Consider the following 57,219-nt stretch of genomic DNA (forward strand, 5'->3'; position numbering starts at 1 on the left):
CGGGCCGCCAATGGGGAACAAAACCCGCCGAACTACAGCACCGCGCCCGCATACACCGGACAGCAGTCGATCCCCAACACCGCACCCCCACAGCAGGAAACCCCGAATCAACGAGAACCTAGCAGGCCAACGTCAACGCCCGCGCCGACCAGTACCGAAACAGTAACCAGCAGGGCTACTCCCTCCACAAAAACTCAAACATCGACATCTGTTCCAGCACCACTTACGGAAACCGTGCCTGGACACGCGCATAAGGCACCGCCGGATAAGTCGATTGAGGAACTCACGCGGCAAGAACGAGAGTGGTCGCCGACATTAAAGCGTGAATGGGACCAACTGAAGAAAGATAGATGGTCGATCGAATGGGGAGAGTACGGCAAGGGAACCTTCACCGACACTGACGATCAAAAGATTGTTATTGACCCGCAGAACTTTCAGGAAGGCAACAACAAGGATGTCGTACAGGCTCTTGCTCACGAACTAGGCCACGCGACACATCCCGAAACCAGAAATTTCACCACTGACGGATACGTCGACACCATGTTGAGGAATGAGGGATATGCGACCATCAATAACATTATGATTCAACGAGAGTTGGAATCTACAGGCGGGAGAGACATCGGCATAGCAGGCGATCAGGACAATAAATTCAATGGTATATTTGACAAATATTTTACTAGTGTTAACTGGGATTCGTCCGAGGCTTGGGATAAGGCAGGGCGGGAAATCGGACAATACTATGGAGACCATTTACGCCCCTCGGTAGCCCCGTTAAAGACGTACCGACAGTACTATACTGATGGATCGCCTTTCCCCTGGTAAAGACGTGGTTTAGCTGCTCAGAATAACTTTATCAATCCAGTTAGGTTGGTTATGCCCACTAGAAGCGTACTAGCTGTTCTCCTATCGGTTCTGCTGGCGAGCTGTAGTTTATCGGATGCTGGTGGGAGGGCAAATGCTCAACCAAACGGCGATGTCTGGCAATTATTAGACAGCGTGATTAAGCAGGTTCCTCTAACGGTCGACAAGGTGCAGTCACTCTTGGGTGTCACGTTCTCTGAAAGAGTTGACGTTCCTGGACGCTGGGAGACTGGGGCCGTGAATGTGAGTGACAACCTGCGGCTATCTTCCGCGACAATAGGAGTTGACGGAGAGGGATGGCGCTTCTTTTCTCTCGATTTGGCGAAGCCTGACTGCATTACAATGAAAGATATAACGAAGAGATATCCATCAACTGCATTGACCGGTGCGCCTAGCGGTCACTCTACTCAAGAGAAGTACACCGTTACCGCCATTGAGCCTTGGGGGAAAATTAACTTCGGTTTATCGCAATCCGATAAATGTCTAGCATCCATTTCCCTACGGCCTTAATGTCAGTAAAGGAAATTCTCACACCCACAGCTCTTGAGATAGTTCGTCACCGATTGAATGCGGCCTTCACACGGGTCCACCAGCTTATAAATCCGCGCGTACAAGAATCTTGACGTCGCGACAAGCTAACAACCGCCCGTATCTTGTTGTCGACGCGCAATGACTATTACCCCAAGCAGGAGGTGTCGACGGCGGCGGTCCGGCGAGGGTCGAGGGACCCCGGCTCAACGAAAAGCGTATCGGGGGTGCTGAACTGCACGCTGCTCACGGCACCGTTATAGCCGCTGGTCGGGACCGCGACCGTATAGTCGGACGTCTTCACCGCGATATAACGATCCAGATCTGGTAATTGCGGTTCAGCGCCAGCCGACGGCGCCAATGACAAGCCGGTGGCTGCCAGCGCTCCGATACCTACCAAAGCCCGAGCGGACGCCATTTCACCACGTTAACAGCACGCGCCACCACCTGACCTGCTTCGCTGGAAACACCAAGCGCTCATCGACGCCGGTGGCATCTAGGGCACCCCGAGCGTGAGGGCTGACGAACTGGCCGCCACCCACAAACGCATCGCCCAATCGGAGGCGACGGTGGCGTTGACCCGCGACACCTGCGACCTCTTCGACGAGCAGATGGGCTGATCGCCGTCAACCTGGACCCATAGACAACCCAACCACCACGAAACCGCGACCCAGCGAATACAATTCGATCAATAACGCCGCCATCCAAAGGCTTTTCGATATCGACGTCTACAGCGCCCGCGACATCCTCCAAGATTTGGTCGGCCGCGAAATCCTGACACGGACATCGACACAGACCCGCGGCAAGGCCGTCCGCTACGGCCAAGGCCCGCGATTTCCCGACAAGAAGGGCGCACGCCAACAACAGCAGCCCAGACCAGAGCCGCCCGAACAGCTCCAGCTGCTCTGACCGCGGAAGACAAAAGCTCTGCGGGCCCTGCCGCGCTGCGCGAACCGCCACAAGAAAACACAGCGCGCGAGCGTATCCTCGTGCCCGCGCTGGACGAGTGGGAAGAGCTGGCGGACATCGATTGGTATGTCAGGCAGGACAATCCAGGCCGGCTGCTCTCTGTGATTCAGCAGAAGACCATCGACATGATTCGGTCGCTCGTCGGTGAAGGCCTGTGCGAGCTTGGCACCGTCGAACAGGGCCAAGGCTTCGTTCCCGTCGGCGATTTCACGGAAGGGCTGTCGAAACTCCCGGCGCTCTACATCGACCACTACGACGACCGTCGATGACGCTACGCCTACTGCTTGAACTTAACGAGACCGGGGAGCAGCTCGCCCGCAAACTCTACGACGAGAACCCTTCGGCCTACGACGACGACTGAGGACGATGTCCGCGAGCGAATACCAGCCAATTCCACACGATGCCCAGGGATTACACGGCCTGCATGCCCGCATCGTCGGAGAGCTTCTCTTGAAGTATGGCCATCCGAGGAGATCAAGAATGTTGTCATCGCCGACCACGAACTCAACATCTACTGCGAGTTCGCCGTCTACATCCCCGGACACCCGACCGCCATCCTCGTCGGGCGATGCATCGACAAGATGCTGCGCCCGCTCAGCGCCGTCACACAGTCCTATTAGGGCACGCGTTCGGGAATCTCGTTGCCCGTGTCACGGCAACTGACCATCCCGAAACCGCGGAACAGTTCACCGCCTGCCCGGATCTAGCCTGGGACAGCTCGTGCTTCACTGTTGCTTCGTGTCGGTGCGGAGTTCCCAGGGCTGCATGCCGAGGAGACCCGCAAGGTGCCCCTGCATCTGGACGCCGGACGGCAGCGGGCGCCACCATATGGTCACCTCGGCGATCTTGCCGTTCTCGTCGAGCAGGATGTAGTCCATCCCGTCGACCACGGTGTCGTCGATCTGCAGCCGAAAGTATGCGGCGTGGTGCGTCTGTCCGCTGAGGACTTCCTTGTAGGTGAGGTTGGTCGCCACCGTGCCGACCGTCCGGATGGCTTCCAGGACTGTGCCGCGGCCGGTGAGTGGGTCATCGCCGAGCGGGCCGTACAGCACCACGTTCTCGGCGAGGATTCCGAACAGGGCGTCTTTGTCTGCGTCGCCGTGCATACAGTCGACGAAGAACTCCACTGCGTCGCGGTGCGCGGCGAACGTGGTCATAGGTACTCCCTTGTGTTCTTTGTTGCTCGTCGTGTGATCTGATCGAGGTTCCGTCCACCCGATGGTGTGGTTGGTGTGCGCGACCATCGGGCCCGGTGTCCTTCCTCTAGGGCGCGTAGCTAGTCGATGACCCGAAAAATTTACGCCCACAACAGATTTCTGGGAATCGGAGACCGGGTACTAGTTCTACTGGCAGCCGCGGCCCGGTGCGCGACGTCTTTGTTGGCGTAGGTGCAATTGCTTACTAGATCACTGTGGTGCCGCCGTCGACCACCAGCTCCATGCCATTGACGTAGCTCGAGTCCTCGCAGGCGAGGAATAACGCGGCCGACGCGATTTCCTCGGGGCGACCCGACTCTCGCCGCGGGATCACCGACTCGAACTGCGCCTTCTGCTCCTCGGTCATCACCTGCTCCAATACCGGGGTGGCGACCTGGCCGGGGGTCAGCACGTTCACCCGGATCTTCCTATCCCTCAACTCCGACACCCACACCCGGGCGTACGCGGGCAGCACGGCTTTGCTCCCCGCGTACACACTCCAATCGGGGTAGCCCCGCAGCGAAGCGTTCGACCCGGTCATGAAGATCGAACCGCCATCGTTGAACAGTGGCAGTGCCTTCTGCACCGTGAATAGCGTGCCGCGCGCGTTCAGCCAGAAGGCATTATGGAAGTCCTGCTCTGTGATCTGGCCGAGCTTGGCCTGCTTGCCCGTCCCGGCGCTGGCCCACAGCACGTCGATCGAGCCCTTTTCTTGTGTGACTGTGTCGTACAAACGATCCAGATCGTCGAGGTCGGCTGAATCACCTTGCACGCCGATGACATTGCGGCCGATCTGTTCGACGGCTTCCTCGACGGCGTCTTTCCGTCGGCCCGTGATGAAGACGTGAGCGCCTTCGTCAACGAACAACTTGGCACCGGCCAGTGCCATACCGCTTGTCGCGCCGGTGATCACCGCGACCTTGCCATCAAGCTTTCCCACGATCACTCCATTCGTTCGAAGATGTCCATGTTATGTACACCGATCTGTGTGCATAAGGTATCGGACGGTGACGTGGGATGCAAGCTATGCACACCGATCGGTACCCAATTGGCTAGGCTGGATGTGTGACGGAGTTGGAGAAGGGGCCGCGGGGCCTGCGCCGCGGCAGGGGCGCACGAGAGCGCATCCTGGGCGCTTCACGACAACTGTTCCGTGATCAAGGCATCAACAGCACCGGGCTGGAGCAGCTCTGCACGGTGGCGCAGGTGTCCAAACGCACGTTCTACCAGCACTTCACCGGCAAGGACGAGCTGATCGCCGAGCACCTACGCCGATTCGATCCCGATATCCTGCCCGAAGTGTTCGACCGCACCGACCTCACGCCCCGCGAACGGCTCCTGGCCGTCTTCGACATTCACGCGCCGCTGTGCCCGTTCATCGCAGCGGCCGTCGAAATCCAAGACCCGAGCCACCCGGCACGCGTAAACGCCGCCGACTACAAGAGAGCTTTTGCCGCGCGACTCACCGAAACCGCCCGCGAGGCCGGCGCCACCAACCCCGAACAACTCGGCGAACAACTGGCGCTGCTCCTAGATGGCGCCTCAGCCCGCAACCGAGTCCTCAACACCGAAACCTTCGCGACCGCCGCCGCCATCGCCTCCATACTCATCGACAACACCATCCCCACGCCCGCGATACCGCCCGACGCGGGCGGGAACTAACCCGCCGGGACGGGCCACGCGCCGGATCCGGCGGCAAGGGGCATGACATTTGGACAAGCCACACCTCAGGAGGGCCAGGGAGAGTCCTCGTCTTGGGTTAGGTGGTGCAGTATTCGTTCGTTGAGGGCGGCGAGCATGTCGAGTGCAGCGGGGGTCATCAGGTCGATGAAGTTCCGGCGAACGTCCTCCACATGCCCAGGCGCCGCCTTCTCGATGGCAGCGCGGCCAGTCGGCAGAAAGCAGACCACGGCGCTACGGGGCGTCATCGGGGTTAGCGCACAAGTGGCTCGCCCGACACGCACCATTCAAACGATGGACGTCAGAGCCTTGGTCTAGCATGTAACTAGTCCACTCTTTGACGGGAATATTTGCATGTCAGAAGCTATATCAGATTTGGCGGTGACGAAAGATACCTATATCGATCAAGCGTTAGTCCACCTAGCTCGGCTGGCAATGTCAGGCCGCGAGCAAGACGTCGTTTTGTTTGTGCAACGCGTCGCGCGACGGCTACGCCACACAAACCCCGAAGTCGCTGAGGGGTTGACCGATGTTCTACGCGAAGCGCCGACCAGGATGTCACCATTGCGGTCGGCGTCGCCGGCCCCCATGCCGGTCGATACCGATTCTCGATTGCCTCTCTTGCGGGTCGAGCGATTCGAGCGCGAACGTTCAGCGCCGATACTTTCGGCGGAGGTCCGGGAAGCGCTCGCGCAGATTGTCGATGAACGTGGCCACAGCGACAGGTTGCTGCGGGCGGGCCTAACGCCTTCGCGGGCGGCACTGTTCGTCGGCCCCCCCGGGGTGGGCAAGACGATGGCGGCCGGATGGATCGCAGAGTCACTCGGGATGCCGTTGGCAATTCTTGACCTCTCGAGTGTGATGAGCAGCTTGCTTGGTAAAACCGGCATCAATCTGCGTCACGCATTCGACTACGCGAAGCAGAGCGAATGCGTCCTGTTCCTTGACGAATTGGACGCCATCGCTAAACGACGTGGCGACGACAGTGACGTCGGGGAGTTGAAGCGACTAGTCACCGTGCTGTTACAGCAGATCGATGATTGGCCGAGCAGCGCTGGGCTGGTACTGGGAGCGACCAATCATCCCGACCTGCTCGATCCCGCTGTGTGGCGTCGGTTCGACACCAATATCGTCTTCGGAATGCCGGACATCGAACTCCGAGCACAGGCGATCGAGCGATTCAGCGAAGGGACGCTGACCCCGGCCACAGTCGAAACACTAGCGGCGTCGACTGACGGTGCCTCATTCAACGATCTGGAGCGCCAGGTCCTTCGTCTGAGGCGCAATGCGGTCATCCACGGAACAAGCGCTTCAGATGTCGAACACACTGCGCTCGCTGGCATCCAACGACTCGATCACGCGGCCCGGCTCCGAATAGCTTTGGCGCTCCTCAAAAGTGGACGCAGTCAGCGACAAGTCAGTGCGGTAACCGGAATTTCGCGCGACACGTTACGAAAGCACCTCACTAGGTCCTGACGCATGTTAGTAATTGGTGATTACAAAGGGGGACGCTGAGATGACCAGACCGACAAGATATCTCATCGGGCATGGCGAACGACTAGTCGAGTCGATACCACCGATTCTTAGCGGCAACAGTTCTCCGGCCCCATACACCGTTACGCAGGCGCGAGCGCGTATCGGCGAGATGACTCAACGTACCGCGGCCGAAGCTTCCGATTTGCCCAGTGAGGTATGCCCCGGCGACATGACGGTCGCTGCGGTGACCCTGCATCCCAAATACCTCTCGAAAACCGGTTACCCACTTGATCTTTTGCATTCAGCCGGACTCGATCCGGTCGGGAGTCGACCGGAAAATTTGATTCCAGAACAGTCGGTCCGCCTAGTTCAAGGTAAGCCTCACTGGTATCGACCCACTGACTCGCAACCGACCACCAAGCTGTTCGTTGCCACAACCCGCGCCAACCTCCACCAGTGGGCACACAATCTGCTAGCCCCGGTCGACGAAGACGATCTGGACACCGCAGAAAAGAAGATCGTTCGACTGGAACGGGTAGATCTCAACACCGCAAGTGACCGCGACCAGCTAGCTACTGCAACCACCACAGCTGAGATCGTCCTACACTCCGTCGATCAGGTCATCGTCGATGGACTGATCCGATACTGCGACGACCTTGACGTCGATTTATTGATGGAACGCAGGCGTATCACCGGCGGGCTGGCCTTCATTCCTGTGCGCGGCGATAACGAGGCTTTGCGGAAGTTGGCTAACTATTCGTTTACCCGCGTCGTACGTGCCATCCCAAAGATGCGCAGCCTGCCGGACCAACCCCCCGAACCCGTCCGGTCTCTACCTGAAATGCAGGCCAAACTGCCCCAGGGCGGTCCTATTGATCCCACCTTGCGCGTTGCGGTATTCGACGGCGGGTTACCTGCAGACACCGTGCTGGGCCAGTGGACGACGCTACATACGTTCACAAACAGTGGCCCAGCCCGTGCGAGCTATCTCGATCACGGCCAAAAAGTCACCTCGGCAGTACTTTTTGGCCAGGCCGATCCAGACGTCCCTCTGGGCCGGCCGTATGCCAATGTCGATCACTACCAAGTATTGGACTCGGAGAGCGACTCAGATCCCTACGAGCTCTACACCGTCATCGAACGAATCGAATCTGTTCTCACGCAACGAAACTATCCCTTCGTCTCTATCAGTATTGGCCCGGCGCTGCCCATCGAGGACAACGAAGTCCACGCCTGGACGTCCTTCTGGGACACACATCTTGCCGATGGCAACACCTTGACCACCATCGCGATCGGCAACAACGGCACCTATGACCGAGCAAGCGGCAATGCCCGCGTGCAGGTTCCCTCCGACAGTGTCAACGCCATCGCTATCGGCGCGGCCGATAGCTCGGGCCAATCCTGGCAGCGGGCAACATACTCAGCAATCGGGCCAGGCCGCGCACCGGGCACAGTTAAACCCGACATTGTCGCTTTCGGAGGCTCACTACAAGAGCCATTCATCTGCGTAGATACAGACGGAACGCTGACTACCACGTGCGGCACGAGCTTCGCCTCGCCATTGGCGATGCGTACAGCCCTCGGCATCCACACGTTCTTCGGATCGCAGATAACACCAATGGCAACCAAAGCCCTGCTCATTCATACCGCGGATCGGCGGGCTGACGACGATGTATTCGAAGTAGGACGCGGACGCATCAAACACGACTTCGACAAACTGACCCAGTGCGGGGACGGCGAAGCGCGCATTCTCTACCAAGGAACACTTGAACCCGCGCGCTACGTCCGGGCAGCGATCCCGTTACCGCTGGATCTGCCGTCAGGTTATGTCACCATAAGCGCCACAATCGTATTCGCCAGTGACGTAGACCCCGCCGATCCAAGCAATTACACCCGCAGCGGCCTGGACGTGTGGTTTCGTCCCCACCGCGGCAAACTCAACGCCTCTGGCACCCTAGCTAAGACTGATTCCTTCTTCCAGAGCCACGACTTTTCCACCGAGCAGGAGCTGCGTAAGGACGCGCACAAATGGGACACCGTCATGCACGCTTCACACCGCAAACTCAAACAGAGCTTGTCTCATCCCGTCTTCGACATCCACTACAACGCACGATCCGGAGGACACAGCGTTAGCAACTCCCCCCGAATCCGGTACGCGATGGTGATCACCGTCCAGGTACCAAAGGTTCCCGACCTGTACGAACAAGTGCTCCGCACCTACGCGACCCAGCTTGAAGCACTTCAACCAGCTATTGACCTACGCCTGTTCACCTGAGCTGCAACATATCTCGCCTTGCAGGACCCAAGTCCGCCCGCAGGCCGGGCAACCAATTACGTTCGCGGCCTCCTCGTTGCCCGTCAGTCGCTTCGGCACGCGACGAACGGTTAGCGCGGTTCCTGAGTTGGGCGGCGGCCGCACAACAGCGCATCGCGACCGACGAGCACCGCGAAGTGATCGCCAGATAATCCGATGGAGTCTGGAAAGACGGCTCCGTTCGATGGATGCCGTCGCCGACTCAGCGTTCCTGCGCGCCAAGCAGACCGGCGTGTAGTCAACCAGACTCGGCGATCCGGTCAGTAATGGCTTCGGCCGCTTTGCCGAGCTTGATCAGGTCCGCCTTCGTCAACGGTTCCACCACCAGTTCGCGCACCTTCACGACGTGCAACGGCGCCGCGGCGGCGACCCGCCGCATTCCGGCCTTCGTGAGCTCGACCACGCTCACCCTGCCGTCATCGGCGCAGACACCCTTGATCACCAACCCGTCATCGTCGAGGCGCCTGACCACGTGCGATAACCGCGATAACGAGGAGTTGGCGCGTGCGGCGAGCTCCGACATCCGCAGCGTCCTGTCGTCGGCTTCCGACAGATTCGCCAACACCAGGTACTCGAACATCGTCAATCCGGTGGTGCGCTGCAGATCGCTTTCCAGGGCCGCCGGAAGCTCCATGATCATCGACAGCAGCTGGCGCCACGCACGCTGCTGATCGTCGTCGAGCCAGACCGTTTCGGGTCGACGACGGTCACGCTTGGGGCGCGTCATAGCGACGACCCGATGGTGTCCCATCGCACAGCTGTCATCCGGACCTCCTCCTCCGCCTGAAGGATAGTTCCACTATCAACGATTGAACGTGAGCCGCCGACCGGCGACGGCTCCGTCGTGGAAACTCTCGGCACCGGTGATGGCGCCTGGTCGTCATCGTCGAGGCGTCGCGGCCTGACTCGCGCGGGCAATGACTGCGATGCAGGCCATTAGTTGACGCGTCACGTTACCCGGTTTAGATTTGTTGAAGCATCAACTGATGCCACCCGTCGTGCCCGCGTCGATGCGAGATACGCAGGTGCAACCGCTCGGGCCAACCCTGTTCGCACACATACGTCTTCGAGGAGCCCTCGTGAACATCGCGATATGGATCGCGTCCGGATTACTCGCCGCCGTATATCTTTTCATCGGCGGCACGAAACTGCTGACGCCCAAGGAGCGCCTAGCGGAGAACCCCTCCATGGCTACTGCCGCCGAGGCGTTGTCCGCGACGTCGATCAAACTTATCGGCGGCGTCGAGGTCGCCGGCGCTCTCGGTTTGATCCTGCCGTGGCTCACCGACATCGCACCTATCCTGACGCCTGCCGCTGCCGTGGGGCTCGCGCTGCTGCAGGTGGGCGCGGCAGTCTTCCACGGTCGACGAGCGGAGTACAGCAAGTGGCCCGTGAACGCAGTGTTCCTGGCGCTGGCGATCTTCATCGCGGCCACTCGGACCGCGGAGATCGCGCGATGAGCAACGCTCTGCAGTACGCCGTCGTGGGCACCGGCAGCATCGGCACCGTTCTGGCGCAACGATTCTCCGACCACCACGTCCCAGCACTCTGGGCCAACACGCGAGGTCCAGAGACGATCGACGTCACCGAACTGTCCGCCTCGATCACACCGGCCACCCTCGACACGGCCCTGGATTCAGACGTGATCATCTTGGCCATTCCATTCCTGAAGGTCCGTGAGCTGGGTGGGCGCCGTCCAGATTGGTCGGGCAAGATCGTCGTCGATGCGACGAACGCGTTTCTGGTGCCTAATTCCGAGCAAATCCTGGGCGGCCGCCTCTCGACCGAGTTCAACGCAGAGGCGTTTCCGGGCGCCGCGGTGGTCAAGTCGTTCAACCAAACCGCCGCCAGGCAGCTCGCCGAGAAGCGCCCACCCGAATTTGGGAAACGCGTGGTCTTCGTGGCCAGCAACGACTCCGCGGCAAGCACGGCGGTAGCCGGGCTGTGCACCGATCTCGGCTTCGCCCCCATCGAACTCGGACGTCTCGACGAGGGTGGTGTACTAATCCAGGCCCGCAACGCTCTGGTCTTACGCGAACTCTACGAGCTGCCGACCGAACTCGAGAAGAGCATTGAGGTGACGTCGGCGGTTGGGCGGGATCTGTCCCCGGGCACGTGGACGATCGACCCCGTCCACTCTTCCATCACGTTCTCGGTTCGCCACCTGATGGTCGGCAGGGTACGTGGGCGGTTCGGCGACTTCTCCGGGGCGATCACGGTGCCCGAGAACGGAACTCCGAGCATTACGGCCACCATCGCGGTCGGGTCGGTGGACACCGGCAACCCAACCCGCGACGAGCACCTGCGGGCACCCGACGTCTTCGGCGCCGACGAGTTCCCCACCGCGCGCCTTGTCTCGGTCAACATGCACGGCACCGGGCAGAACGACTGGGTGCTCATAATCGACTTCACCCTGCGCGGAATCACCAAACGCCTACCACTGGCGTTCACATTTCTCGGCGTGAGCGCTGGCATGGGTCACGGTGAAGTGGCCGGATTCGAAGGCGAGATCACACTGCGGCGTAGCGACTTCGGCGTCCTGACTAACACTCCCGTGCTAGCCGGGGGCGGCCCGATGCTCGCAGACACCGTCGAGGTCACCGTGTGTTTAGAGGCGCTCAAGGCACCCTTCGCGCCGACCGGATGAGGTTCATCGCTGCCCCGCCGATCACCGACAGCAAGTGGGACCCAAGACCGTGCACAGAGCAGTCAGGGCATCAGGTACCGGACGATGAAAGACGTTCATCCCACGACGAGCTAACTGCGGAAACGAGTATCGCCACCGCCAACCTCAACCTTCGAAACTGGCAACTGTCCGCCGCGTCCTACAGGCCGCGACTCATCGGGTGACGAGCTGGCCGTTCAGTGAGGCTTGGTGGGCAAGGTCGTTTTGTGCTGCGGGCCAGCTGGTCTCGTCGACGCGAAGGGCATTGCGCAGGTATGCGGTAGTGATGCGCTGTACGAGAGCGACCGTGAGGGGGTTGTCCGACGCCGACTGGGGGACCGTCCCGTAGGCGTGAATCCCGCCCAATGCGGGGTCGGCCCCCAATAGCGTCAGGAGTTCCTTGCTGCCGGGGCTTCGCTGGTAGGCGTCCAGCCACCAGTCTGGTCCACGCGTCGATAGCGGCGACTGGTCGGCGTCGCCTGCCGCGATAAGCGCAGGAGTGGCCATGTGCTCGAAGCTCGGATTCATGAAAGGAAACATCTGGGTGGCCCTGATCGCCGTTCAAAGGGCTTGGGAGATGCACATCGTGTGAGAACTGACAGGCTGGCTGCCGCGCTGCGACGAATCGCCTAGGAAGGCCCCTCAACGGCGGAAGAGTCGGCGGCCGTTGCCAGATGGTGCAGGATCCGCTCGTGCAGGACCGTCAACTGGTCGAGTTCAGCTGGGGTAAGCAGGTCCAGGAAAACACGGCGGACGTCCGCTACGTGACCAGGGGCCGCCTTCTCGATGGCGGTGCGGCCAGCCGGGAGCAGACAGACCATCGTGCTGCGGGCGTCGCAGGGGTTGGGCTCGCGGCTGATCAGCCCGCCTTTCTCCATGCCTCGAAGTTGGTGGGACAGACGGCTCTTCTCCCAACCCAGTGCGTTGCGCAGCTGATGAGAAGGCATGCGGTCACCGTCGTGATCGGACAGTAACGCCAGGACCTCGTAGTCGGCCCCGGACAGGCCCGATGCTTGCAGGCCCCGCTCTAGGTGCACGCCGACCTGATGGCGTGCATCGATGAAGGCCCGCCAGGCGCGGAATTCGCGCGGGTTCAGCCAGTTTGGTTCCATCCGCCTCCACACTCCCAATTGGTTGACTGCTCATCCATATCCACTTATGGTGGAGTAGTCAACCTATTTCGAGCGTACGGCAAGGCGGGACATGTCATGAGCAGCATCAGCATCATCGGCGTGGGGAACATGGCCAGGGCCTTAGCCAGCCGTGCGCTCGCTAGCGGCAACGCAGTCGAGATCATCGGCCGCGACCTGTCCAAAGCCAAAGCGTTGGCCGCCGCGCTAGGCGGCGCCACTGTCGGGACGGCCGGTACGGCCCCGGCCGGAGACATCGTCGTCCTCGCCGTGCCATACGCCAGCGCGGCGGCGGTGATCAGTCAGTACGGGGACGCCCTGAACCGCAAGGTCATCGTCGATATCACCAACCCCATCACTGCCGATTTCACCGGCTTCCTGACCCCCGAGGGCAGTTCCGGTGCGCAGGAGATCGCCAAGGCCGCCCCCGCCGGCACGCATGTCGTCAAGGCATTCAACACCCTGCCCTGCGACGTGCTGGCGGTCGGCTCAATCGACGGTCGCCCGGTGGACGTGTTCATCGCCGGCGATGACGCGCAGGCCAAGGCACGGGTGTCGGCATTCATCGACAGCCTCGGCATGCACCCGATGGACGCCGGGGCCGCTGCCCATGGCGCGGGCACTGGAGAACGCCACCCTGCTGCAACTAGGCCTCATCACCCACTGCGGCAAGAATCCGAATCTGTTCCTCGGCGTCAGTGTCCGCAGCTGAGCGCACCACCACCACTTCTCGCCCCAATCCCGTCGTTCTAGGCGCAAAAAACACCAGCAGAACATCACTTCACCTACCTGAAAAGGACAGTCACATGCACGTTTTCGTCACTGGCGGAACCGGCCACGCCGGCTCGCACATCATCCCCGAGCTGATTGCCGCCGGGCACGAGGTCACCGGCCTGGCCCGGTCGGACGCCTCCGCGGCGGCCCTGTCCGCGCGCGGCGCGACGGTGCGTCGCGGCAGCCTCGAAGACCTTGACGGGCTCAAGGAAGCGGCCGCAGACGCCGACGGCGTCATCCACGTCGCGCACCGGCAAGACCTGCTTCCCACTGGCGGGATAGACGCCGTGGCCGCCGCGGAGCTGCCGATCATGCTCGCCTACGGCGAGGCACTCGCGGGAACCGGAAAGCCACTGGTCGCAGCAGGCAGCATCGGCTCACCCGGAAACCTGGGCAGGCCAGCCACCGAGGACGACCCAGCCCTTCCCCACAGCGATGAAGACAAAGGCACCCTGCGGGCTCGGAACATCGTCGAACGCGCCGTCATCGGCCTGGCCGAGCATGGGGTGCGGTCTTCGATCGTGCGGCTTCCGCTCATCGCGCACGGCACGACCGATAGCGCCGGCTTTCTGCCGGGGCTGATCGCGCTCGCGCAGGAGAAGGGCGTCGCTGGCTACCCCGGAGACGGCACGAATGCGTGGTGCGCCGTCCACATCCGCGATGTCGCTTCCCTGTTCCGCTTGGCGTTGGAGAAGGGTCCGGCGGGTAGATATTGGCACGCCGTTCAGGATGAGGCCATCTCGTTCCGCGACATCGCCGAGGCCATCGGCAGCCGTCTAGACCTGCCCGCCGTAAGCATTCCCCTAGATGTCCTGATGCTGCCGGGATACTTCGGCATGTTCACGAATCTGGCCACCGGATCCTTCCCCGCGACCAGCCTCACCACCCGCCAAACCCTCGGCTGGGAACCCCTTCAGCCCGCACTGATGGCCGATCTGGACAACGGTCACTACTTCGCCGCCAGCTGACAGACGCGATGCGCCAACAGAATTCCCCCCTTGCAAGGAGCAATCATGACCACGTTCGCCCCGCACCGCGCCACCTTGGAGTCCTTTGTCGACTGCATCCACGGCGGCGTCAACAAAGGCCTCCTCACCGGCTTGCTCGCCAAGGACGTGCGGTTATACGGCCCGTTCGGCGATGACCCAATAGTTGGCCGTGAGACCGCTGTCGAAACCATCAAGACCGTCAACGGCCTCTCGTCCGACGACACCTACATGGAGGTCCTCAGCCGCCAGACCCACCACGCCGCACACTTCCGGCTGCAAGTCGGCGACGCCGCGGTCAACGGCATCTTCTTCGTCCTGCCCGACGCCGACGGCAAGATCGCCGAGGTCAGCATCTTCTACCGCACCCTGCCGGCCGGTGTCGCGCTGCAGCGCAACCTCGCGGATGCAATCGGTATGCAGCCCTGGGAACTGCGCACCAGCGGGTCGTGACGGCCAACGCCGTGCCCTCCTTCACGACGGCCTCGGCCAGTTCAGTCGCTTTCCATCAGCCTCGACGCCTTCCCCGGGCTTTGTCGGACGTCACCAAGCCGGGCTTCGGGTGGAGGAATCAATCCTTTGGATAATCAGTCAAGAGAGGACATCTCACGAGCAGGATCAGCATCATCGGCACCGGAAACATGGCGAGCACCATCGCCGCGCTGGCAGTAGCAGGCGGCAACACTGTCGAGGTCATCGGCCGCGATCAGTCCAAAGCCGCCGACCTGGCCAAGGATCTGGGCGGCAGCGCCACGATTGGAGAGTTCGGTGCCGTCCCTGCCGGGGACATCGTCATCGTGGCCCTCGGGTATGCCAGCGTCGTTCCCGTCGTCGCCCAGTACGCAGACGCACTCGCGGGCAAGGTGATCGTCGACATCTGCAATCCCGTCAACTCCGCGGCCGACGGGCTCGCCATCCCCGACGGCACCTCCGTTGCGCAGAACGTTGCCAAGCAAGCCCCTGCCAGCGCCAGCGTGGTCAAGGCATTCAACACCACCTTTGGTGCTGTCCTGGCCAAGGGCCATCCGATGGATGTGCTCATCGCCGGCGACGACGAGCACGCCAAGGCCCGCGTTGCTCAGTTCATCGAGAGCCTGGCACTGCGCCCGCTCGACGTCGGCGGCTTGACCATGGCGCACTACCTGGAAGGAACGGGCCTGGTCATGATCGGTCTGGCGAAACATGGGGTGGGGAACTTCGACTTCGCACTCGACGTCGCCGTCCCCGGCTGAACCACAACACCGCCACCAGGCCGGAGAAGTGAACAACGAGCAGGCAAGCGCACCTCACCTACTGGTCGGCGGACGTCGCGACCGCCAATGGTCAGCGTCAGCCGAAGAGGGTCTGGTCGAAGGAGTAGTTGCCCAGATGCCCAGCTACGCAAATAAACACGGGAGTAATTGTGGGAAAGCTTGACGGCAAGGTGGCAGTGATCACCGGCGGATCCAGTGGTATGGCGCTTGCCGGCGCCAGGTTGTTCGTAGAGGAAGGCGCTCACGTCTTCATCACGGGCCGCCGGAAGGAAGCGGTCGATGAAGCCGTCACACTGATTGGCCGGAACGCGACTGGCGTGCAGGCTGATTCGGCAAACTTGGACGATCTGGACCGCTTGTTCGATGCGGTCCGACGGGAGAAGGGCGCCATCGACGTGTTGTGGGCCAGCGCCGGCACGGCCGAAGAAGGCAGGCTCGGCGAGATCACCGAGGAACACTTCGACGCCACGTTCGGGCTCAACGCCCGCGGCACGCTATTCACGGTGCAGAAGGCACTGCCACTGTTCAACGATAGCGGCTCGATCTTCATGACCGGGTCAATCGCGTCGGTCAGGGGCTACCCATCCTGGAGTGTCTACGCCGCGAGCAAGGCTGCACTGCACGCATACGCCCGCGTGTGGTTAGCCGAGTTGAAGGACCGCAGAATCCGGGTCAACGTGCTGACCCCGGGACAGGTCGTCGAGCCAGGACAAGATGAGATGTTCGACGACGAGACGAAGGCCGCGATGAAGGCGCGTGAGGCACTGATCCCACGGGGAAAAAACGGTAGCCCCCAGGAGATAGCGACGGTCGCACTGTTCCTCGCCTCGAACGACTCGAGCTTCGTCAACGGTATGGAATTGATCGCCGACGGCGGCACCACGGCAACCTAAAATGGTCCACCCACCGAAGTGCCACCGTGCTCTGCGGGTCCACCGAGACAGGTAGGCCCTGCTGACAGATGGTGTACGACGACGTGACCGCCCGCGACGTGGCGTCCTCCAATAACCCGCTACTCGGGTGGAACATCGCCGTTACGTTCCTAGCTCTGCCGACGACTCCAACCTGCGTTCGCGCAACGTTCACCCCACACCGAGGACCGACCAGGGCAGCAGACTGCTGTCGACGCCCACTAGAAGGAGAGCTCAATCCATGCCCATCTACCAATGCCTCACCCAACCGGGGCTCCTGACCGCCGACAAGCGTGCCGAGATAGCCAGGGAAATCACCCGCATCCACTGCGAGATCACCGGCGCACCCACGGCATTCGTCAACGTCCTGTTCCTCGACGCGCCCGACGGGCGGCTCTTCACCGCCGGGCGACCGTCGTCACACTCAGTGATCGGTGGCGATATCCGGCACGGGCGCGACGTCCAGACCCGCCAAGAGTTGCTGCGCGCGCTCTCGACGATGTGGACGGCCATCACCGGGCAACCCGAAACCGAGCTGATCGTGGGACTGCGAGAGATCCCATCCGAAAATGCCATGGAAGCCGGCCTGATCTTCCCGGCACCAGGTCAAGAAGAGGCCTGGTTCAACGCCAATCACGAACGCCTCACCGAACTCGGACTCGGCTAACCTGCACGATCGTGCACGTCAGCGGCGCAGCACCGTGGGCCCGACGCAGGCACCGGCCAGACAACCAATGGGTTGCCAAGGAAGAAAGATGAAATCAAACATCAGGAACGGTCCCAGCATCGTCGACGGCAGGAACACAGCCGGCGCGGCGAAGGGCCGCAACGCTTTCGACGTCGACGCTCTGGTCACAAGGACCGGCGGCAACACCACGAGCGACGAACTGCGCCGGCCCTGCCAGCGACATCGTCACTCTTCCACCGCACAAGGCGGAGGTGCCTTCCAGTGCCTGACTATCACCCGTTGCGATTCGGAACGTTCATCTCCCCGACAAACTGGCCTGCGCACCGTCCAGTCGAGTTGTCCCAACTCAGCGAGCGACTCGGCTTCGACCTCGTCACCTTTCAGGATCACCTGTGCCTCTTCAACTTCCTTGACACCTGGGCTCTGCTCAGCTGGGTAGCCGCACGAACCGAACGCATCGGTATATCGGGCAACGTGCTCAACTTGCCGCTGCGCCAGCCGCCCGCCGTGCTCGCCCGCGCAGCTGCCAGCCTTGACCTGCTCTCCGGTGGCCGGGTGACACTCGGGATCGGAGCCGGGAACTATTGGGATTCCATCGAGCGATCGGTGGACGGAGATTGACCCCACGGCAAAGCATGCAGGCACTCGGTGAGTCTATCGAGGTGATCCGGGCGATCTGGGACGCTGACGATCCCAGCGCCGCCCACATCGACGGCGAGTACTACAAGGTCGACGGCGCCGAGCGCGGACCCGCACCTGCACAACAGATTCCGATCGTGCTTGGCGCCTACAAGTCGAAGACGCTCGATCTGGTCGGGCGCAGGGCCGACGGCTGGCTGCCGACGCTTCCGGGCATGGAATCCGGCGGCCTCGTGTAAGCAAACGCCATCATCGATGACGGCGCACGGGCCGCTGGCCGCGATCCCCGTCAGATCACCCGTCTGCTCAACATCTACCCGGACCAGACTTTCCGAGGCGCTGACCCGAATGGCCCCCGAGGACGGGGTCAGCACCTTCATCGTGATCAGCGACGAATCCGAGGTGCTGGAATGCTTTGCACGTTTGACGATGCCGCTTAGGGCAGCCAGGCTCACCGAATTACCTTCCGTTAGCGATCGCAGACCTTCGCCGTGGTCAATTCCTTTGGGGCAAAAAGGTATTCATTGAGACAGCCGATGGCGACGAGAGAGGCAAGTGTTGCCTGGCTTACGGACGGGCCGGTGCGCGTCGGGGTCTGAGCTCCTCGATGCGATCGAGAACCTCATCGAGTGCAGTTGCGAGAGGAGCGGGGTCGCGGCGAACCTGCGCGAGCAACATGCCGCCTTCGACCGCAGCCAGCAAAGCGGTCGCCAACCGGTCGGGGTTGGCCTTGCGGCGTAGCTCGCCCCGGTCGCACATGGCCTGCAGGGCTGCGCGGATCGCCGATTCCCACTGGTCGAATCCACCGGCGAGATCAGCTCGACATTCCGGGAAGGTCTCGGCCAGCTCACCGGCCAACGACCCGACCGGGCAGCCGCCCTCACAGTTCCGCTGGCCAAGCGTGTCGACGAGGAGGTCTCGCCAGGCGCGCAACCCTTCCATGCTGTCCAGCCCGCCGAGCGTTGCCAGGAGAGCGTGGATGCGGTGCGCGATGACAGCCCTGATCAGCGAATCCTTGTCCCCGAAGTAGTGATACACCTGCGAAACCCCAACGCCCGCCGCCTTCTGTACGTCGCCAAGACTCGTGCCGGCGACACCGTGGTCGTGCATCAGTTGCGCTGCTGTCGCCACGATCCGCTCCCGCGTGGCGTGCCCCTTGGGGGTTAGCCGCCGCGGCTCGGAGACTGATTCGTTCGCTGCCATCGCGTTGGCCAAGTCTGGCGAGATCCGTCGCCGCGAGCCCCGCTTGCCCTGATCCCCCTTCCGATTCGTGTGATCCTGTTCCGAGTCGTCATACGCGCTGCCTGCGGCAACCTGGAAGTCAGTCCAGCCCCAACACCGCACAATAGTGAATCCCATACTACATAAACCGATGCAAAATACACTGCCGCCGATGCGGCCTGTTCCTTGACGAAGAACGTCTAAATGCGGCACATACCGGCATATTTAACGGCATCCACGGCTATCCACGCCGGACGACCCAGCGGTTGACATCCTCGTACTTGAAGGCAAGTATGTAGCGGATACTACAAAATATATCTGGACTAGAGCAGTCATCCCATAGCGAAAAAAGGCAATATGACGGCGACATCAACTCGACGCCAGCTATGTGGTGCCGAGTGCAAGACACCGAGAAAGCCGAGGTCCTCGGACTGTTCCTCGGGCCGCGGTGCCACGCTCACGGATGGGGTTCTGTCATCAGTGGAGCCGGCGCGAAGGCTTTATCGAGTCTCTATCGAAAGGAAATGACAGCATGGTTGCGACGTCTTCCAGGGCGGTTCTGATTACCGGTGCCAACGTTGGGCTCGGCAAGGAGGTGGCGCGCCAACTCGCTCTTGCCGGCGATTTCGACCGGATCTACCTGGCGTGTCGCAACACCGACAGCGGGCGGTCTGCGGCCTCCGACCTGGAGCGCCTCACAGGCAGGTCCATCCTCACGGTAGTTCGAATGGACCTGACCGACTTGGACTCGGTGAGGTCCGCGCTGAGCACGTTGGATGGCCCACTGCATTCGGTCGTCATGAACGCCGGCGGCACCGGCGGCCCAACACCGCTGGCGCTCACCGCTGATGGAGTGACACATGTCTTCGGTTCCAACGTACTGGGCCACGTTGTACTGCTCGAGAATCTCCTCGCCGCTGGGGCATTGACCAACACAGCGGTCCTAGTGGGCAGCGAAGCCGCGCGCGGTGTTCGCATGATGCGGATGCCGCGGCCCACGTTCACGGACCACTCGGTGGAGGAGTTCGCGAGCGTCATCGACGGTTCGTTCTTCAAGCAGCGCAAGTTCAACACGTTCCTCGCTTACGGACAGGTGAAATACCTTGGCGCGTTGTGGATGTCGGCACTGGCGCGAAAGCATCCCGGCCTGCGGCTTCTCACCGTGAGCCCGGGCAACACCGCGGGAACGGACGCGTTGCGCGACATGGGCCCGGTCACTCGGGCCACGATGAATCACGTCATGTTGCCCTACGTCCTTCCCGCACTGGGGGTAGGACACCAGTTGGAGAAGGGCGCAAAGCGGCTGGCCGATGGAGTCACCGACGAACAGTTGCGCAGCGGGGTGTTCTATGCCAGCCGACCGGGCGCCGTCACCGGGCTCTTAGTGGATCAGTCTGCGATCGTCGCCGACTTCAAGGACCCGGCAATGCAACAGCATGCCTACGAAGCCATTCATCGCTTCGTGAAGAATCCACCCTCACACCAACAACCGCCTCCCCGCACTATCGGTGCCGATGGCGTCGAATCCCGCTGACAGCCAGGGCCCCGCGGCGTTGATTGATCGTGGATCCCGAGCCTCATCGACGCTTCCACGCTCCGACGGTTTGGCGTCGCGGTGATAATCCGCGCCAGTCACCGCAAACAGATCGGCCCCACCCCGCCACGACCCAGGGTCCCCCGCCACACGCGGCGGCGACGGTGGTCGAACCGTAGACAACGAGCATGAACAACGACAAAGAGGAGGACATTTCATGACGACCCTTCAAGAGGCAGCATCGCTGTCCAGCGATGAGCAAGGCCTGGTGGTGGTGTCGACGTTGCGGGCTAACGGCACCATCCAGTCCTCGCTGGTCAACGCTGGCGTCCTAGCCCATCCTGCCACAGGGGAGACCATCTTGGCCTTGGTCGCGTCAGGTCCTGTGAAGCTGGCGAACCTGCGGGCTCGACCCCAGGTCACGGCCACCTTCCGCAACGGGTGGCGGTGGGCGGCGGTCGAAGGGCGCGCCGAACTCGCCGGATCCGACGACCCCCAACCCTGGCTAGACGCCGAAGGGCTACGGCTTCTACTGCGCGCCATCTTCACCGCAGCCGGCGGCGAACACAATGACTGGGACGACTACGACCGGGTGATGGCCGAGCAGCGCCGGGCAGCGGTGCTCATCCGCCCCGACCGGGTCTACAGCAACCGATAACGTTATACGACAACGCATTTCGAGGTTGGCCAGCCGAGGCACCGCAACTGTTCTACGAGGGTCTGGAAGCCGACAACTCCAAGACCTACCGGGGCACCCATCAGCGGGGTATATCCGTGTGGCGAGAGCGACATGGATGCGTCAACGACCCGATCATTCCATCTCTAGGAGAAAATTCCATGAGGGCAGTCCGTTTTCACGAGTACCGCGACATCAACGTCCTGCGCTACGAATAGGCCCGGACACCCCGGCCCTGCCGCAGGGAAGTGCACGTTGCAGTCGCGGCGACGGCGTTCAGGTGAGGTGAGCCCGTTGTCGTGGTCCAGGCGTTGTGGACTCTTGCCCGGTGTTCGGGCGAGGAAGAATCGGCGACGACATGGCATCGAACAAGCGCCGGCGGCATACCCCGGATCAGATCGTCCGCAAGCTCGCCGAGGGCAACAAGCTCCTGGCCTCGGGCCAGGAACTGGCCGAGGTGTCTCGACACCTGGAGATCGCTGAGTCGACGTGGCATCGCTGGTTGGCCCAGTACGGCGGCATGAAGGCCAGCGAGGCGAAGCGGCTCAAGGAACTCGAGGAGGAGAACGCTCGGCTCGAGGAGGTTTCGGCGGGAAACTTCTGACCCCGAATCGCAGGCGCAGCGCCGTTGAGGTGCTGTGCGAGCGGTTCGGGGTGTCTGAAGGCCGCGCCTGCGGTGGTGGGTTTGCATCGTTCCACGATGCGCCTTGTGCCACCACCAGGTCACCAGCGAGGATCCGCGTTGCGTGGCTGGCTGCGCCGGTTCTCGGTCGAGCGGCCGCGTTGGGGGTGGCGGCGGGCGGCCAAGATGGCCCGCCGAGTGGGCTGGCGGGTCAACGACAAGCGGATCCGACGGTTGTGGCGGGAGGAGGGCCTGCGGGTCCCGCAGCGCCGCAGGAAGAAGCGGTTGACCAGTATCGGTGTCGCCGTGGGCGCGATGTCACCGATCCGCCCAAATCTCATTTGGGCGAGGGACTTTCAGTTCAACATCGCGTTGCCGCCACCGGGAACTCCGGTCACCGCACTATGTGCGCTTCGACAATGGTCCTGAGTTCGTGGCGCACGCCATGAGTGACTGGTGCCGATTCGACAGTGCCGGTTCGCTTTTCATCGACCCTGGCGCCGTGGCAGAACGCCTTCATCGAGTCGTTCAACGGCCGGTTTCGTGACCAATTGCTCAACTCGTGGCGCTTCGACTCCCTGCCCGAAGCTCGCGTGATCATCGAAGACTGGCGCCGCGACTACAACGCCGACCGACCCCACACCGCCCACGGCGACCTCACCCCAACCGAGTTTGCCCTAAGGTGGGCCGCGACCCACCAATCGAAGGTCGCATAGCGACTAGACCACCAACCGGGTCCCCCTCGGCCGATCGGATGCCTGCACTACATCTCAATGCAGTTCACAGCTTTCAGATAGGTGCCGGGTGATCGCGGGGCCGCGACTGGCCGAAAACAAAGAGATCAGGGACCCCGACTGAACGAAAGGCGCATCGACACTTATTCCGTTGAACGGCAACGATTTTACTACGCTATTCTGCCGATATCCTATCGCCTACGTCGGCCATATCCTCGCCACGAAAGCCCCTCCAGCCAATTAACACCCAGCCTACCGGCGAGTAACTTTCCTGCTATCGCATTCGCGCGAGGCGGCACCGCATCTCATGGCGCTGCGAAAAGACCTATGTGAAGGGCACCGGCTTATCGGCCAGCTACGCCGCCACACGCCATGTCCCATGGCCAACAGCTAGTGCGTGAGACGGATCCCGATGACAAGATTCACAAGTTCGCTTCTGCGGCTTGGTAATTCACGACAGAAATAACCAGCCATAGCGTGACGACTAACGTTGCAGCACTGCAACACATCAGCGTTCACCAAATACAATCCGAGTAGGGTCTATCGTCGCGCCGCGGGCCGATAGCCTGAGACGTCACGCTCTTCAAGACACCAGTGCCTGGCCGGGTAGAGACGCCGCACATCTTTGTAGCGTCCGGTAATCCCGCTGACTGGCTTACTCATTGCCGGATCGGTTGGCGTGGCGAGGTATTCGATGGTCGAGCCGCTGAGGTACCCGCGCAATAAACGCCGGATCACATTGGTCAAATTGTCGCCCTCGTCTTGGGCCTTCGAATGCCCAGCCTGCCATTCGTGGTCAGGAATTCGCACAGTGCGGCGCGGAGTCAGGCTCACGGCAGCTGCGTATTGCCCGGATGCCACTCAGAGACTAGCCGCACCTCTTCGTGCGCCCCTGGCGCACCGTCGAGCAATCTGCCCATAGCCGAGTCCGCCGAATACCGTGCATTGGGCCAGGTGCCGCTGACCGCGTGAACAATTCCCCTTTCCTGGCGCAGCCCAAGGGAACTGATCAGCTCGTTCCGGAGCGTAGGAAGATCGATGACCCGATCCACTGCAGCGTCCCCGGCGATGAGGCCACCGCCTGAACTCTTTATCCACCCTTGCGCCGCAAGCGCTTTGGCCAGGGCTTCATCAATATCGCTATGCAGGGCGGCCATCGCAACTCCTCCAACAAGCATGCTAGATATGAGAAATATTACCATAAAAGCATGACACTCCACAGGCCAGTCATCCGCGCCGAGCACTAGCAATCCATGGATTCGCCGCAGCGGCTGGACGCCTTGAGTGCAGGGCGCACTGCGACCGCCCGGAAATCCTTTCTGCCCACCACGGCCGGGTGTCAGTCGCCCACCCACTGTTCGGGATACCTAAGGGATGCGCGTTTCTTGCGCTTATCTGCAGGAAGGCGGAGGAAAGAGCAAATGACCAGCAGTCACGTTGTCGCGGTCATGTCCACGACGGGGCCACAGTTCAACGCTAGAACGGGGCCTTGGTAAGGATCAGATCGGGGTTCGATTCCCCGTGGCTCAACCAATCAGTAAGTCTTTTAAAACGTCGAGCTGTCGTCTGGGCCGAGCACGAACCCGTGCGGGGCCCATGAGGTTGACTCGCCAGGCGCCGGGACGGTGTCGACAACACAGGCGGTCATCGCCTGGTCAACCGCGCAAGTGCCCGTCCATATCCCACGGGTGAACACGACCTTGCTGCCGGCTGGCAACAGTTTCGCCTGCCCGGGACTGGACGGAGAGTCGCCGAACTTACCGGCTTCTATATAGCTCGCGGTCACGCTGGTGTGGCTACCCCCCGGAATCGGCCCGGTGCACGTCGCGGTGTCCCACATACCCCGAACATTGATCACCACACTGCAGTTCTGGCCGGCGGGAGTGCTGAACTGCACGCTGCTCACGGCACCGTTATAGCCGCTGGTCGGGATCGCGACCGTATAGTCGGACCTCTTCACCGCGATATAATGATCCAGATCTGGTAATTGCGGTTCAGCGCCAGCCGACGGCGCCAATGACAAGCCGGTGGCTGCCAGCGCTCCGATACATACCAAAGCCCGAGCGGACGCCATTTCACCACGTTAACAGCACGCGCCACCACCTGACCTGCTTCGCTGGAAACACCAAGCGCGCATCGACGCCGAGCGCATCTAGGGCACCCCGAGCGTGAGGGCTGACGAACTGGCCGCCACCCACAAACACATCGCCCAGTCGGAGGCGACGGTGGCGTTGACCCGCGACACCTGCGACCTCTTCGACGAGCAGATGGGCTGATCGCCGTCAACCTGGACCCATAGACAACCCGACCACCACGGAACCGCGACCCAGCAACCGTGCACTGTCCTGAACGTCGGCTACACGCCTTCACCACATAGAGATAACTTGCGCTCTAGCCGATGGCGGGCCAGGGAGCCAGCGGGGCTGCCGTTGTCTGCCAACGTCTCTGGCGGTTGCACCAGCGGAAATGATCTAGGCGGTTAGCACTGCCCAAGACCTTGTTAGGTGTCCGATTGGCCGAGCTTTGTCACGGCTTCGGCGGTATAGGTCGTTTTCATGTTGCCGCCGGGTGTGGTTTCGATCTTCATGATGGCGTTGATGCGGACACGGTCTCCGACTGCTAGTCCTCGGATTTGGCTCGGATCGATCCGTCCAAGCTTGACGGTGATGGTGTCGCCGTCGTCTTGTTTGATCAACCAGGATGCGACAGCGCTGACGGTGAGGTACTCGCCGAGGATCTCGACGGGCTGTTCGTCGAGGTTGGCATGTTCGACGGTGGCTGCCATGTAGGCAGCCGCGGCGGCGGTGACGCGGACGCGGCGGGTGGTGCGCGAGGGTTGGCGCCAGTCGATATCGACGTCAAAACCGGCGCGTTCCAGTGTCTTTGCGAGGTCTCGTACGGCCGAAGCGGTGCGTGGCCCCATGTCTTCGAGTTGACGCACGAATGACGACTCCTGCTCGATGGCGCCAATGTCGATTCCTGCGGCGAACACGTCGATTGCGGCGCCAACGGCAGCGTCGAGCATCTGGTCGCCGGGGTCCAGTTCGGAGAACATCCCCACTTTGCCGTCACCATGCCCGGTTTCGTCGATCGCACTCACTGCGGGAGTCACCGTCAAGATAATCGACCCTGGTGCCGGCGATGCGGACAACAGCAGATCAGTACGACGCCGAACATCGGCATTGGCTTGTTTACCGAGCGCTTTGTCACCGGTCTGGGATGCGCCGACCGCGGTGGCCACACGTTGAAACCCCGTCATCACCCGCGCGACATCGTTCATCTTGGCCGATGATCCGGTAACCCCATCCCCGGTGATGCGAATGTTGCCCCGTGAAGTCAGTGTCCTTCCCAGCGGATCCGCGGCAATCAAGTCCTCAATGCCGATCCGGGTGAGATCAGCGGGGGTTGACCATTGCGGCACCCGAGCGGCCGCCTCCGGGCTGGTCATCGCCGCCAATATCGCGGCCGCCATCTGGTCCAGATCGCGATCAGGTGTAGTCATCGAGCGTCACTTCCAAGTATCCACGTCGCGGTAAAGCATCCAGGCGTACTGGGGTCGAACCGGTAGGCCCGGATCGCCGCCGCTGCAACACGTCGTCGACCTGGCCACGGGAGTACAGATACTCGGCGTAATAGCTATCGTCGATTTGCGGGTCAGGTTGGCAATGCCAGGCTGCCAGTCGAGTATCCACATCGACACCGACAACATTGTGGACTTCTCCAGGCAACGCAAAGGCGCGAAGCATGTGGTACGCCTCTGGGTCGAGGTTGGCTTTGTCCAGCTCGAGGTCTTCGACCCAGTACAGACAGTGGATCGCAGGGGGTTCGGCGATCTCCGTGAGGAACGGCCCGTACAACCAGGCCGCATTGACCGGGGTGTAGCGGCGGAGCAGGTTGGTCGTGGCCTGCCAATCTCCCCACAGTAGGTGGCGGCGGGGCGGGTGGTCCTCAACGAACCTGAGGTAGATCTCTTCTTGAGTGACCCGGTATCTTCCGGGCGGCAACTGGCCGTCAATATCCAATTCGGGTAACACGGCCACCCCCTCTCTGAGGGGATGCTGTCACAAAGGAATCGCCCCCTCTAGGGCGTATTGCAAATTGCGGCCTCGGCGTTATCGGTTGGTGGCCATGGCGCGCCATCGGCAACAGCAACGTCACCACCGGCGGCGGGTGTGAACAATGCCGCTACCGCCTCATCAATCGCAGCGATCACCCCACGCGCCGCCCCCGTCAACTCTGCCTCATGCGTGACAGCGGTATCCGCAACCGCGGCGGCCAACCGGTCGCGCGCTATCAGCAATGCCCCAAAACCACGCTGCGCGGTGCTCTGCGGCACAAACTCTTCGGATATGAAAGCGCGCAGCAACTCATCCAACGCGCGACGCTGACGGACACTCATCCGATGCGCCTCACCTGGGACCTGGTATTGCTCGGCTGCGGGGGGCCGCACTCCAGCGGCTGCGAACGCGGCCGTCTCAGGCACCTCGGCCAGGTAAGCGATGGCCCGGATCGAGGCGTCCGAAGGCCGGGAGGCGTAGGTGCCTTGCCGCAGCCGGTTCAAGGTCGCGTGCGATACCTCGTGGCCGCCGCGTTGGGCGATCTCGGCCAATCGCCGCCCTGATGCCCCGCCGTGGCGCTGCACCGCCGACTCGATCAGCTCGACTAACGATCTGCTGGTTGTCCCCATGATCCACCTGTTCGTGCCGGCCCCGGTTCGGCGTGTACCCGCCTTCGACACCCATTCTTCTGGCACTTGTAACGTGAGTCAAGCGCAACTCGCCGATCTAGACGCACCACAAGGACGTACACGCTATGTAACATGGCGCACGTGTCACGAGTCAATGGCTTTTGGAGCGGCGCCCCGCTCGACCCCTTTTGTGGATCGGGGGCGTCGCCGAGACGACGTCCGGGGCCACAGAGGTCGGCCAAGTGTGTGTTCGAGGTGCGCGAGGGTGCCGATATCGCAGAGCACCGTGCCTGCCAGGATGCGCCCGATCGTGGTGTGGGCGACGCCGCTGGCCAGCGCCAAAGGTCGTTGACCGATTCCGGTTTCGGTCATCGCCGCGCGCAATGTCCGCGCGACGTGCTGCGCAACAGCGGCCGCCGGGGGCGCATCGGCCGCCAGCTGCCCGTCTGGCCAGGTGCCAGCGGGCATGTACTCGGCGGGTGGTCGAACGCCATGGCTGCGCGACACCATCCGACCATAGCGCTCAACACGGCACTCAACAGCCCATCTGGGGGTGGCCCGTACCATGCTGGTGCATTTACGCACCAGCATGGTTGGAGGATCACCGATGGACCAGCACCACAGACGGGTGGCGCGCGATGAGGAGCGCGCAACCGGCAGTGCAGTTGAGCCTGCCGTTGCCGTGGGGGCCGGCCATGGTTGAGGGCAGCGTGGCCACGTCCGTGGATCTTGTGGTCTCGGATTGGGCGCTCGACGGGGCCATGTCGGCGCAGACGTTGGACAAGTTTGCGCTGCTGGCACAACGGTTCGTCCGGTTCGCGGCCGCACACGATGTGACGACACTCGAGGCCGTCGACCACAGTTTGGTATCCAAATTCGTTGCGGCCAAAGGCCGCTCCCGCCACGGCGCGGTAGGACCGGCGGCCGTTGCCACCATGCACAACCGTCGCGCAGCGTTGCGGGCGTACTTTCGCACCGCCCGCCGCCTCGGACTGGTCCTGCATGACCCGACCCTCGACATCGACGTGCCAGACCGGGAAGCCGCGTCCACAAGGCCACTCACCGATGACGAAACGGTGCTGGTGCGGCTGTTCTCCGAACACGCCACCCCCACCCGGCATGCCGCCACGGCCGCGCTGCTGCTGGCCGGTGCGCACACCAGCGAGCTCGGCCACATCCGCATCAGCGACGTCAATACCGCCGCCAATACCGTGTGGGCGCACGGCTCGACCAAGCACCGCGCCCGCTGCCTGCCGTTGGACACCTGGGCCCGCCGGGTCATCGACCAACGAATCGCGCATCTGACCGAACGCGGCGCCACCGGCGACACGATCTTTTGCACCGGCTCCGAGGGCTCCGACGCACAACGGCAGGCCCGGGTCTGTGTCACCGTCCGCGATGCCCTGACCCGCGCCGGCTTGAGCACCACCATCGGAATCAAACCATCGTCGCTGACCGCCTACGCCGCCCGGCAAGTTTTCGAGGACACCGGCCGAATCGAACTGGCGGCCAAGCTGATCGGCTCAGGGTCCCTCGATGGCACCGCCACGCTCATCGGCTACCAATGGCGCCAGGACGACTGACCGGCCGTGGCTTCCCAGCATCGTTTCTCGCGTAGACGTTCCCGCGGCGACGCCTACGGTGCGCGCCGCATCAACCAACGCGACATTCACGCCCGGCCAACCCCCGGAGATGACAACACCCTGCTGGAGATCGAGAAAGTCCGTGCCGTCGCCTCATACTCGGCGCTGTACGCGATCAGCGATCTGATCCCCGATCGAGCCACCAACAGCCCCGGCCGACCCGCGCACTACCCAGCCTGGGTGAGCGTCATCCACAAAGTGCTCCAAGGCGCGTTCGGCAGCGCCAACCACGCCAGCCGCATCATGGCCAACCCCGAGTATTGGCACACCATCTGCCGCCACGCTGCCCGGCACGGCAAGAACGCCCGCACCAAGCCACCTCGACGTCACCACCACGTCTACGCCCAGCCACGCCTTGACGCCCACATCGACGCTCTGCACCAAGGACTGCTCGACACGGCCGCCACCCTGGCCCGCCAGCTCGACTGCCTCAACCCCGACCGCCCCGTCTCACGGACCGACCCGGCTCGCGGACAATTCATCACCTGCGACGGCACCGTGGTCGCCTCACCAGAGCGCCAATCCACTGTCGAAAAGAAGAAGGCCGACGGCAAACCAATCGCCAACGCCCATCTGGAAGTCCAAAACGGTGATGGTTCAGCCGAATACCGCTACGGAACCAAATTTGCCCTCATGAGCACCCGCCCCGACAACACCCGCAACCTGCGCGTCGTGCTCGACGCCGTCCCCATTCCGCCCGGCAAGGGCTACAAAGGCGAAGCCGGCATTGCACTCACCATGATCGATCGCCTGACCACGCACCCCGAACTGCGCATCGACGGAATCTGCTACGACGGAGCCTTCCGCGGCACCCACATCGACCACGTCATGAAACTCGGCATGATCGCCCTCGTCCCCCCGCACGCCGGCACCGCTGTACCCACCCCCTGCACCACCATCGACTGCACCTGCGGGGATCAGCACGTGATCTGGACCGACAAAGGACGCCTGCACGAACGCACCATCATCGACACCGGCGAAACCCACCTACAACCCCTACCCGTGGCCAAGGTCTACGACCGCCGCAACCGCCGCGGCACCTACCGCTGGTACATCGACTTCGCCACCATATGCGGCACCGTCCAGACCTGCCGTATCGACATCACCGACGACGACATCAAGTGCGGCTACAACCGCACCGAGCACCTACGCCAGCACACCAAAACCGACGAAGGCAGCAGCCTCTACGACCGCTGCTACGGGTGGCGCGAAGACAGCGAAAGCCTCAACAACACCCTCGACCGCACCCTCTACGGCGGACGCATGCCCGCCCACACCGCCAGCCGCCAACACGGCGTCATGATCGGATTCGCATTGGGCCGCAACGCCATCGCCCACTACCTACACCAACGCAATCAAAAAACCGCAGCAGCCTAACCAGGCACCCGTCTACCCACAGACCATTCACACCTGCCCCATAAAACCCAGCAGATAACACAAACACCACCAGCAACACTCTCGACTTGCAGCCAGCCGACGGCCGGAGCATCCCCGCCGACCCGCTAAGGTTTTAGACACCTATTCACACAGGTCCCCCGCCCTCGTAGCTCAGGGGATAGAGCACGGCTCTCCTAAAGCCGGTGTCGCAGGTTCGAATCCTGCCGAGGGCACAACACGCGTGTATCGCCTCAGGCAGCACCTGGCGGTCAGACCCTCCTGGGCCGCTCGATAGCGGCAGGTTCACCGTCGACATATGGTGACAACTAGCCATGCCAAGCAATCGGAAATCCGTAGCCGGACTAAGCGGCTCTCCCGGCCAGTACCGATTCATCACGCGTGCCCTCGGTCGCCGGAGCCTGAAGCATCTGAAGGTAGCCATTGGATTGCTGTGCATGTCGATGCTGGCCCTGGGAACCATCGTCGAGATGCATCCGCTGGGGCCTCAGGGCACGGGGCGGATGATCCACGAATTGCTGACAGCATCGTCGTTCCTGGTCGGTGTGTGCTGGATCGTCCGCCCGTGGCCGAGCCGCCGAATGGCGATCGTCTTCGTCGTGTGGGCGGACCTTGCGATGGCGATCTCGCCCTGGACCTACGCCGGAGCCACGATGCGGTTGTCCGCGGCCATGTACATGGGACTGATCGGCGTATTCGCCGCGTTCCTGCTTGGGTGGCGCATATTGGCCGCACACTGTGTCTTCGCTTCCGCGGTGTTCGCGTCCATCACCGTCTGGAACATCCACACCGGTGCGGCGACGTTCCTCGATCAGTTCTTCTATAACGCGGCCGCGCTTACCACCATGGTCCTCCTGCCGATTCTTATCCAGGCCGTGATCGAAGCAGCCTGGAGATCGGCACGGGCCACCGCTTCCGCCGCGAATCGCGATCCACTGACCGGTCTGCTGAACCGGAGGGGCGTGCTGACCGCCATCGAGCTGGCAGTGCGCGCACGGAAAGCCCCGGTGCTCGTTTCTGTGGCGGTCATCGATATCGACTATTTCAAGGACCTCAACGACACCTACGGTCATGAGGCCGGGGATGCGAAATTGAGGACGACCGCAGAAATGTTGTCCACAAACATCCGCGACGGTGATATCGCTGCGCGGATTGGCGGAGACGAGTTCATGGTCGTCGCGCTGGTTGACCGCGCCGAGGACATCGACGGCATCATCCAGCGGATCCGCCACGCACAGCCTGCAACCGATTCACCGAATGTGTCTATCAGCATCGGAGTCGCCTGGTCGTCCACCGATACGGCGGACTTCAACTTCGAATCCCTCACCCGACAAGCAGATTTCAGGTTGTACGAGGCAAAGCGTGCCCGCTCATCTCGCGCCGGCAGCCTGACATAACAGCGACCGTACTCAGTACGCGCCCTCGCTGCGCACCACGGCGCCGACCGTCCGCGAAATGATCCGTAAATCCAAGCCCATGGACCAGTTGTCGACGTAGGAGATGTCGTGGCGAATCGACTCGTCGACCGAGAGGTCATTGCGGCCGCTGACCTGCCATTGCCCCGTGACACCGGGCTTGACCAGGAGCCGCCGCCGCATGGTGTCGTCATAGGCGTCCACCTCCCGCTGCACCTGCGGTCGCGGACCGACGACGCTCATATCCCCGAACAGCACATTGAAGAACTGGGGCAGCTCGTCGAGGCTGTACTTCCGGATGAACGCCCCCACCGGGGTGATCCGCGCATCTTCTTTCGCCTTGAAGAAGACGGGAGTGCTCCCCGCCGAGTCGATCATCGCTGCCGTTTCACGGTCGGCGCCCGTGAACATGCTGCGGAACTTGATCATCCGAAAAGGCATCCCGTTCAAGCCGATTCGCTCGGATATGTAGAACACCGGTCCAGCGCTGGAGAGCTTGATGGCGATCGCGATCGCGATCATCACCGGCGCGGTGGCCAAGATGGCGGCCGCCGCGAACGCCATGTCGAACGCCTCCTTGGACATCGATCGTGCGCGACGATGACCTGGGGCGAGCATCTCCAACATGTGGACCCGCTCAAGGCCCCGATCGTCAGTCGTCATGGCGGATTCGTCGACATCTCCCGGCGAGACGGCCAGCTCGATACCCAGGTCCCCGAGATCGGAGGCCAGGCCAGGAAGCTGTTTACGCCGAAGATCATTCGCCATCGCCACCGCGACGATCTGCGCCGATGTCCGCTGTGCGGCCTCGACCACGTTCCGGTCGTCACCGACGACCGGAACGTGATGATCGCCTACCTCGATCGCCGGTATATCAAACCGTGCGACGGCGGGCGGGGTGCACGCACCAACCACTTCGAACCCACTGTCCCGATGACGATGGAACGCAGCAGCCATCTCGCGGACGGCATCGTGATCACCCGCCAACAGCACGGAGGTACGACTCTCCGAACCCCACATGCGGCGCAGCAGATGGCGGGCTACGAGAATTCCGAACAGACCCAGCGGTATCTCGATGAGAACCTGCCAAATGTCGATCAGCTCGATGCGCGAGATCAGATACGTGAGCAGCACGATCGTGAACAGCTGGAAGGTAACGCTGGATACCGTCTGCCATTCGTGCAGGACGGTACGGAGCGCCTTACCTGGGCCAACAGTGTGCAACGCCAGCGCGCCAAACCACACTGCGGCGATCACGACATCTGTCGCCACATACCAACCACCCAGGTCCTGCCTACCGGACAGGAAGTGATGCGCAAGCTTGTATGAGACGAACGACGTGAGCGCGATCGCCACCAAGTCAGCGACCGGGGCCCATCGTCGATGCAGGTAGAACAGCCCGCCGGGGCGTGCCCCCACCGTCTCGTGAATTCTGTCGTTGAAGACGCTCTTGATAACCATAAGTGCACTTCACCTGTTCGTTCATATCGGTCATTCGTATGGACGACTTCGGCAATAGAAACCCGACTATTTACGTGCTTACGTTTCCATAGCGATTCACATCGTGCTACGTGACGGGGATCACGTTCAATGGAAGGAATGGTGAAGGTTTCATTGGAGGTAAATAAGAATCATCTAACAAACATCGCCGCGCCTCGCGTGGTGCTAATCAGGACACCAATCACGTATCGCTCACTAGCAAATAACACCTTGGTAACATTGCCAGGTACAGCCATGTATCAGCAATGCCTTACGCTCCCGTGCACGTCAATCGTAGCGTCATCCCGCACGCACCCCCCTCCGCGTTGCGGGCAAAAGACGGATAGATCGAAATTCATTTCTTAACAATTGGAAACTTGTCACCTCAAGTTGCGGATGCCTAGCGCGTGTTGCACCCTGAGCATGGGTCGACTTGCAGGCGACACGAGTCGGCGTGCGTCAAACAGTACGGCATGCTGAATTTCGCCTGCGAGTAGAATTGCGCTACTCGAAATATGAAAATATGGCCCACTTTGGCACTATGAGTACGCAACGGCCGCTGCAAGCCCCTCGGGCACTCACAGGGTCTGCGTAGGTTGAATAGTGAACAGACATGAGACGTGGGGTCGAGACCCCGGACCAGAACGCGTGCCGCGGCACAACGCACGCGCGGCGACGGTTGACGCTCAACGTCGGAACGGTGTGACATATGCCGATATCAGTTAAAGACGCCAGCGACCGGGCAGGAGCCTGACGTGGCATCCATCAAAGTTCATATGACCGGTTCGGAGTGGTTCTCGTCCGCGCCCGGTGGGCTCAATCGCTACTTCACCGACCTGTTCGTCGCCCTACAACGGCAAGACGACATCGAGCTCTCGGCCGCCGCATTCGGAGTGCCGTCCGACGGTGGACGCTCGTGGGGTGCCACCGGTGGATCCACCCGAAAGCGAGTCCTCGCCGCGTTCAACGACCGATCCGCCCTCCGACGACCCGCCATTCTCGATCGTCACTTCTGCCTGTACGGCCCCTCAGCGACCAGATGGCGCAACCGCAGCCCGCTGGTTGTGCATTTTCATGGACCGTGGGCCGCCGAGAGCAGATTCGCCGGCGCAGGTGCACTCAGATCACGAGCCAAATACGTCGTGGAGCGTCTCCGCTACGCCGGAGCCGAGCGGCTGATCGTCCTGTCGGATCAATTCCGGGACGTCCTCATCGAGGACTACCGGATCCGCGCGGACCGCATCGAGGTCATTCCGCCCGGCGTCGACCTCGAGAGGTTCGGCCTGCTGCCACGGCTGGAAGCACCCACTGGCCGTCGGACGGTGCTCTGTGTGCGCAGGCTCGAACACCGCATGGGAATCCACCGTCTCATCGAATCGTGGCCGGCGGTCATCACCGCACATCCGGATGCCTGCCTGATGATCGTGGGCACCGGTACCGCAGAGAAAGACCTACGAGCTCAGGTCACGTCCGCGGGCCTGGAGGACAGCATCCAGTTCACCGGTCGTGTCGACGACCTCACCCTCACGCAGCTCTACACACTCGCAGATTTCACGGTCGTGCCATCGGTGGCTCTTGAGGGTTTCGGGTTAATCGCACTCGAGTCCCTCGCCACCGGCCGGCCGGCCGTTGTCACCGATTGCGGCGGGCTCCCCGACGCGGTACGCGGCCTGGACTCCTCCTTGATCGTGTCCGCCGACAATGCTGAAGCGCTTGCGGCACGCCTTATCTCGGCGCTCGATGGCACTCTCCCCACACCGGAGCAATGCCGCCGACATGCCGAATCGTTCTCCTGGGCCACTGCCGCGCAACGTCACCACGCCGTGTATTCGGAGCTGAGTGCATGATCAACGCGCTGTTCGTCGCTCACACCGCGGCACCCTCGGGTGCGGAACTGGCGACCTCACGGCTGCTGTCAGCGCTACGTGCCGTACCCACCGACAGCGCGGTCGAACCGTCGATGATCTACACCGAAGACGGCCCCATGGTGGACACGATGAGGTCCCGTGGCATACCGACTTCGGTGTTGGCCAACACTTTCGACAGCCGCAGCGTGACCATCAACGGTTCCGGATGGTTGCGACGGCTGACCGGCACTGCGGCGCTGATTCGCGTGGGGTGGGATCTCGGCGCCACCGTACGAGAGCGGGGAGCCGATGTGCTGGTCGCGGGAAGCACGAAAGCCCTCATCATGTGTGCCATCGCGGCCAAACGCGCGCGAGTCCCGTTGATTTGGCATGTACACGACCGAATCTCAGCCGAATACTTCGGTACCGCACTGGCATTCGCGATCCGCACACTGGGCAAGATGGTCACCGACGGGTACATCGCCAACAGCCGGTCCACCGAAGACTCACTTCGACCACGACGCCAACGGGGCGTGGTGGCATACCCGGGACTCGATTTTCAGCAGACGGCGGATACCGAGCACGCGCCGCAACGGCCCGCCGCGGAATCCGTCATCGCCGTTGTCGGCCGGCTGACGCAATGGAAGGGGCAAGACGTCTTCCTTCGGGCGCTGGCCAGAACCCAGGTTCGGCCCCTTCGCATCTACCTGGTGGGTGGCACATTCTTCGGTGAGGAAGCCTTTCGAACCGAATTAGAAGACCTGGCAAGCGAACTGCAGCTGCCCGTGATATTCACCGGACACATCGACGACCCCACCGACATCCTGTCGATGGCCGATATCCTGGTGCACTGCTCTGTTATCGCCGAGCCGTTCGGGCAGGTCGTCGTCGAGGGGCTGCGTGCGGGCTGCGCGGTCATCGCCACCCGCCCCGGTGGTCCCGCCGAGACAATTGAATCGGGTGTACACGGTCTGCTGGTCGACGCCGGCGACATAGATCAGCTGACCGATGCCCTCGACCGTCTGATCGCGGATCGCGATCTACGTATCCGATTGGCAGACGCGGGACGGTCGCGGGCCCGGAGGTTCGATATCGCCGACTCGGCGCACACCGTCGCGTCTTTCCTCTCGGACGTCGTTACCCGCCGACGCACGACAGCGGTGGAAAAGCACAGTGTCTAAAGGATTTCGAAGCGGTACAGCGCTCCCCCGCGCGCTGCGACTGGCCAGAGATTTCGGGGCCGTTGTCTTCGGCAAGTACGGGCAGTACCTAGTCACCTTCGCGACCGTGCCGCTGCTCGCCCGGGTATTGGGGCCGGCGGGAATGGGATTGTTGGCGGTCGGGATGGCCGCATACTTCTTCGGCTCGATTCTCGTCGACTTGGGTATGACGCCATTTCTCGCCGCGCGGGTGCCCGCACTGCGCAACACTCCTGCCGAACTCCAACAGGTCCGTACCGACTACTTGGCCTTGAGATTGATGACCCTGGCCGTGCTAGGTGCCGCGTTCGGCGCCGGCTGGATCGCCGGGGCGCCTCCGTACGTCCACATGATTCTGTTGGGGCTCTTCGCCGGTGGGCTCTGGGCCACCTCCGACGATTGGCTGCTCATCGGGCAGGGGCGATTCGTCGCGTCGGCGATTTACCAGGGTTCGGGGCGCATCGCCTATCTCGTTCTCCTCATCGTGCTGCTGCCGCACTCCCCCCACGCGTCCACTGCCATCCTGTGTCTGCTGGGCTCGTCGGTCTTGACGGTCGCGGGCACCTGGTGGGACAGCTTGCGGACCTTCGGTGGCCTATGTCGTCCGTACACACCCGGCCACATCCTCCGCGCGAGCTGGCCGATCGCGACCTCACGACTTCTCACCACTGGGTATGGGCAAGGGGCACCAGCCATCTACTCCGCCATGCTCGACGCCGCGTCGCTGGGCCTGTTCTCGGCGAGCGACCGCCTGGTCAGGGCAGTGCAGTCGCTTCTGGACATGATCGGGTTGGTCCTGCTGCCCCGGATGGCCAAGCGCAGTGGACACCAGCACTTCTGGCGCAGCGGTCTTCTGGGATTACGCGGCGCGGTCGCGGTGGCCGTCATCGCCGCCACCCTCTTGTGGATACTGGCCGCGCCGATTGTTCACCTCATCTTCGGAAGCGAGTTCCTCGGGGCTGTCGGCTTGTTGCGCGCCGAACTTCTCATTCTTCCGGCCAGCACCATCAGTTCGTACATCAGTACCGCGCTTCTGCCCGTACGTCAGGACACCCGCGGCGTGCTCATCGCGTCGGTGGTGGGGACAACGGCATCGGCGGCAGGGCTGATCGCCGCCTCCTGGAGCCACTCCGTGTGGGCCTTGATAGGCGGTGTCATCGGCGCCGAATTCTGTGTGGCTCTGTGGTATCTGGCCCGGGTGCGGCATCTGGCAGGACGGGAGCAGAGTGCGGTCGCCGAGTCCGACAGGGCGAAGGAAGGTGCTCCGCGATGAAGATCCTCTTTGTCGGCGATGACTGGGTGGGCAGCAACGCGCGGTCGATGGCAGACGGATTCCGGCAGGCCGGGCACGAGGTAGTGGTCGTCGACACCACATCGGTCACCTTGCCCGCCAGGTTGTCACCGGCGTGGTTGTACTCGAAGGGGATGCGCCAACGCGCACCGTGGCTGCAGAACGCTGCGCACGATCAGATCGAGCGCATTGCAAGAGATTTCACCCCCGACATGCTGTTCGGGTTCAAGTCGATCCATCTGGACCAGGCGCGCCTACTCCAGGTCCCGGCTGCAGTGCGCGTGCACTACAGCCCGGACGACGTCGGGAATCCTTACAACACAACGGCTGATTACCTGGCGCACGAAAGCGGGTGGGATCTGGTGGTCACCACCAAACGCCACAATGTGTCCGAGTTGCAGGCCCGCGGCGCACGTCAGGTGACCTTCGTACGCAGTGCCTACGATCCCGCGTGGCATCGCCCCTGCGCCAAACGCGTTGCACAGCAGTACCTCGTGGGATTCATCGGCGCCAGGCGTCCGGACCGATCCGACCTGATCGCCCGACTCGGCACCGAGCACGGCAAGAATCTGCTTGTTCGAGGTCCGGGCTGGCGGCGTATGCCCTCGCTGCAGGCCACCGGAGCCACGATTGGTGGCGCCGTCTACGGCGATCATTTCGCGACTACCGTCGCATCGGTCACCGCGAACCTGGTCCTGCTGAACTCCGAAAACCGCGACACCCACACCTGCCGGACCTTCGAAATACCAGCGTGCGGAGGGCTATTCGTCGGTGAACGCACCGACGAGCACGCCGAGCTGCTCAACGAGGGCACCGAATGCCTACTCTTCTCCAACGAGGCCGAGCTGCGCGAAATACTGCATTGGTGCGCCTGTCATCCCGCACACACCGCCAAAATCGCCGAGGCAGGCCATCTTCGCGTGACGCAGGAACCGCACCGATACGTCGACCGTGCCAGGGAGATCATCGATGAACTTCAGTGACGCGAAGGAACTACCCATCGACAACACTCCAGCCCCGCCCCCGGTCCGCAGACCGTGGTGGCGCAGGCGAATCCCCCTGGCCTGTATCACGATCACCGCGCTCATCGCGGGCCTGATAACAGTCGGGTGGCGCGTGTACATGAACCCGCAGACCGACCCGCTACGGCAGGCCGATGCCATCGTCGTACTGGGTGGGACCCCCTACGAGCGTTTCGACGTCGGGCTGGACCTGGCGAAGCGGGGATACGCACCCTACTTGCTGATCTCCCGGTCGACCGGCGAGAACGACCGCAAGATGGACAAATACTGCGATGGCCACTTCACGTTTACGGTCAGCTGCTTTATCCCCGATCCCTGGACCACAGAAGGCGAAGCCCAGGAAATACGTGCCAAGGCAAAAGAACTCGGCTGGCATCACATCATCGTCATAACCTTCACGCCGCATGTTTCGCGCGCCCGCTACATCATCGGAAAGTGCTTCGACGGGGAGCTCACCATGGTCGCCAGCCCCGCACCCTCGGGGGCTGCCTTCTGGTCATGGATGTTCATCCGGCAGTCAGGCAGTTACGTGAAGGCCTTTTTAACCCCCGGATGTTGAGGAGTAACTCATGAATGGAACCGGGCCGCGTATCGCGATAGTCCACGAACGCTTCACCGAATTCGGCGGTTCGGAACTGGTGGTCGCCGAGTTCATGAAGACCTGGCCGGACGCCAAGGTCTTCGCTCCCATCACCGAACCTCAATGCCGCCAACAGGTGATGCAGGCGGCGGGCCGTACCGACGGTACATCGCACGGGTCCATTTCCGGAACCTGGTTGGACGGCGCATATGCCTTTACCGGGCGCAGGTCGCATGCTCCACTGCTTCCCTTGGTGCCCGGCGCCCTGAGGAAACTGTCGCTCGGCGATGATGTCGATGCGGTGCTGATCAGCCATCACTCGTTCGCGACTTCTGCGGCGTTCGCCACCGAAGCCCCCATCGTCGCGTACGTGCACAGCCCGGCCCGCTGGGCGTGGGACCGCACATTTCGCGATCACGAGATCGCCAGTCGATCGGGACGAATGGCCCTGTCCGCGTTGGGGAAGCTCGCACGGCGAGGGGAGCTACGAGCGGCACCTCGCTTATCGCACGTCATTGCCAATTCGCACGCCGTCGCCGACAGGATCCGCGATTGGTGGGGGTTACCGTCGACCGTGATCAGCCCGCCGGTGCGCATCGACCGGTTCTCACCCGATCGGTCGATTCCCCGCGAGGACTTCTACCTGTGCGCCGGAAGGTTGGTCCCGTACAAGCGCGCGGACCTGGCCATCCGGGCCGCCCAACGTGCCAATTGCCGGCTGGTGGTGTTGGGAGACGGACGATTCCGCGATCGCCTTGAGGCCATCGCCGGACCCGAAACCACCTTTCTGGGTGCCGCATCCGACGAGGTTCTCCTCGACACGTATCGACGGTGTCGCGCCCTGCTGATGCCAGGCCTGGAAGACTTCGGAATCGTCCCCGTCGAGGCAATGGCGTGCGGGACACCGGTTCTGGCGTTGGGTGAGGGCGGAGCCTTGGATACGGTGACTCCTGGTGTGACGGGAGAGCACGTGCAGGCAGGCCCGGATGATGTCGTGGTGGAGCAGCTGGCCGCGCTGATGCGTGACTTCAACCCCGCCGACTACGACACCGACGCCATCCGGGCGCGAGCGTGCGAATTTTCTCCCGAGGCGTTCCGCACCCGGATCGCCGACACCGTGCTCGCCGCCGCGCGCGCCTAGTGTCCCGAGAGCGTCGTGTCGAGGACGCTAGCTCTTGGAGCCCGATCCGCCGTGGGAGCCGGAGCCGTCTGAGCCGCCGCCGGCATTCGATCCGTTGGAACCGCCGCCCGATGCGTCGGATGCGCGGTGCTTGCCGCCCGACTCGCTGGGCGTCTTGACCTTGACCTTGTTGGAGTTCCCGGTCGCACCGTCATCGTGGTGTTTACCGGAGTCGTTGTCCTGCTTGGCCTTGGATTCCTTGGCGGCGCTTGAGTCGTTGGTCGTCGAGGACTTCGCACCTTCACCGTCGATACCGTTGACGGACTCAACGGTGTTGGTGACGGTGGAGGTGACGACACCTCCGGTGTTCTTGATGGTGTCGGTGACCTGCTTCTTCAGCGACTGATTGGCCTTGTCGACCTTGTCCTGCAGCTTCTCCTTCACCACCGGCTTGGCAGGTTTGGCCTTGTCCTTCGCGCTGTCCTTCGCGCTGTCCTTCGCGTCGACTTTGGCATCGTCTTTGGCGACGTCCTTGGCTTCTTCTTTCGACGGTTCGGCAGCCGGTCGGACCGCGGGCTCGCCGACCGGTGCGGCACTCAACTCCGAAGCCGTGGGCACCGATGATGAAGCCGGTGCGGACGTGACCTTCTCGGCGACCTTGTCCTTGACCGCGACAAGGCTCGATCCGAGATCCAACTTCGGAGCCTCAAGCTGCTTGACCTCGGGCGCCGGAGTGCCCAGCTCTTTCGACGCAGCAGCAGGGGTCTCAGCTTGTTTCGCCGCCGGTGCGGACGTCGCCGCGGCCGCCAAGGCGTTGGGCGCCGGGGACGAGAGAGTCGTCGGGGCGGCACCGATCAGGCTGCCGAGCTGCGTCATTACGTCCTTGTAGAACTTCGACGCCTGCAGGGTGTTCGACGCCGCCCCGTTGAAGAGATTCCCGTACTGCTGCGTGAGCAGATCCGAGATCGGCGTCATCAACGGTGTGACCAACCCCTTATATAGAGGAGTAAGGGCCTTCGCGAGTTCGACCGTCGGGTCCGGGATTCCCAGCGCTGTGCTCAGCAGGCCGGTGACCGTGATGAGCTGGGTCGGCACGATAGCGCCCGTCGGAATCAGGTTCGGCGGGATGATTCCGAGAGGCGTATTGGCTCCGGGCGCCGTGCCCAGCTGGAAGGTCGGCATGAGGCCCACGCCGAAGAGCGACGGCAGGGTGAATCCCACGCCCTCGGTACCCATGTTGAATCCGCCGAGTGAGTAGACGATCGGTATCGGCAGCGCCCCGGTGAACGGCATCTGCAACACCATGACGTTCTGTCCGTTGTTGATATTGAATCCATTGGTGCCGATGTAATTACCGGTCGTCACATTCAGATTCGTCATGCCGAGGCCCAGCATCGGAATCGAGAAGTTCGACAACGTCGTACCGATCGGCGAATAGATGCCATTTTCCGTCGGGATAAGCACATGCGCATTGAACTGACCGGCCTGCCCCAGACCGAGGGGAGCCGTGATGCCATTGGCCCACATGGGTACGGAGAGGACCTGCTGAAAGTTCAGCGGGCCACCGTCGACGACCAGCGTGGGCGCAGTGGCCCACCAGCCGGTCTCCATCCCGAGAGGGAACTTATAGTTCCCCGCACCCATCGGAACCCAGGCCGTGACGTTCGGAAGTGAGCCGTCCGGAAGGACCCGGACCGAATCCGGGAGCACGCCCAAAGGATCAAGAGCGGCCGGAATCTTGATGTTGAGCCCGCTGGGTGTCTGGATGAACGTATTGGTAAGGGTGGTCAGACCACTGACCTGAAGCAGCGGCCAGTTATAACCGGCCGTGAACTTGTCCTGTTCTGCGATCAGTCCGTCGACGATGTCACTCAACGGTGGAAGCTCGTTGACGATCGGCCCGATGATCGGCGCGTGGTTCAAGCCATCGAGGACGTCGGCCAGGCCGTTGATCAGATTCGCGCCCGGAATGGTCGTCGGAAGCGGAAGGTCGACAAACCCTTGGCCGGGGATCTTGATACTCGGAATGACTCCGGGCACCCCCGTCGGCAGCGGCGTGCTCGCGAGATTGCGCAGAACATTGGGAAGATCGGCGATCCTGGTCAGATTCGAGTGCGTGAGCGTCGTCCCGAACGTCGGGAGCAACCCGCCGGTCTGGCCGGCGATGGGATTCCAGACGCCTCCGGCCGCCGATCCGATCGCATTGGTTCCCGCTAAGTAGTTATTGAGCGCGTCCCTAGAGTCTGTGACCGCGCCCTTATAGTCCGGCGCGGCGGCAGCAGCCTGCGCGGTGGGCCCGACGAAAGCCAAGCTCGCGGTCGCGGCGACTGCCCCCGCCGCGGTCACGGTGCGTTGGACAACGACCTTTTTTGATGACTTCCGATGTCGCTTAGACAAGACCGCAACCCTCTCCTTTGAGGAAACCCAGAACGTGAGCAGCACTGTAAGCGTGTGATCCACCTCATAGCCGCGATTTCAGGAACGTGTCGACCCGAGATTGTTCTGATTACAGCAATGCCCCAGACTCGCCCCGGTCGCTGCGGATCGCGTGTGCAGGCGGTCCAACTCACGCAAAGTGGTTGACGAAAGTTAGCTAGAAGCGTCAACAAGCGTTTACGGCGAGCAATTAGACGCTGGTGGCAAACGCGGAAACCGCGGCGACGCCGGGGTACTACAACCCCAGTAGACGACCGTCAATTTACGTTCAACGCTGAATCTATTTTGCCGTTTCGTGTGCATCCAGGAACTGAATAGCCCATGATGTCCGAGACGTACTCGTAGATTGCTGGGATTTGTGTCTCAGGTCACACAGGGAGCCGTATTGATCGCCGTAGCCGCCACCGCTCTGAGCTGCGTTTGTGCGGGCCACCTGCGATGACCACACAGGACGAGCACCGCGCCACCACTGATGGCGTCGCGGCGATCCAGGATTGGACGACCGGATACGTCAAGCGTCACCCTCTTGAATCACTCAAGACGGTCGGCGAGCAGTTCATGCTGGGCGTGCGCACCATCCAGTGGTTCTTCGTCGACTTGTTCACCGGCCAGTTCCAGTGGCAGGAGTTCGTCAGGCAAGGCGCCTTCCAAGCCGGCACCGCCGTGGTGCCCGTCATCCTGGTGACCCTGCCCATCGGTGTCACACTGTCGATCCAGTTCGCCCTGCTGGCGGGCCAGGTGGGTGCGACCTCGCTCGCCGGCGCCGCCAGTGGCATCGCCATCATCCGGCAGGCCGCCTCGCTCGTCGCCGCACTCCTCATGTCCGCGGCCGTTGGCTCGGCCATCACCGCCGACCTGGGCTCCCGCACCATGCGCGAGGAGACCGACGCGATGGAAGTCATGGGCGTCTCCGTCATCCGCAGGCTTGTCGTCCCGCGGTTCGCCGCCGCCATCATGATCGGTGTCGCGCTGACGGGTGTCGTCTGCTTTGTGGGGTTCCTGGGCGCCTACCTGTTCAACGTCTACTGGCAAAACGGCGCACCCGGCAGCTTCGTCTCGACGTTCTCGGCCTTCGCCACCCCCGGCGACATGATCCTGGCCGTCTTGAAGGCGATCATCTACGGCGCCATCGTGGCGGTGGTGGCCTGCCAGAAGGGTCTGTCCACCAAGGGCGGCCCGATCGGTGTGGCCAACTCGGTGAATGCCGCCGTCGTCGAGTCGATCCTGCTGCTGATGACCGTCAACCTCGCCATCAGCCAGCTCTACATCATGATGTTCCCGCGGACGGGGCTGTGACATGACCGCATCAACTTATGTACCCCCGATTGCACGGCCCTTCGTCGGTATCTACAACAAGGCCCAGAAGCCGATCACTCGGCTGGGTCACATGGTGGCCTTCTTCTTCCGCGCGATTGCCGGCGTCCCGATCGTGCTGCGCCACTACCGCAAGGAGTTCCTGCGGCACCTGTCCGATGTCGCCTGGGGCAACGGCTCTCTCGTGGTCGGTGGTGGTACCGCCGGCGTCATGATTGTCCTGGGCATCATCGCCGGCGGGCTGGTGGCCATCGAGGGCTATAACTTCCTGGACCTGCTCGGGCTGGGGCCGGCGACCGGCATCATCTCGTCACTGGTGAACACCCGCGAGCTCGCCCCGATCATGGCTGCCATCGCGTTCGCCGTACAGGCCGGCTGCCGTTTCACCGCACAGCTCGGTGCCATGCGCATCTCCGAAGAGATCGACGCCATGGACTCCATCGCGATCCGGCCCATCCCCTACCTGGTGACCGCCCGGCTGATGGCAGCCACGGTCGTCACCATTCCGCTGTATGTCGCCTGTCTCGCCGTCAGCTACCTTTCCTGCCAGATCATGGTGGGCATCATGAGCGGCGGCTCCATCGGCTCGTACCTGCACTACTTCGGTATCGGCGTGAGCGGTATCGACATCGTCTACTCCATCATCAAGGCCGTCATCTTCGTGTGGGTCGCCTCGACCGTCCAGTGCTATTACGGCTTCTACGCCAGCGGCGGTCCCGAGGGTGTGGGCGTAGCCGCCGGACACGCCATGCGCGCCGCCATCACCCTGGTGATCATCATCAACATGCTGCTCACCATGGCGCTCTGGAGCGTCGACGCCGGTGCGAGGTTGGGTGGCTAATGGCCGGGAATTCCTTTGAAACGGACGGCCGTGGGCCCTCCGAGAAGCTCCTGCTGGGGACCGGCCTCGCCATGATCCTGGTGGCCGCCCTGGTCACCGGTCTCATGCTGTTGAAGTCCACGGGACGTCTCAACGATTACATCCGCGTGGTTGCCGACCTCGTCAACGTCGGTGACGGCCTGCCGCAGAAATCTGATGTGAAGTACCACGGCGTGCTAGTCGGCGAGGTCGACAACGTCACACCGGCCGCCAACGGCCAGCCCAACCTCGTGCACATCAACCTCAGGCCGGAGTACGCCAAGTCCATCCCCAACACCACCACTGCTCGGGTGGTTCCCAGCAACGTGTTCGCGGTGTCCTCCGTGCAGCTGGTCGATCGCGGGCCCGGCGCCCCCATTCGCGAAGGCGCGCACATCGCCGAGGACACCCAGCTGCCCACAGTTCTGTTCCAGACCACGGTGAGCAAGCTGCGCGACGTCCTCGCCGCCACCGGCCGCGGTCGCGACGACAACTCCACCGGCATCCTGGCGGCCCTCGGAGCCGCCACCGACAACCGCCGCGTCAAACTGCTCACCGGCGGCGCCCAGCTCAACCGGCTCATCGCCCAGCTCAACGAAATCGTCGCCACCGACACCGGCCCATCCACCGTCAACGCCCTGCTGAACGCGACCGAAGGCCTCAAGCAGACCGCACCAGAGCTGCTCGACTCGCTACACAACGCCGTGAAACCGATGCAGACCTTCGTCGAGAAGCGCGAGCAGCTGACGGCCCTGGTGCACGGCGGTCTTAATACAGTGACCACCACCCGGCAGGCATTCGACAATCACACCGATCAGCTGATCGGTGTGACAACCGACCTGACGCCCGTCCTCGGCACCTTCGCCAACAACGCGCCCAAGTTCCAGATGATCTTCCAGAAGCTGACTCAGATGAGCCAGAAGTGGTTTGAGAATCCTTGGCTGTCCGATGTGGACACCGGCAACATGCGGGTGAACCTGTCCTTGACCCCCGGATACAGCTACACGCGGGCTGACTGCCCCCGGTACGGCGAGCTCAAGGGACCGAGCTGCTACACCGCACCCGAGCTCGTGGTGCGGCCCGATATGCCCGACGAGCTGCTGCCACAGAACTACAAGGTGCCGGCGGACGTGGCGCCGCCGCGCGGAACCGTGGTGGGCCCCAACGGAAATCTGGTCGCGGTGGGCCCGCCGTTGGTCGTGCCGCCGGGAGGCCCCAACCTGACCGACCCGAACCCGCCGCTGCCGCCGTGGCAGCCCTACCCATCACCCCGCGTTCCCGGCACCGCCGACCCCGAGGACGAAGGACCGCCACCGCACTCGCCTCCGATCCCGGCCGCACCGGTCGCCCCCGGCGCACGTGACGGCGGAGGTGCACCAATCGCGCCCGCGTCGTTCGGCGGGAATGTCGGCCCCATCGGCAGCAACGTCGAGCGTGGTCAGCTCAGCATGATCACGACCAAACCGGCCACGTCCTCCACACAACTGCTGCTCGGCCCGGTCGTACGCGGCACCACGGTGTCGCTTGCGAAGGAAGGTTCCCAATGAAGTTCCGTGGTCCGTTGATCGCGTTGACCGTCTTTATGGCGGTTGCGTTGGCGTTGACGTGGCTGGTGTATGCCACGTTGCGTCGCGATGTCGCGGGCGGCACCACCGCGTACTCGGCGATTTTCAGCGATGTGTACGGGTTACGCGATGGTGATGACGTCCGCATGGCGGGTGTGCGCGTGGGCCGCGTCGAGAAGATCGAGTTGGTCAACAACAACCAGGCGAAGGTCGATTTCGTCGTCCAGAACGACCAGAGGCTGTACGGCAACACCCTGGCCTCGGTGACGTATCAGAACATCGTGGGTCAGCGGTATCTGGGCCTGTCGATCGGTAAGACGGGCGATACCAATGTGCTTGCCGGCGGGACGACTATCCCGATGGAACGCACCGACCCGTCATTCGATGTGACCACGCTGCTCAATGGATATGAGCCGTTGTTCAGCACATTGTCCCCTGAACAGGCCGACAATCTCACCAAGGGTGTCATTCAGTCACTGCAGGGCGATCGGGCCTCGATCACGTCACTGGTGGATCAAACCTCCACGATGACAAAGACATTCGCGGGCCACGACCAGGTGTTGGGCAATGTGATCACCAGCCTCAGCACCGTGACGGGCAACCTGGCGCAGCAGAACGAGAGCCTCGATAAGACGATCACCAACACCCGCAAGGCAATCGCGGACTTCGACTCTCGCCGTCCCGAGCTGGTGTCCTCGGTGGGCTCGCTGGCCCAAACCCTGCGCCGCCTTTCGAAGATCACCGACGAAGTCAACCCCTCTCTCGACGAGCTCATCACTCGCCAGCCCGGGTTCGCCAAGCACATGGTCGAAATCGAACCGAAGCTGGCCTTCCTCGGCGGCAACCTGCCGCTGCTACTCAAGGGCTTGGCCCGCATCACCGAGAACGGCGCGTACGGCAATGCCTACATCTGCGACCTGAACATCACCGGCTTCTTCCCCGGCCTCAACGATGTCGTGCCGATCATCGTCAACGCGGCCACCCCCGGCAACGTCACGCAACACACCCCCCGATGCAGGAACATGGCCAATGGCTGAGCAATCCAGGTGGCAGAAGATCAAGAACCGACCGGTCGAGACCTACAACAAGACCTGGCTGGGGTTCATCGCGATCGCCGTGATCGGCGCACTCGTGGGCGGGATGCTGCTCATCAAGGCCATCGGCTTTGGGTACTCCACCTACACCGCCGAGTTCGCGCAGGCCGCGTCGCTGCGGGCGGGCCAGCCGATCACCGTGGCGGGCATTCCGATGGGGACTGTCACCAGGATGAAGCTGGTCGGCGATCACGTTGAGGCCAAGCTCTCGGTCAGCGATGACGTGAAACTGGGTAAGGACACCAAGGCCTCGATCCGGGTCACCACCATTCTGGGCTCCCGGTTCCTGGACCTACGTCCCGAAGGGCCGGGGTCGTTGCCCGGTAAGACGATTGACCTGGCGCACACCGAGGTCCCCTACGATCTGCAGGCCACGCTCAAGGATGTGACGAACACCTTCGACAAGGTTGATTTCGACAAGGTGGGACAGTCGCTGAGCATTCTGGGCAAGCAGCTCGACGGACTGCCCGAGGTGGTCCCGCAGGCCATGCAGAACATCCAGACCTTGTCCTCCATCATCGCGGAGCGCCGCGACCAACTCGGCACGCTACTCAAGAGCACCGAGAAGGTCACCAACACGCTGCACCGCCAGCAACAGGGCATCGGAACCCTGATCAACCAGGGCCAGAACCTGATCGGCGAATTCGTGGTGCGCCGCGGAACATTCCACGCCATGATGCAATCGCTCACCAACCTGGTCGAGGAGCTGAGCAAGATCGTCATCAAGGATCGGCCGCAGCTCGATGACATGCTCAAGACGTTGCGCCAGCTCACCGACATGCTCGGCCAGCACGACGACCTGCTGCGCAACATCTTGCAGATCGCTCCCGTGGCACTGCGTGGCGTCACCAACGCCACCGGTACCGGCAACGCCATCGAGTTCAACGCACCCAACGGTCTGGTCGTCGACTCCTGGATGTGCGCAATCAGCGGTCGCGCCAAGCAATTCGGCGAGATCCAGTACTTCAAGGACTGCAAATGAGTAGCGGGAAGGGTCGGGCCGTCGCGGTCATCGCGGCGATCGCGGTGGTCGTTGCGGCCATCGTGGGCGCGGGCGCGTATTACGTGAAGTCGAAGTTGGATCACATCACGCTGACCGCGCAGTTCGACAATGCGTCCGGGCTTTATGAGTCCAATGTGGTTGCGGTGCTGGGTATGCCGGTCGGCCAGATCAAGAAGATCACTCCGAGGTCGGGATATGTGGAGGTGGAGTTCACCGTCGACAAGGACGTGAAGGTGCCCGCCGATGTGCAGGCCGTCACGCTGTCGACGTCGATCCTGACCGACCGCCAGGTGGAGCTGTCCCCGCCTTATCGCGGCGGACCGACGCTCAACGACGGTGACACGATCGCGCTGGACCACACCAAGACTCCGGTCGAGTTCGACCGGGTGTTGGGTGTGCTCGACCAGCTGTCGGTATCACTTAAGGGAGATGGCAAGGGCCAGGGACCGGTCGGGGACATCATCAACGCGGCCGCCGGGGTGGCCGATGGTAACGGCGAGAAGATCAAGTCAGGTCTCGACGAGCTGTCCAAGGCGCTGCGGCTGAGCTCGGAGGGCGGCGTGACCACCCGAGAACAGCTGACCACCATCATCAAGAACATCAGCTCACTGTTCGACGCCGCGGCAACCAACGACGGAAAGCTGCGCGACTTCGCCTCCACGATCCACCAACTCAGCTCGGTCATCGACGACGAGGCGCTGGGCACAGGTACCACGGGTCGCAAGCTCAACGAACTGGTCAAGCAGGCCGGCGATCTCCTCGAAGGCAACCGCGACAACATCAAGGCCGCTGTCCTCAACGGGAATACGGCCCTGAAGACGGTGGTGGACAAACAACGCGATCTCTCCGAGGTCCTCGACATCGCACCCCTGGCTGTGGAGAACCTGTACAACATCATCGACCAGGACAACGGGGCATTGCGCGCACGGTTCCTCACCGACAAGCTGCTGTTCGAGAGCCAGACCGGCAAGGAGATCTGCAACATGATGGGCCTGCGCCAGTTGGGCTGCAGCACAGGAACATTGCAGGACTACGGCCCCGACTTCGGACTTACCTACGTGCTCGACGGGCTCGCGGCGATGGGGCAAAAGTAATGGCTACACGCAAGCGACTGATCACCAGGTTGACCAGCACGGCATCCGTATCCGTGCTGGCCGCCGCGGCGCTGTCGGGATGCGCAACCAACGGCCTGGGCGATCTGCCGCTGCCCGCTCCCGGTGTCGGATCCGGTGGCTATCACCTGACGGCCCTGTTCTCGAACGTCCTGAACCTCCCCAACAGCGCCAAGGTGAAACTCGCCGGCGCCGATGTGGGCCAGGTCGACGAGATGCGCGTGAGCAACTACACCGCCATCACCACGTTGCGCATTCTCGATGGCGTCCGACTGCCCAAGGGCAGCACCGCCGAGCTACGTTCCGCGACCCCACTGGGCGATGTCTTCGTCTCGATTCGCCCCCCAGCGGGTGCACCATCGGACGCACCGATCCTCAAGAACGGCGACACCATCGGCCTGGACTCCACGACCGCCGCCGCGACGGTGGAGTCGGTGCTGAGCTCTGCCGCGCTCGTCTCCAACGGTGGCGCCGTACGCAACTTGACCAATATCGTCAACGGTTTCGGTAAGGCGACCGGCGACCAGGGCCAGGCGTTCGGCGACCTGATCAAAGACTCGAATCGTCTTCTCGGGACCTTGAATTCGCGATCCTCGCAGATCTCGGAGGCGCTCACCCAGACCTCGCAGCTGGCCGATCAGCTGGACGCCAAGAACCAGACACTCACCGATATCGTCAAGGAGGCCGACCCGGCCACCGAGGCCCTCGCCGCCAACACCGCACAGCTTTCCCAGCTGATCCTGCAGATCGGTGACACCACCAGGCAGCTGCAGAAATTCCCGTCGATCGCAGGCACCGATACCAGTGGGCGGAGCGTCATCGGCGACGCGAATACCATTGCGCGGGCCTGGAATGAGATCGCGCAAGACCCGACCGTCGATATCAACAACCTCAACCGGCAGATCACCACGCTCATCAAGTCAACGCCGAGTAACGCGATCTCGGTGCGGGTCAGCATCGACCGGCTGATTCTCGGATCGATGCCGGATGCAGGTTTCAAGGGCGATCTCGGCTCACACGGCCCCAAGCGCTACAACTGGGCCCAGCTGGTCGGCTCCATGAAGTACACGCTCTGGCGTCTACAGGAACGCGTCGTCGGCAAGGGCGTATACGGCGAGAACGTTGAGATGCGGCCGAGCCCAACCGAACCTGGTGTGATCGAGCGTGTTCCACCGGGCCCGCCCGCACCTGCACCCTCGCCGCCGGGCGCTCCGGTACCGCCGCCCCCCGGACAGGCTGATCCCGCGTCGGCTCCGGCACCAGGACCCGCTCCCGGTCCCGCGCCCGGACCGGCCCCCGCGCCAGAGGTGATGAGCCAATGATCAACGCCATCGCCAACGGACTCGTCGGCACCGTCCGGGCCGGGCACCGAAAGAAGATGCTGCTCTCCGGCATCGCGCTGGGGACTGTGCTGCTCGTCGCGATCGCCTACCTCATGGTGGGCGCGTTGCGGGTCAGCCCCTTGGCGGGTACCTACCGCGTCATGGTGAAACTTCCGGAGTCGGGTGGTCTGCTACCTAACCAGGACGTGGCCCTGCGCGGCGTGCGGATCGGCTCCGTGCAATCGCTGGAGATCACCCAACAGGGCGTCAACGCTGTTGCCGAGATCCAGTCGAAGTACAAGATCCCCACCGCCGCCAAGGTGCGCGTCACGGGTCTCTCACCGGCCGGTGAGCAGTACATCAACTTCGAGGGCGTCTCGGACCAGGGACCGTTCCTGCACGACGGCAGTGTCATCGCCGAAGGTGCCCAGGTACCCGTCACGCTGGCCAAACTGCTCGCGGACGCCGACGGTCTGCTCGCACAGATAGAACCCAAGAAGCTTGAGCTCATCAAGAAGGAACTGAGCCTGAGCAAGGAAGGCCCGAAGAAGCTCACCGAGATCATCGACGGCGGTACCTTCCTGCTCAACACCCTCGACTCGGTGCTGCCGGAGACCACCAGCGTCCTCAAGACCAGCCGAGTGGTGCTGACCCTTGCCGCCGACAAGAACTCCGGTATCAAGGCCACCGCGGACAGCCTGGGCCGAGCCCTGCGCGGTATCGACAAGATGCAGAACGGGTACCGCAAGCTCGTCGACCAGACCCCCAAGACGCTGGGCGCGGTAGACAACCTGTTCGCCGACAACTCCGACACCATGGTCACCCTGCTGGGCAACCTCGCCACCGCGTCGAAGCTGCTCTACCTGCGCGTTCCGGCACTGAACGCACTGTTCCCCACCTACCGCGGTTCGGTGTTCGACGCCCTCATGAGCATCATGCACGACGGCGGCATCTGGGCCACCGCCGATCTGTACCCGCGCTACGTGTGTGACTACGCGACACCGAGGCTGCCACTGTCGGCCGCCGACTACCCGGAGCCGTTCCTCTACGCGAACTACTGCGCGGATGAGGATCCGGCGGTCCTGATCCGCGGCGCCAAGAATGCGCCGCGACCAGCAGGGGACGACACCGCCGGACCACCCCAGGGAGCCGATATGGGCCAGAAGGCCGATCCGACACCAAAGGGCAGGTTCCAGGTACCCACCCCATATGGTGGACCGACACTGCCGATCGAACCGCCGCGTTGATGCCTGACCTGCGATCCAGATTCAAGGAGCCACTACCGTGGTCACTATGACCAAAGAAGACGTCGATTCCACAAACGACGCCTCCGCGAAAAAAGCGGACAAGGACGCCGTCGACTCTGCTGCGGAGACGGATGCCACCGAGACCGAGGTCGAGGACGTCGAGCCGACGGCTGTGTCTGATTCGGAGGCACCTAGCTCGGACGACGCGAAGAGCAGCGCCGCGGGGTTGACTTGGGTACGTTATGCCGTCGTCGGCGCCGTTTCGGCGATTCTGATCGGCGCGCTCGTGTTCTCGGGTGTCGTCGGCTGGAAGGTATGGCGGCAGCACCAGATCGATGCGGCAGGACAGCAGGCACAAGCCATCGCCGTCCCGTACACCGAGATCTTGACCAGCATCGACACCAACAGCGTGGACGAGAACTTCCGGCAGATCCTCAACGGGTCCACCGGCGAACTCAAGAACGAGTTCACCAAGGCCAGCGTGCAGCTGCGTCAGCTGCTGGTCGACAACAAGGCTGCCGCGCACGGCAAGGTCGTGAACTCGGCGATCCAGTCCCAGTCTCCGGACAAGGTCGTGCTGCTGATGATGGTGGACCAGAGCATCACCAACACCCAACGGCCCGATCCGCGCGTCGACCGGAGCCGGATGAGAATCACGATGGAAAAGATCGATGGCCGTTGGCTAGCGAGCAAGCTCGAGTACCTGTAAACCGCCGGAAAGGTAATTCATGCGGATTTCTAAGCTCTTCGCCAGGCGGGTAGTCCGAGGGGTTGCCGGGGCGGTTGTCGCTGCAGTGGCGACCGGTACCGCACTCAGCGGCGCGCCGCTGGCGGCAGCGTCGGCGCAGTCCTTCTGTGGCGAGCTCGGCGGCAACTTCGACGGGCTGTACTGCCGTACGGTGGTGTCCTCGCCGCGTAAGGCCGATCGCGATATCAAGGTCGCCATCCCAGAGTTTGTGGATAGCAACCCCGAGGTCCACGAGTACCTGCGCAATCTGTACAACAATTGGAAAGCCAAGGGTTCTGACATGATTCAGGACAGCTATGGCGAAGAGAACTTCCAGGTGTTTAACCATGGCAGCACCACGTCGATCGTGTTCCATGAGGACTACCACGCCAACGGCCCGCAGGTGAACAACGCATACCGGACCTTCAACTATGACGGCGGTAAGCGAATCATGCTCAAGGACATCTTGAAGGGGGGCGACCTGGGTGCCATTCCACCGATCGCCGAGCCGTTCATCATCGAGGCGCTGGACCGGTCGGCACCGGGGCACACCCCGCAGACCTACCCGTTCACGCCCGACCGCTGGACCCCGGACAAGGTGTACTCCGGTGCGTACAAGGCGTGGGCGCTGACACCGGATGAGCTGATCATCTACATGCCGGATTACCCTGTGGCGCACGACTATCCGATCGACTACTCCCCCGGCCAGCGGGTGTACTCGATGGATGGCGGCAGCGTGGAGGCGCATATCCCGATCGGCGCCATCGCACCGATCCTCCGACCCGGATATGGCGGGTAGTCGACGACCCGGACGGCCAACCGGACCCGGCGTCGATGTCGAACGGCGACGTGAAGAACTGCTCGACGCGGCCGAGCGGGCGGTCAGAACGGGCGGACCGCAGGTAGGGCTTGCCGAGGTGGCTCGGCAGGCTGGATTCGTCAGGTCGGTCGTATATGCCATCTTTCCCAGCCGGGCATCCTTGCTGACGGCGTTGAGCCAACGGCACGCGGCTCAGATCCTCGTCAAAACGGGAAAGAAAACTCCGAGCGACGCGACCGACCGCCAACGCCTCGCCGCCTTCATCGACTCTCTCTGCGAATGGATCGAAGAGGAACCCGAGCTCTATCGAATGCTCGGCGGGCAAGCGTTCGTCGGCGACGACGATACCCACGGCCTCTTCGAGCAGCTGGCCGATAGCGCGGAGCTGCTGCTCACCATGAATCTCTCAGCCCAGAACTCAGAGACCGCTGCCGCCGGTCCCTGGTCGCGCGCCATGATTGGGGCGGTGGCGGCCTCGACGGCATGGTGGCGCCGGACCGGCACGATGTCGAGGGCCGATCTCGTCGAGCATCTGACGGTCATGTGCTGGGAGGGCGGGGCACGACTTCCGTTATTCAACGGGCCCCTTCGCGACAACCCTTGACACCTACACCTTAAACAGACAGGCTGTCGGTTATGACCGTAACTGACAGCCTGTCTGTTTCATCCCCTGCGCTGGTCACTCCCCCAGCCCTGCCCGACCACGGCGCTCCCTCCCGCTTCTGGGAAAGCATTCGCGGCGAGGAAGATCTCGCCGTCACCGAGATCACCGGCACATTGCCGCCCGAGCTCACCGGAACGCTCTACCGGAATGGTTCGGGGCGTTGGAACATTGGCACTTCCCAGGTCAAGAGCCTGTTCGATGCTGATGGCATGGTGAGCGCCTTCATCCTGGACGGCACCGGAGTCCACTTCCGCAACAGGTTCGTGCGCACCAAGCACTATCTGGAAACCACCAAGGCCGGGTCGATGGTCAAGCGTGGATTCGTCTTCCAGCGCCCTGGTGGCGCCATCCGGAACTTCGGACGGATGCCGGCAAATACCGCCAACACCAGCGTGATGCTCGAATCGAACTCGTTGCTGGCACTGCACGAAGGCGGCCGGCCGCATCGGCTGGACCTGGACACCCTCAACACCATTGGAGCATGCAGCCTGGGTGGCGCCCTGCAGGGTCCGGTGGGCGCCTACTCGGCGCACTACACCTATGACCCAATCAAGGAGAGCTACGTCAACTTCGGCATCGACCCCTTCTACCCCCGCATCGATCCCGCCTGGATACGCACGGCACCCAACGGCGCGGAGCGGGTACGCAGAATCAGGGAGCTGGCGAGCGAAGCGATTCCGCGTCTTAAGTTGCGGCTCTACGAGACCGATAAGTACGGACAAACCCACTACGTCCGGTCGGTACCGCTGCCCGGGTTGACGCGTATCCCGTTGATCCACGACATGGCGTTGACGCCGCGGTACGCGATATTCACCGCTTCGCCCTACCGGATCGACCCTCGCGCGCTGTTCGGCGGTGTCTCGATGTGGGACTCGATGAGCGTCAAAGAGGGTGAACCGACCTATCTCATCCTCGCACCGCGCGACGGCGGCAAGGTACGGGTGATCGAGACCGATCCGTTCTATTCATGGCACTACACCAACGCCTTCGATGACGGAGCCGATGTCGTGGTGGAACTGGCCCGGCTCTCCCTCGCGACGTTGCCCGGGATGAAGCGCTGGGGTGCGGATACCCGACTGGACATGAAGACCGTGTACGACGGCCTGACCAATACCGAACGTGACGACGCCGTACGCATCACCCGACTGCGTATCAGCGGCTCAGGCCATGTCACCGAGGACGTGGTGACGGACCTGGCGTGCGAGTTCCCTCAATTCGACCAGCGCCGTTCCACCCAGCATCACAACATCACCTACGTGGCGGTGCAGAGTGCCGACGACACCCAGGGCGCGGGTATCGCGCGAATCGACCACCGGACCGGAGACACTCAAAAGTATTGCCCGCCAGGAAATGCACTGGTCGAGCCGACCTTCATTCCGCGCAGCGCCGATGCCGCCGAAGAGGACGGATGGGTGCTGACGGTGGGTTACGAAGAAGCCTCACACCGCAGTCGGCTGATGATCTTCGACGCCGCACATATAGATGCGGGACCGACCGCCGAGGCATGGCTGCCCTTCCACGTGCCGATGAGCTATCACGGCGTCTTCACAGATCGGATCGCCAAACACTAGGGCCGGGGCCGGCGGTGCTGGAGCCTGTCGCTCACTCGACCCGTTCCAGCACCGCGCTTGCACCATGGCCGCCGGCCGCGCAAATCCCCAGCAGCGCAATGCCCTTACCGGTGAGTGCCAGCTCGTTTGCCATGGTGGTGACCATGCGAGCGCCGGTGGCGCCGAATGGGTGACCGATCGACACCGAGCCACCGTGCACATTGACCTTGTCGATATCGGGAGTGCCCACAGCCTCGGAGCGCCCCAGCCGGTCGGCCGCCCACTTCTTGGAGCCGAGCGCCTCCAGTACCGAAAGCGTCTGCGCGGCAAAGGCTTCGTGGATATCGAGGTAGTCGACGTCGGCGAGAGTCAGCCCCGCCTTCTCCAGCGCGCGCGGCATCGAGATCGCCGGTCCGATCAGCACCTCGTCGGCCGGGTCCACGCTCACATAGCTCCACGACCGGAAGGCCGCGAGCGGCCGCAGACCCAGCGCATGCGCCTTCTCTTCGCTCATGAGCAGCACCGCGGCCGCACCGTCGGTGAGTGGGCTGGCATTACCGGCGGTCACGGTGCCGTCGCGGTTGAAAACCGGCTTAAGCGTGGCCAGCTTTTCAACGCTGGTGTTCTCGCGGACCAAGCCATCGCGTGTGACGCCGTTGACGGGGATGACCTCGCGGTCGAAGCGCCCCGACTTGATGGCAGCGGCGGCGCGATGGTGTGACCGGACCGCGAACTCGTCCTGCGCCTCACGGGTGATGCCGTGGATCTTCGCCATCTTGTCGGCCGACTCCCCCATCACCTCGCCGGTGGTGCGCTCCTCGATCTTGGGGCGGCGCGGCAGCAGCCCGGTGAACGGGGCGAGGCTCAGTGCGGCGTCGAGGTAGTCCTTTGGTTTGGGCTTGCCCAGTGCCAGCGGAGCGGCGGCATGAATGAGCTTCTGCGGCAAGTTGACTCCGGCGTTGGACGTGGAG

General features: G+C 62.7%; 54 protein-coding genes, 2 tRNA genes and 5 pseudogenes (1 of these 61 only partly in view). 42 read left to right on the plus strand and 19 right to left on the minus strand.

Features of this window, described 5'->3' with window-relative positions; genetic code table 11:
* On the plus strand, window positions 1–822 hold an 822-nt coding region (locus tag AB0H22_RS18560), incomplete at its 5' end, for a hypothetical protein (RefSeq protein ID WP_358148007.1).
* A gap of 790 nt (window positions 823–1,612) precedes the next feature.
* Here AB0H22_RS18560 and AB0H22_RS18565 read toward each other — a convergent pair.
* Window positions 1,613–1,807 (minus strand): annotated as a pseudogene (locus AB0H22_RS18565) (hypothetical protein); the annotation flags it as partial.
* A 338-nt stretch (window positions 1,808–2,145) separates the two neighbouring features.
* On the opposite strand from AB0H22_RS18565, the gene AB0H22_RS18570 reads away from it, so the two are divergent.
* Window positions 2,146–2,298 carry a hypothetical protein gene (locus tag AB0H22_RS18570; RefSeq protein WP_358148010.1) on the plus strand — a complete coding sequence of 51 codons (153 nt, stop codon included), beginning with the start codon at window positions 2,146–2,148 and terminating at the stop codon, window positions 2,296–2,298.
* An 80-nt stretch (window positions 2,299–2,378) separates the two neighbouring features.
* Window positions 2,379–2,627, plus strand: a complete 249-nt coding sequence (locus tag AB0H22_RS18575; protein WP_358148012.1) for a hypothetical protein — start codon at window positions 2,379–2,381, stop codon at window positions 2,625–2,627.
* Window positions 2,628–3,083: 456 nt separating this feature from the next.
* On the opposite strand, the gene AB0H22_RS18580 is transcribed toward AB0H22_RS18575, so the two are convergent.
* Window positions 3,084–3,515 (minus strand): hypothetical protein, encoded by a 432-nt coding sequence (locus AB0H22_RS18580; RefSeq protein WP_358148015.1) that lies wholly within the window; start codon window positions 3,513–3,515, stop codon window positions 3,084–3,086.
* Window positions 3,516–3,759: 244 nt separating this feature from the next.
* Window positions 3,760–4,494, minus strand: a complete 735-nt coding sequence (locus AB0H22_RS18585) for an SDR family oxidoreductase (RefSeq protein WP_358148017.1) — start codon at window positions 4,492–4,494, stop codon at window positions 3,760–3,762.
* Between the two features lie 125 nt (window positions 4,495–4,619).
* Here AB0H22_RS18585 and AB0H22_RS18590 point away from each other — a divergent pair, with 125 nt between their 5' ends.
* Window positions 4,620–5,216 carry a TetR/AcrR family transcriptional regulator gene (locus AB0H22_RS18590; protein ID WP_358148020.1) on the plus strand — a complete coding sequence of 199 codons (597 nt, stop codon included), beginning with the start codon at window positions 4,620–4,622 and terminating at the stop codon, window positions 5,214–5,216.
* A gap of 65 nt (window positions 5,217–5,281) precedes the next feature.
* Here AB0H22_RS18590 and AB0H22_RS18595 read toward each other — a convergent pair.
* A pseudogene (locus tag AB0H22_RS18595) lies at window positions 5,282–5,489 on the minus strand (MarR family transcriptional regulator); the annotation flags it as partial.
* Between the two features lie 357 nt (window positions 5,490–5,846).
* Here AB0H22_RS18595 and AB0H22_RS18600 point away from each other — a divergent pair.
* Both AB0H22_RS18600 and AB0H22_RS18605 read left to right on the plus strand, forming a co-directional pair.
* Entirely contained in the window at window positions 5,847–6,710 is an 864-nt protein-coding gene (locus tag AB0H22_RS18600) for an ATP-binding protein (protein ID WP_358148022.1), read from the plus strand.
* Window positions 6,711–6,939: 229 nt separating this feature from the next.
* Window positions 6,940–8,985, plus strand: a complete 2,046-nt coding sequence (locus AB0H22_RS18605) for a S8 family peptidase (RefSeq protein ID WP_358148024.1) — start codon at window positions 6,940–6,942, stop codon at window positions 8,983–8,985.
* A gap of 277 nt (window positions 8,986–9,262) precedes the next feature.
* Here AB0H22_RS18605 and AB0H22_RS18610 read toward each other — a convergent pair whose 3' ends face one another.
* On the minus strand, window positions 9,263–9,751 hold the full coding sequence (locus tag AB0H22_RS18610) for a MarR family transcriptional regulator (RefSeq protein ID WP_358148027.1): 489 nt from the start codon (window positions 9,749–9,751) through the stop codon (window positions 9,263–9,265).
* A 352-nt stretch (window positions 9,752–10,103) separates the two neighbouring features.
* On the opposite strand from AB0H22_RS18610, the gene AB0H22_RS18615 reads away from it, so the two are divergent.
* Window positions 10,104–10,484, plus strand: a complete 381-nt coding sequence (locus tag AB0H22_RS18615) for a DoxX family protein (protein ID WP_358148029.1) — start codon at window positions 10,104–10,106, stop codon at window positions 10,482–10,484.
* Window positions 10,481–11,671, plus strand: a complete 1,191-nt coding sequence (locus AB0H22_RS18620; protein ID WP_358148032.1) for a YceI family protein — start codon at window positions 10,481–10,483, stop codon at window positions 11,669–11,671. Before AB0H22_RS18615 ends, AB0H22_RS18620 begins: the two co-directional genes overlap by 4 nt.
* Window positions 11,672–11,692: 21 nt before the next feature.
* On the opposite strand, the pseudogene AB0H22_RS18625 reads toward AB0H22_RS18620, so the two are convergent.
* The 3 genes and pseudogenes from AB0H22_RS18625 to AB0H22_RS18635 all read right to left on the minus strand — a co-directional run.
* Window positions 11,693–11,779, minus strand: a pseudogene (locus tag AB0H22_RS18625) (transcriptional regulator); the annotation flags it as partial.
* 84 nt (window positions 11,780–11,863) lie between these two features.
* Window positions 11,864–12,238 (minus strand): annotated as a pseudogene (locus AB0H22_RS18630) (chlorophyllase); the annotation flags it as partial.
* Between the two features lie 80 nt (window positions 12,239–12,318).
* Complete coding sequence (locus tag AB0H22_RS18635) at window positions 12,319–12,801, minus strand: MarR family transcriptional regulator (protein ID WP_358148034.1); 483 nt, start codon at window positions 12,799–12,801, stop codon at window positions 12,319–12,321.
* Between the two features lie 96 nt (window positions 12,802–12,897).
* On the opposite strand from AB0H22_RS18635, the gene AB0H22_RS18640 reads away from it, so the two are divergent.
* From AB0H22_RS18640 to AB0H22_RS18675, 8 genes are all read left to right on the plus strand, one after another.
* On the plus strand, window positions 12,898–13,572 hold the full coding sequence (locus AB0H22_RS18640; protein ID WP_358148037.1) for an NAD(P)-binding domain-containing protein: 675 nt from the start codon (window positions 12,898–12,900) through the stop codon (window positions 13,570–13,572).
* A gap of 53 nt (window positions 13,573–13,625) precedes the next feature.
* Entirely contained in the window at window positions 13,626–14,561 is a 936-nt protein-coding gene (locus AB0H22_RS18645) for an SDR family oxidoreductase (protein ID WP_358148039.1), read from the plus strand.
* Between the two features lie 45 nt (window positions 14,562–14,606).
* Complete coding sequence (locus AB0H22_RS18650; protein WP_358148042.1) at window positions 14,607–15,032, plus strand: hypothetical protein; 426 nt, start codon at window positions 14,607–14,609, stop codon at window positions 15,030–15,032.
* A 164-nt stretch (window positions 15,033–15,196) separates the two neighbouring features.
* Window positions 15,197–15,811, plus strand: a complete 615-nt coding sequence (locus AB0H22_RS18655) for an NAD(P)-binding domain-containing protein (RefSeq protein ID WP_358148412.1) — start codon at window positions 15,197–15,199, stop codon at window positions 15,809–15,811.
* Between the two features lie 170 nt (window positions 15,812–15,981).
* Window positions 15,982–16,725 (plus strand): SDR family oxidoreductase, encoded by a 744-nt coding sequence (locus AB0H22_RS18660; RefSeq protein ID WP_358148044.1) that lies wholly within the window; start codon window positions 15,982–15,984, stop codon window positions 16,723–16,725.
* Between the two features lie 259 nt (window positions 16,726–16,984).
* Window positions 16,985–17,410 carry a tautomerase family protein gene (locus AB0H22_RS18665; RefSeq protein ID WP_358148046.1) on the plus strand — a complete coding sequence of 142 codons (426 nt, stop codon included), beginning with the start codon at window positions 16,985–16,987 and terminating at the stop codon, window positions 17,408–17,410.
* 282 nt (window positions 17,411–17,692) lie between these two features.
* On the plus strand, window positions 17,693–18,052 hold the full coding sequence (locus AB0H22_RS18670) for an LLM class flavin-dependent oxidoreductase (RefSeq protein WP_358148048.1): 360 nt from the start codon (window positions 17,693–17,695) through the stop codon (window positions 18,050–18,052).
* The gene (locus tag AB0H22_RS18675) at window positions 18,049–18,309 is read left to right on the plus strand and encodes an LLM class flavin-dependent oxidoreductase (RefSeq protein ID WP_358148051.1); all 261 of its coding nucleotides are present in this window, start codon (window positions 18,049–18,051) and stop codon (window positions 18,307–18,309) included. The genes AB0H22_RS18670 and AB0H22_RS18675 overlap by 4 nt, the downstream gene beginning before the upstream one ends.
* 328 nt (window positions 18,310–18,637) lie before the next feature.
* On the opposite strand, the gene AB0H22_RS18680 is transcribed toward AB0H22_RS18675, so the two are convergent.
* Window positions 18,638–19,429, minus strand: a complete 792-nt coding sequence (locus AB0H22_RS18680) for a TetR/AcrR family transcriptional regulator (RefSeq protein WP_358148053.1) — start codon at window positions 19,427–19,429, stop codon at window positions 18,638–18,640.
* A 394-nt stretch (window positions 19,430–19,823) separates the two neighbouring features.
* On the opposite strand from AB0H22_RS18680, the gene AB0H22_RS18685 reads away from it, so the two are divergent.
* From AB0H22_RS18685 to AB0H22_RS18695, 3 genes and pseudogenes are all read left to right on the plus strand, one after another.
* Entirely contained in the window at window positions 19,824–20,825 is a 1,002-nt protein-coding gene (locus AB0H22_RS18685) for an SDR family NAD(P)-dependent oxidoreductase (RefSeq protein ID WP_358148056.1), read from the plus strand.
* 217 nt (window positions 20,826–21,042) lie between these two features.
* Window positions 21,043–21,483, plus strand: a complete 441-nt coding sequence (locus AB0H22_RS18690) for a TIGR03618 family F420-dependent PPOX class oxidoreductase (RefSeq protein ID WP_358148058.1) — start codon at window positions 21,043–21,045, stop codon at window positions 21,481–21,483.
* Window positions 21,484–21,859: 376 nt separating this feature from the next.
* Window positions 21,860–22,839 (plus strand): annotated as a pseudogene (locus tag AB0H22_RS18695) (integrase core domain-containing protein).
* Window positions 22,840–23,397: 558 nt separating this feature from the next.
* Here the strand turns inward: AB0H22_RS18695 and AB0H22_RS18700 are convergent.
* Together AB0H22_RS18700 and AB0H22_RS18705 are read right to left on the minus strand one after the other, a co-directional pair.
* Window positions 23,398–23,691 (minus strand): hypothetical protein, encoded by a 294-nt coding sequence (locus AB0H22_RS18700; protein WP_358148060.1) that lies wholly within the window; start codon window positions 23,689–23,691, stop codon window positions 23,398–23,400.
* Complete coding sequence (locus AB0H22_RS18705) at window positions 23,688–24,014, minus strand: hypothetical protein (protein WP_358148063.1); 327 nt, start codon at window positions 24,012–24,014, stop codon at window positions 23,688–23,690. Before AB0H22_RS18705 ends, AB0H22_RS18700 begins: the two co-directional genes overlap by 4 nt.
* A gap of 301 nt (window positions 24,015–24,315) precedes the next feature.
* Here AB0H22_RS18705 and AB0H22_RS18710 point away from each other — a divergent pair.
* Window positions 24,316–24,390 (plus strand) — tRNA-Thr (locus tag AB0H22_RS18710).
* Window positions 24,391–24,403: 13 nt separating this feature from the next.
* Here AB0H22_RS18710 and AB0H22_RS18715 read toward each other — a convergent pair.
* From AB0H22_RS18715 to AB0H22_RS18735, 5 genes are all read right to left on the minus strand, one after another.
* The gene (locus AB0H22_RS18715; protein ID WP_358148065.1) at window positions 24,404–24,931 is read right to left on the minus strand and encodes a hypothetical protein; all 528 of its coding nucleotides are present in this window, start codon (window positions 24,929–24,931) and stop codon (window positions 24,404–24,406) included.
* Window positions 24,932–25,357: 426 nt separating this feature from the next.
* Window positions 25,358–26,359, minus strand: coding sequence for a hypothetical protein (locus tag AB0H22_RS18720; protein WP_358148067.1), 1,002 nt, complete (start codon window positions 26,357–26,359; stop codon window positions 25,358–25,360).
* Complete coding sequence (locus AB0H22_RS18725) at window positions 26,346–26,891, minus strand: hypothetical protein (protein ID WP_358148069.1); 546 nt, start codon at window positions 26,889–26,891, stop codon at window positions 26,346–26,348. Before AB0H22_RS18725 ends, AB0H22_RS18720 begins: the two co-directional genes overlap by 14 nt.
* A gap of 47 nt (window positions 26,892–26,938) precedes the next feature.
* Window positions 26,939–27,544, minus strand: coding sequence for a hypothetical protein (locus tag AB0H22_RS18730; protein WP_358148072.1), 606 nt, complete (start codon window positions 27,542–27,544; stop codon window positions 26,939–26,941).
* 144 nt (window positions 27,545–27,688) lie between these two features.
* Window positions 27,689–28,051, minus strand: a complete 363-nt coding sequence (locus tag AB0H22_RS18735) for an XRE family transcriptional regulator (protein ID WP_358148074.1) — start codon at window positions 28,049–28,051, stop codon at window positions 27,689–27,691.
* Between the two features lie 131 nt (window positions 28,052–28,182).
* On the opposite strand from AB0H22_RS18735, the gene AB0H22_RS18740 reads away from it, so the two are divergent.
* The 4 genes from AB0H22_RS18740 (at window position 28,183) to AB0H22_RS18755 (ending at window position 31,979) form a co-directional block, all read left to right on the plus strand.
* On the plus strand, window positions 28,183–29,127 hold the full coding sequence (locus tag AB0H22_RS18740; RefSeq protein ID WP_358148076.1) for a site-specific integrase: 945 nt from the start codon (window positions 28,183–28,185) through the stop codon (window positions 29,125–29,127).
* A gap of 6 nt (window positions 29,128–29,133) precedes the next feature.
* Entirely contained in the window at window positions 29,134–30,564 is a 1,431-nt protein-coding gene (locus AB0H22_RS18745) for a hypothetical protein (RefSeq protein ID WP_358148078.1), read from the plus strand.
* A 160-nt stretch (window positions 30,565–30,724) separates the two neighbouring features.
* Window positions 30,725–30,797: transfer RNA gene (locus AB0H22_RS18750), tRNA-Arg, on the plus strand.
* A 99-nt stretch (window positions 30,798–30,896) separates the two neighbouring features.
* Window positions 30,897–31,979 carry a GGDEF domain-containing protein gene (locus AB0H22_RS18755; protein WP_358148080.1) on the plus strand — a complete coding sequence of 361 codons (1,083 nt, stop codon included), beginning with the start codon at window positions 30,897–30,899 and terminating at the stop codon, window positions 31,977–31,979.
* Between the two features lie 12 nt (window positions 31,980–31,991).
* Here the strand turns inward: AB0H22_RS18755 and AB0H22_RS18760 are convergent, their stop codons facing one another.
* Complete coding sequence (locus AB0H22_RS18760; RefSeq protein ID WP_358148082.1) at window positions 31,992–33,458, minus strand: sugar transferase; 1,467 nt, start codon at window positions 33,456–33,458, stop codon at window positions 31,992–31,994.
* A 794-nt stretch (window positions 33,459–34,252) separates the two neighbouring features.
* On the opposite strand from AB0H22_RS18760, the gene AB0H22_RS18765 reads away from it, so the two are divergent.
* The 6 genes from AB0H22_RS18765 to AB0H22_RS18790 are packed head-to-tail and all read left to right on the plus strand — an operon-like array spanning window position 34,253 to window position 40,556.
* On the plus strand, window positions 34,253–35,323 hold the full coding sequence (locus AB0H22_RS18765; RefSeq protein ID WP_180751281.1) for a glycosyltransferase family 4 protein: 1,071 nt from the start codon (window positions 34,253–34,255) through the stop codon (window positions 35,321–35,323).
* Window positions 35,320–36,504, plus strand: a complete 1,185-nt coding sequence (locus AB0H22_RS18770; RefSeq protein WP_358148084.1) for a glycosyltransferase family 4 protein — start codon at window positions 35,320–35,322, stop codon at window positions 36,502–36,504. Before AB0H22_RS18765 ends, AB0H22_RS18770 begins: the two co-directional genes overlap by 4 nt.
* The gene (locus AB0H22_RS18775; protein ID WP_180751171.1) at window positions 36,497–37,795 is read left to right on the plus strand and encodes an oligosaccharide flippase family protein; all 1,299 of its coding nucleotides are present in this window, start codon (window positions 36,497–36,499) and stop codon (window positions 37,793–37,795) included. The genes AB0H22_RS18770 and AB0H22_RS18775 overlap by 8 nt, the downstream gene beginning before the upstream one ends.
* Complete coding sequence (locus AB0H22_RS18780; RefSeq protein ID WP_358148087.1) at window positions 37,792–38,796, plus strand: glycosyltransferase; 1,005 nt, start codon at window positions 37,792–37,794, stop codon at window positions 38,794–38,796. Before AB0H22_RS18775 ends, AB0H22_RS18780 begins: the two co-directional genes overlap by 4 nt.
* The gene (locus AB0H22_RS18785) at window positions 38,783–39,394 is read left to right on the plus strand and encodes a YdcF family protein (RefSeq protein WP_358148089.1); all 612 of its coding nucleotides are present in this window, start codon (window positions 38,783–38,785) and stop codon (window positions 39,392–39,394) included. The genes AB0H22_RS18780 and AB0H22_RS18785 overlap by 14 nt, the downstream gene beginning before the upstream one ends.
* A 10-nt stretch (window positions 39,395–39,404) precedes the next feature.
* Window positions 39,405–40,556 carry a glycosyltransferase gene (locus AB0H22_RS18790; RefSeq protein ID WP_358148091.1) on the plus strand — a complete coding sequence of 384 codons (1,152 nt, stop codon included), beginning with the start codon at window positions 39,405–39,407 and terminating at the stop codon, window positions 40,554–40,556.
* 27 nt (window positions 40,557–40,583) lie between these two features.
* Here the strand turns inward: AB0H22_RS18790 and AB0H22_RS18795 are convergent, their stop codons facing one another.
* Window positions 40,584–42,977: a hypothetical protein gene (locus AB0H22_RS18795; RefSeq protein WP_358148414.1), complete on the minus strand. Its 2,394-nt coding sequence runs from the start codon at window positions 42,975–42,977 to the stop codon at window positions 40,584–40,586.
* A 432-nt stretch (window positions 42,978–43,409) separates the two neighbouring features.
* Between AB0H22_RS18795 and AB0H22_RS18800 the strand changes: the two genes are divergently transcribed.
* From AB0H22_RS18800 to AB0H22_RS18855, 12 genes are read left to right on the plus strand one after another with little or no spacing between them, the layout of a single operon-like run.
* Window positions 43,410–44,267 carry an ABC transporter permease gene (locus tag AB0H22_RS18800; RefSeq protein WP_180751167.1) on the plus strand — a complete coding sequence of 286 codons (858 nt, stop codon included), beginning with the start codon at window positions 43,410–43,412 and terminating at the stop codon, window positions 44,265–44,267.
* A 1-nt stretch (window position 44,268) separates the two neighbouring features.
* Entirely contained in the window at window positions 44,269–45,126 is an 858-nt protein-coding gene (locus AB0H22_RS18805; protein ID WP_180751166.1) for an ABC transporter permease, read from the plus strand.
* Complete coding sequence (locus AB0H22_RS18810; protein WP_180751165.1) at window positions 45,126–46,691, plus strand: MCE family protein; 1,566 nt, start codon at window positions 45,126–45,128, stop codon at window positions 46,689–46,691. The genes AB0H22_RS18805 and AB0H22_RS18810 overlap by 1 nt, the downstream gene beginning before the upstream one ends.
* The gene (locus tag AB0H22_RS18815; RefSeq protein WP_180751164.1) at window positions 46,688–47,746 is read left to right on the plus strand and encodes an MlaD family protein; all 1,059 of its coding nucleotides are present in this window, start codon (window positions 46,688–46,690) and stop codon (window positions 47,744–47,746) included. The genes AB0H22_RS18810 and AB0H22_RS18815 overlap by 4 nt, the downstream gene beginning before the upstream one ends.
* Complete coding sequence (locus tag AB0H22_RS18820; protein WP_180751163.1) at window positions 47,739–48,785, plus strand: MlaD family protein; 1,047 nt, start codon at window positions 47,739–47,741, stop codon at window positions 48,783–48,785. Before AB0H22_RS18815 ends, AB0H22_RS18820 begins: the two co-directional genes overlap by 8 nt.
* Window positions 48,782–49,900 (plus strand): MCE family protein, encoded by a 1,119-nt coding sequence (locus AB0H22_RS18825; protein WP_180751162.1) that lies wholly within the window; start codon window positions 48,782–48,784, stop codon window positions 49,898–49,900. The genes AB0H22_RS18820 and AB0H22_RS18825 overlap by 4 nt, the downstream gene beginning before the upstream one ends.
* A complete protein-coding gene (locus AB0H22_RS18830) occupies window positions 49,900–51,240 on the plus strand; it encodes an MlaD family protein (RefSeq protein WP_358148095.1) in 1,341 nt (446 codons plus the stop codon). The genes AB0H22_RS18825 and AB0H22_RS18830 overlap by 1 nt, the downstream gene beginning before the upstream one ends.
* Window positions 51,237–52,487, plus strand: a complete 1,251-nt coding sequence (locus AB0H22_RS18835) for an MlaD family protein (protein ID WP_180751160.1) — start codon at window positions 51,237–51,239, stop codon at window positions 52,485–52,487. The genes AB0H22_RS18830 and AB0H22_RS18835 overlap by 4 nt, the downstream gene beginning before the upstream one ends.
* 37 nt (window positions 52,488–52,524) lie before the next feature.
* Entirely contained in the window at window positions 52,525–53,196 is a 672-nt protein-coding gene (locus AB0H22_RS18840; protein WP_358148097.1) for a DUF3329 domain-containing protein, read from the plus strand.
* Window positions 53,197–53,215: 19 nt separating this feature from the next.
* The gene (locus tag AB0H22_RS18845) at window positions 53,216–54,013 is read left to right on the plus strand and encodes an RsiV family protein (RefSeq protein WP_358148099.1); all 798 of its coding nucleotides are present in this window, start codon (window positions 53,216–53,218) and stop codon (window positions 54,011–54,013) included.
* Window positions 54,003–54,638 (plus strand): TetR family transcriptional regulator, encoded by a 636-nt coding sequence (locus AB0H22_RS18850; RefSeq protein ID WP_180751158.1) that lies wholly within the window; start codon window positions 54,003–54,005, stop codon window positions 54,636–54,638. Before AB0H22_RS18845 ends, AB0H22_RS18850 begins: the two co-directional genes overlap by 11 nt.
* Window positions 54,639–54,670: 32 nt before the next feature.
* Window positions 54,671–56,269, plus strand: a complete 1,599-nt coding sequence (locus AB0H22_RS18855) for a carotenoid oxygenase family protein (RefSeq protein WP_180751157.1) — start codon at window positions 54,671–54,673, stop codon at window positions 56,267–56,269.
* Window positions 56,270–56,300: 31 nt separating this feature from the next.
* On the opposite strand, the gene AB0H22_RS18860 is transcribed toward AB0H22_RS18855, so the two are convergent.
* Window positions 56,301–57,219: the 3' portion of an acetyl-CoA C-acyltransferase gene (locus tag AB0H22_RS18860; protein ID WP_358148102.1), read on the minus strand. It continues 362 nt past the right edge of the window; the window shows 919 of its 1,281 coding nt (coding positions 363–1,281); its start codon lies off the right edge, out of view — the gene reads right to left on this strand; it ends in the stop codon at window positions 56,301–56,303.

The sequence above is a fragment of the Mycobacterium sp. NPDC050853 genome (assembly GCF_040653875.1).
GTDB lineage: Bacteria > Actinomycetota > Actinomycetes > Mycobacteriales > Mycobacteriaceae > Mycobacterium.

Excerpts from the sequence above, each read along its gene's own strand:
- AB0H22_RS18790 (WP_358148091.1), top strand. The coding sequence starts at position 39,405 with ATGAATGGAACCGGGCCGCGTATCGCGATAGTCCACGAACGCTTCACC.
- AB0H22_RS18605 (WP_358148024.1), top strand. The coding sequence starts at position 6,940 with ATGACGGTCGCTGCGGTGACCCTGCATCCCAAATACCTCTCGAAAACC.
- AB0H22_RS18685 (WP_358148056.1), top strand. The coding sequence starts at position 19,824 with ATGGTTGCGACGTCTTCCAGGGCGGTTCTGATTACCGGTGCCAACGTT.
- AB0H22_RS18810 (WP_180751165.1), top strand. The coding sequence starts at position 45,126 with ATGGCCGGGAATTCCTTTGAAACGGACGGCCGTGGGCCCTCCGAGAAG.
- AB0H22_RS18800 (WP_180751167.1), top strand. The coding sequence starts at position 43,410 with ATGACCACACAGGACGAGCACCGCGCCACCACTGATGGCGTCGCGGCG.
- AB0H22_RS18770 (WP_358148084.1), top strand. The coding sequence starts at position 35,320 with ATGATCAACGCGCTGTTCGTCGCTCACACCGCGGCACCCTCGGGTGCG.
- AB0H22_RS18780 (WP_358148087.1), top strand. The coding sequence starts at position 37,792 with ATGAAGATCCTCTTTGTCGGCGATGACTGGGTGGGCAGCAACGCGCGG.
- AB0H22_RS18845 (WP_358148099.1), top strand. The coding sequence starts at position 53,216 with ATGCGGATTTCTAAGCTCTTCGCCAGGCGGGTAGTCCGAGGGGTTGCC.
- AB0H22_RS18640 (WP_358148037.1), top strand. The coding sequence starts at position 12,898 with ATGAGCAGCATCAGCATCATCGGCGTGGGGAACATGGCCAGGGCCTTA.
- AB0H22_RS18805 (WP_180751166.1), top strand. The coding sequence starts at position 44,269 with ATGACCGCATCAACTTATGTACCCCCGATTGCACGGCCCTTCGTCGGT.
- AB0H22_RS18755 (WP_358148080.1), top strand. The coding sequence starts at position 30,897 with ATGCCAAGCAATCGGAAATCCGTAGCCGGACTAAGCGGCTCTCCCGGC.
- AB0H22_RS18835 (WP_180751160.1), top strand. The coding sequence starts at position 51,237 with ATGATCAACGCCATCGCCAACGGACTCGTCGGCACCGTCCGGGCCGGG.
- AB0H22_RS18720 (WP_358148067.1), bottom strand. The coding sequence starts at position 26,359 with ATGACTACACCTGATCGCGATCTGGACCAGATGGCGGCCGCGATATTG.
- AB0H22_RS18820 (WP_180751163.1), top strand. The coding sequence starts at position 47,739 with ATGGCTGAGCAATCCAGGTGGCAGAAGATCAAGAACCGACCGGTCGAG.
- AB0H22_RS18690 (WP_358148058.1), top strand. The coding sequence starts at position 21,043 with ATGACGACCCTTCAAGAGGCAGCATCGCTGTCCAGCGATGAGCAAGGC.
- AB0H22_RS18855 (WP_180751157.1), top strand. The coding sequence starts at position 54,671 with ATGACCGTAACTGACAGCCTGTCTGTTTCATCCCCTGCGCTGGTCACT.
- AB0H22_RS18825 (WP_180751162.1), top strand. The coding sequence starts at position 48,782 with ATGAGTAGCGGGAAGGGTCGGGCCGTCGCGGTCATCGCGGCGATCGCG.
- AB0H22_RS18580 (WP_358148015.1), bottom strand. The coding sequence starts at position 3,515 with ATGACCACGTTCGCCGCGCACCGCGACGCAGTGGAGTTCTTCGTCGAC.
- AB0H22_RS18645 (WP_358148039.1), top strand. The coding sequence starts at position 13,626 with ATGCACGTTTTCGTCACTGGCGGAACCGGCCACGCCGGCTCGCACATC.
- AB0H22_RS18730 (WP_358148072.1), bottom strand. The coding sequence starts at position 27,544 with ATGGGGACAACCAGCAGATCGTTAGTCGAGCTGATCGAGTCGGCGGTG.
- AB0H22_RS18705 (WP_358148063.1), bottom strand. The coding sequence starts at position 24,014 with ATGGCCGCCCTGCATAGCGATATTGATGAAGCCCTGGCCAAAGCGCTT.
- AB0H22_RS18635 (WP_358148034.1), bottom strand. The coding sequence starts at position 12,801 with ATGGAACCAAACTGGCTGAACCCGCGCGAATTCCGCGCCTGGCGGGCC.
- AB0H22_RS18650 (WP_358148042.1), top strand. The coding sequence starts at position 14,607 with ATGACCACGTTCGCCCCGCACCGCGCCACCTTGGAGTCCTTTGTCGAC.
- AB0H22_RS18760 (WP_358148082.1), bottom strand. The coding sequence starts at position 33,458 with ATGGTTATCAAGAGCGTCTTCAACGACAGAATTCACGAGACGGTGGGG.
- AB0H22_RS18620 (WP_358148032.1), top strand. The coding sequence starts at position 10,481 with ATGAGCAACGCTCTGCAGTACGCCGTCGTGGGCACCGGCAGCATCGGC.
- AB0H22_RS18830 (WP_358148095.1), top strand. The coding sequence starts at position 49,900 with ATGGCTACACGCAAGCGACTGATCACCAGGTTGACCAGCACGGCATCC.
- AB0H22_RS18785 (WP_358148089.1), top strand. The coding sequence starts at position 38,783 with ATGAACTTCAGTGACGCGAAGGAACTACCCATCGACAACACTCCAGCC.
- AB0H22_RS18815 (WP_180751164.1), top strand. The coding sequence starts at position 46,688 with ATGAAGTTCCGTGGTCCGTTGATCGCGTTGACCGTCTTTATGGCGGTT.
- AB0H22_RS18610 (WP_358148027.1), bottom strand. The coding sequence starts at position 9,751 with ATGACGCGCCCCAAGCGTGACCGTCGTCGACCCGAAACGGTCTGGCTC.
- AB0H22_RS18850 (WP_180751158.1), top strand. The coding sequence starts at position 54,003 with ATGGCGGGTAGTCGACGACCCGGACGGCCAACCGGACCCGGCGTCGAT.
- AB0H22_RS18765 (WP_180751281.1), top strand. The coding sequence starts at position 34,253 with ATGACCGGTTCGGAGTGGTTCTCGTCCGCGCCCGGTGGGCTCAATCGC.
- AB0H22_RS18715 (WP_358148065.1), bottom strand. The coding sequence starts at position 24,931 with ATGGCGTCCGCTCGGGCTTTGGTATGTATCGGAGCGCTGGCAGCCACC.
- AB0H22_RS18665 (WP_358148046.1), top strand. The coding sequence starts at position 16,985 with ATGCCCATCTACCAATGCCTCACCCAACCGGGGCTCCTGACCGCCGAC.
- AB0H22_RS18680 (WP_358148053.1), bottom strand. The coding sequence starts at position 19,429 with ATGGGATTCACTATTGTGCGGTGTTGGGGCTGGACTGACTTCCAGGTT.
- AB0H22_RS18740 (WP_358148076.1), top strand. The coding sequence starts at position 28,183 with ATGAGGAGCGCGCAACCGGCAGTGCAGTTGAGCCTGCCGTTGCCGTGG.